The sequence below is a fragment of the Citrobacter sp. Ce104 genome, assembly GCF_030334595.1.
GTDB lineage: Bacteria > Pseudomonadota > Gammaproteobacteria > Enterobacterales > Enterobacteriaceae > Citrobacter > Citrobacter europaeus.
The window spans coordinates 288,357-337,096 of the sequence record NZ_JAOWDP010000058.1 but is presented as its reverse complement, the minus strand read 5'-3'; the positions used below and the strand labels follow the sequence as shown (position 1 = coordinate 337,096).

The 48,740-nt window shown below is 52.6% G+C and carries 46 protein-coding genes, 1 rRNA gene and 1 pseudogene (1 of these 48 only partly in view); 17 read left to right on the top strand and 31 right to left on the bottom strand.

The features are described 5' to 3' along the window. Positions 1 to 79, bottom strand: a 16S ribosomal RNA gene (locus OGW16_RS08120); the annotation flags it as partial. A 367-nt stretch (positions 80 to 446) separates the two neighbouring features. Next, positions 447 to 1,013 (bottom strand): D-glycero-beta-D-manno-heptose 1,7-bisphosphate 7-phosphatase, encoded by a 567-nt coding sequence (gene gmhB / locus OGW16_RS08115; protein WP_087051041.1) that lies wholly within the window; start codon positions 1,011 to 1,013, stop codon positions 447 to 449. Positions 1,014 to 1,202: 189 nt separating this feature from the next. Between gmhB and metN the strand changes: the two genes are divergently transcribed. The 7 genes from metN (at position 1,203) to OGW16_RS08080 (ending at position 7,675) form a co-directional block, all read left to right on the top strand. Beyond that, positions 1,203 to 2,234, top strand: a complete 1,032-nt coding sequence (metN, locus tag OGW16_RS08110; protein ID WP_043018505.1) for a methionine ABC transporter ATP-binding protein MetN — start codon at positions 1,203 to 1,205, stop codon at positions 2,232 to 2,234. After that, complete coding sequence (locus OGW16_RS08105; protein ID WP_003018471.1) at positions 2,227 to 2,880, top strand: methionine ABC transporter permease MetI; 654 nt, start codon at positions 2,227 to 2,229, stop codon at positions 2,878 to 2,880. Before metN ends, OGW16_RS08105 begins: the two co-directional genes overlap by 8 nt. A gap of 44 nt (positions 2,881 to 2,924) precedes the next feature. After that, a complete protein-coding gene (gene metQ, locus OGW16_RS08100; RefSeq protein WP_006686809.1) occupies positions 2,925 to 3,740 on the top strand; it encodes a methionine ABC transporter substrate-binding lipoprotein MetQ in 816 nt (271 codons plus the stop codon). Between the two features lie 116 nt (positions 3,741 to 3,856). Next, the gene (gene rcsF / locus OGW16_RS08095) at positions 3,857 to 4,261 is read left to right on the top strand and encodes an envelope stress sensor lipoprotein RcsF (RefSeq protein ID WP_043018504.1); all 405 of its coding nucleotides are present in this window, start codon (positions 3,857 to 3,859) and stop codon (positions 4,259 to 4,261) included. Next, positions 4,258 to 4,965 carry a tRNA (N6-threonylcarbamoyladenosine(37)-N6)-methyltransferase TrmO gene (gene tsaA, locus OGW16_RS08090; RefSeq protein ID WP_043018503.1) on the top strand — a complete coding sequence of 236 codons (708 nt, stop codon included), beginning with the start codon at positions 4,258 to 4,260 and terminating at the stop codon, positions 4,963 to 4,965. Before rcsF ends, tsaA begins: the two co-directional genes overlap by 4 nt. Before the next feature lie 113 nt (positions 4,966 to 5,078). Further along, positions 5,079 to 6,797 carry a proline--tRNA ligase gene (proS, locus tag OGW16_RS08085; protein ID WP_043018502.1) on the top strand — a complete coding sequence of 573 codons (1,719 nt, stop codon included), beginning with the start codon at positions 5,079 to 5,081 and terminating at the stop codon, positions 6,795 to 6,797. Positions 6,798 to 6,850: 53 nt separating this feature from the next. Further along, entirely contained in the window at positions 6,851 to 7,675 is an 825-nt protein-coding gene (locus tag OGW16_RS08080) for a YaeF family permuted papain-like enzyme (protein WP_043018501.1), read from the top strand. Positions 7,676 to 7,741: 66 nt separating this feature from the next. Here OGW16_RS08080 and nlpE read toward each other — a convergent pair whose 3' ends face one another. The 3 genes from nlpE to OGW16_RS08065 are packed head-to-tail and all read right to left on the bottom strand — an operon-like array spanning position 7,742 to position 9,438. After that, on the bottom strand, positions 7,742 to 8,443 hold the full coding sequence (gene nlpE, locus OGW16_RS08075; protein ID WP_087051038.1) for an envelope stress response activation lipoprotein NlpE: 702 nt from the start codon (positions 8,441 to 8,443) through the stop codon (positions 7,742 to 7,744). 30 nt (positions 8,444 to 8,473) lie between these two features. Then, positions 8,474 to 8,896 (bottom strand): alternative ribosome rescue aminoacyl-tRNA hydrolase ArfB, encoded by a 423-nt coding sequence (gene arfB / locus OGW16_RS08070; protein ID WP_047406060.1) that lies wholly within the window; start codon positions 8,894 to 8,896, stop codon positions 8,474 to 8,476. Next, positions 8,893 to 9,438 (bottom strand): YaeQ family protein, encoded by a 546-nt coding sequence (locus OGW16_RS08065; protein WP_003018497.1) that lies wholly within the window; start codon positions 9,436 to 9,438, stop codon positions 8,893 to 8,895. The genes arfB and OGW16_RS08065 overlap by 4 nt, the downstream gene beginning before the upstream one ends. A 188-nt stretch (positions 9,439 to 9,626) precedes the next feature. Between OGW16_RS08065 and OGW16_RS08060 the strand changes: the two genes are divergently transcribed. Beyond that, complete coding sequence (locus tag OGW16_RS08060) at positions 9,627 to 9,827, top strand: YaeP family protein (protein WP_003018499.1); 201 nt, start codon at positions 9,627 to 9,629, stop codon at positions 9,825 to 9,827. Continuing rightward, the gene (rof, locus tag OGW16_RS08055) at positions 9,814 to 10,074 is read left to right on the top strand and encodes a Rho-binding antiterminator (protein WP_003018503.1); all 261 of its coding nucleotides are present in this window, start codon (positions 9,814 to 9,816) and stop codon (positions 10,072 to 10,074) included. Before OGW16_RS08060 ends, rof begins: the two co-directional genes overlap by 14 nt. A gap of 53 nt (positions 10,075 to 10,127) precedes the next feature. Here the strand turns inward: rof and tilS are convergent, their stop codons facing one another. The 20 genes from tilS to rpsB all read right to left on the bottom strand — a co-directional run bounded on the left by tilS (position 10,128) and on the right by rpsB (position 33,715). Continuing rightward, positions 10,128 to 11,420 carry a tRNA lysidine(34) synthetase TilS gene (gene tilS / locus OGW16_RS08050; RefSeq protein WP_172862701.1) on the bottom strand — a complete coding sequence of 431 codons (1,293 nt, stop codon included), beginning with the start codon at positions 11,418 to 11,420 and terminating at the stop codon, positions 10,128 to 10,130. Between the two features lie 61 nt (positions 11,421 to 11,481). Further along, positions 11,482 to 11,871, bottom strand: coding sequence for a VOC family protein (locus tag OGW16_RS08045; RefSeq protein WP_016151771.1), 390 nt, complete (start codon positions 11,869 to 11,871; stop codon positions 11,482 to 11,484). A gap of 54 nt (positions 11,872 to 11,925) precedes the next feature. After that, positions 11,926 to 14,076 (bottom strand): lysine decarboxylase LdcC, encoded by a 2,151-nt coding sequence (ldcC, locus tag OGW16_RS08040; protein ID WP_087052151.1) that lies wholly within the window; start codon positions 14,074 to 14,076, stop codon positions 11,926 to 11,928. Between the two features lie 99 nt (positions 14,077 to 14,175). Continuing rightward, positions 14,176 to 15,135: an acetyl-CoA carboxylase carboxyl transferase subunit alpha gene (gene accA, locus OGW16_RS08035; protein ID WP_043018495.1), complete on the bottom strand. Its 960-nt coding sequence runs from the start codon at positions 15,133 to 15,135 to the stop codon at positions 14,176 to 14,178. A gap of 12 nt (positions 15,136 to 15,147) precedes the next feature. Next, on the bottom strand, positions 15,148 to 18,630 hold the full coding sequence (dnaE, locus tag OGW16_RS08030; RefSeq protein ID WP_043018494.1) for a DNA polymerase III subunit alpha: 3,483 nt from the start codon (positions 18,628 to 18,630) through the stop codon (positions 15,148 to 15,150). Positions 18,631 to 18,654: 24 nt separating this feature from the next. Next, complete coding sequence (gene rnhB / locus OGW16_RS08025) at positions 18,655 to 19,251, bottom strand: ribonuclease HII (protein ID WP_047406069.1); 597 nt, start codon at positions 19,249 to 19,251, stop codon at positions 18,655 to 18,657. Further along, a complete protein-coding gene (gene lpxB / locus OGW16_RS08020; protein WP_003829168.1) occupies positions 19,248 to 20,396 on the bottom strand; it encodes a lipid-A-disaccharide synthase in 1,149 nt (382 codons plus the stop codon). Before lpxB ends, rnhB begins: the two co-directional genes overlap by 4 nt. Then, positions 20,396 to 21,184, bottom strand: coding sequence for an acyl-ACP--UDP-N-acetylglucosamine O-acyltransferase (gene lpxA, locus OGW16_RS08015; protein ID WP_047406073.1), 789 nt, complete (start codon positions 21,182 to 21,184; stop codon positions 20,396 to 20,398). The genes lpxB and lpxA overlap by 1 nt, the downstream gene beginning before the upstream one ends. Positions 21,185 to 21,187: 3 nt before the next feature. Then, the gene (gene fabZ, locus OGW16_RS08010) at positions 21,188 to 21,643 is read right to left on the bottom strand and encodes a 3-hydroxyacyl-ACP dehydratase FabZ (protein WP_003018528.1); all 456 of its coding nucleotides are present in this window, start codon (positions 21,641 to 21,643) and stop codon (positions 21,188 to 21,190) included. A 103-nt stretch (positions 21,644 to 21,746) separates the two neighbouring features. Beyond that, positions 21,747 to 22,772 carry a UDP-3-O-(3-hydroxymyristoyl)glucosamine N-acyltransferase gene (gene lpxD, locus OGW16_RS08005; protein WP_043018491.1) on the bottom strand — a complete coding sequence of 342 codons (1,026 nt, stop codon included), beginning with the start codon at positions 22,770 to 22,772 and terminating at the stop codon, positions 21,747 to 21,749. 3 nt (positions 22,773 to 22,775) lie between these two features. Beyond that, a complete protein-coding gene (gene skp / locus OGW16_RS08000) occupies positions 22,776 to 23,261 on the bottom strand; it encodes a molecular chaperone Skp (protein WP_016151765.1) in 486 nt (161 codons plus the stop codon). A 122-nt stretch (positions 23,262 to 23,383) separates the two neighbouring features. Further along, positions 23,384 to 25,798, bottom strand: a complete 2,415-nt coding sequence (gene bamA / locus OGW16_RS07995) for an outer membrane protein assembly factor BamA (protein ID WP_043018490.1) — start codon at positions 25,796 to 25,798, stop codon at positions 23,384 to 23,386. A gap of 29 nt (positions 25,799 to 25,827) precedes the next feature. Continuing rightward, on the bottom strand, positions 25,828 to 27,180 hold the full coding sequence (gene rseP, locus OGW16_RS07990) for a sigma E protease regulator RseP (RefSeq protein ID WP_043018489.1): 1,353 nt from the start codon (positions 27,178 to 27,180) through the stop codon (positions 25,828 to 25,830). 11 nt (positions 27,181 to 27,191) lie between these two features. Beyond that, entirely contained in the window at positions 27,192 to 28,049 is an 858-nt protein-coding gene (gene cdsA / locus OGW16_RS07985) for a phosphatidate cytidylyltransferase (RefSeq protein WP_043018488.1), read from the bottom strand. 12 nt (positions 28,050 to 28,061) lie between these two features. Further along, positions 28,062 to 28,820, bottom strand: coding sequence for a (2E,6E)-farnesyl-diphosphate-specific ditrans,polycis-undecaprenyl-diphosphate synthase (gene ispU / locus OGW16_RS07980; RefSeq protein WP_003018543.1), 759 nt, complete (start codon positions 28,818 to 28,820; stop codon positions 28,062 to 28,064). Positions 28,821 to 29,007: 187 nt separating this feature from the next. Next, positions 29,008 to 30,204, bottom strand: coding sequence for a 1-deoxy-D-xylulose-5-phosphate reductoisomerase (ispC, locus tag OGW16_RS07975; protein ID WP_043018487.1), 1,197 nt, complete (start codon positions 30,202 to 30,204; stop codon positions 29,008 to 29,010). A 110-nt stretch (positions 30,205 to 30,314) separates the two neighbouring features. Further along, a complete protein-coding gene (gene frr, locus OGW16_RS07970; RefSeq protein ID WP_043018486.1) occupies positions 30,315 to 30,872 on the bottom strand; it encodes a ribosome recycling factor in 558 nt (185 codons plus the stop codon). 139 nt (positions 30,873 to 31,011) lie between these two features. Beyond that, positions 31,012 to 31,737, bottom strand: a complete 726-nt coding sequence (gene pyrH / locus OGW16_RS07965) for a UMP kinase (RefSeq protein WP_005132114.1) — start codon at positions 31,735 to 31,737, stop codon at positions 31,012 to 31,014. 145 nt (positions 31,738 to 31,882) lie between these two features. Further along, positions 31,883 to 32,734 carry a translation elongation factor Ts gene (gene tsf / locus OGW16_RS07960; protein WP_016151759.1) on the bottom strand — a complete coding sequence of 284 codons (852 nt, stop codon included), beginning with the start codon at positions 32,732 to 32,734 and terminating at the stop codon, positions 31,883 to 31,885. A 255-nt stretch (positions 32,735 to 32,989) separates the two neighbouring features. Then, the gene (gene rpsB / locus OGW16_RS07955) at positions 32,990 to 33,715 is read right to left on the bottom strand and encodes a 30S ribosomal protein S2 (protein ID WP_016151758.1); all 726 of its coding nucleotides are present in this window, start codon (positions 33,713 to 33,715) and stop codon (positions 32,990 to 32,992) included. A gap of 450 nt (positions 33,716 to 34,165) precedes the next feature. Between rpsB and map the strand changes: the two genes are divergently transcribed. The 4 genes from map (at position 34,166) to OGW16_RS07935 (ending at position 39,087) form a co-directional block, all read left to right on the top strand. Continuing rightward, positions 34,166 to 34,960 carry a type I methionyl aminopeptidase gene (gene map, locus OGW16_RS07950; protein ID WP_043018485.1) on the top strand — a complete coding sequence of 265 codons (795 nt, stop codon included), beginning with the start codon at positions 34,166 to 34,168 and terminating at the stop codon, positions 34,958 to 34,960. A gap of 102 nt (positions 34,961 to 35,062) precedes the next feature. Beyond that, on the top strand, positions 35,063 to 37,735 hold the full coding sequence (gene glnD, locus OGW16_RS07945; protein WP_047406089.1) for a bifunctional uridylyltransferase/uridylyl-removing protein GlnD: 2,673 nt from the start codon (positions 35,063 to 35,065) through the stop codon (positions 37,733 to 37,735). 31 nt (positions 37,736 to 37,766) lie between these two features. Further along, on the top strand, positions 37,767 to 38,591 hold the full coding sequence (dapD, locus tag OGW16_RS07940; protein ID WP_043018483.1) for a 2,3,4,5-tetrahydropyridine-2,6-dicarboxylate N-succinyltransferase: 825 nt from the start codon (positions 37,767 to 37,769) through the stop codon (positions 38,589 to 38,591). Positions 38,592 to 38,700: 109 nt separating this feature from the next. Beyond that, on the top strand, positions 38,701 to 39,087 hold the full coding sequence (locus tag OGW16_RS07935) for a DUF3461 family protein (protein ID WP_003018562.1): 387 nt from the start codon (positions 38,701 to 38,703) through the stop codon (positions 39,085 to 39,087). Between the two features lie 87 nt (positions 39,088 to 39,174). Here the strand turns inward: OGW16_RS07935 and cdaR are convergent, their stop codons facing one another. The 3 genes from cdaR to dgt form a co-directional block, all read right to left on the bottom strand. Next, positions 39,175 to 40,332, bottom strand: coding sequence for a DNA-binding transcriptional regulator CdaR (gene cdaR / locus OGW16_RS07930; protein WP_043018482.1), 1,158 nt, complete (start codon positions 40,330 to 40,332; stop codon positions 39,175 to 39,177). A gap of 148 nt (positions 40,333 to 40,480) precedes the next feature. Then, positions 40,481 to 41,914: a serine endoprotease DegP gene (degP, locus tag OGW16_RS07925; RefSeq protein WP_043018481.1), complete on the bottom strand. Its 1,434-nt coding sequence runs from the start codon at positions 41,912 to 41,914 to the stop codon at positions 40,481 to 40,483. 129 nt (positions 41,915 to 42,043) lie between these two features. Beyond that, positions 42,044 to 43,561, bottom strand: coding sequence for a dGTPase (gene dgt / locus OGW16_RS07920; RefSeq protein WP_286518246.1), 1,518 nt, complete (start codon positions 43,559 to 43,561; stop codon positions 42,044 to 42,046). 83 nt (positions 43,562 to 43,644) lie between these two features. Between dgt and mtnN the strand changes: the two genes are divergently transcribed. Genes mtnN through OGW16_RS07905 form a run of 3 tightly spaced genes read left to right on the top strand, consistent with a single transcriptional unit; the run spans position 43,645 to position 45,797 of the window. Beyond that, positions 43,645 to 44,343, top strand: a complete 699-nt coding sequence (gene mtnN / locus OGW16_RS07915; RefSeq protein WP_043018479.1) for a 5'-methylthioadenosine/S-adenosylhomocysteine nucleosidase — start codon at positions 43,645 to 43,647, stop codon at positions 44,341 to 44,343. Further along, positions 44,336 to 45,136, top strand: coding sequence for a vitamin B12 ABC transporter substrate-binding protein BtuF (btuF, locus tag OGW16_RS07910; RefSeq protein ID WP_043018478.1), 801 nt, complete (start codon positions 44,336 to 44,338; stop codon positions 45,134 to 45,136). Before mtnN ends, btuF begins: the two co-directional genes overlap by 8 nt. A gap of 37 nt (positions 45,137 to 45,173) precedes the next feature. Then, entirely contained in the window at positions 45,174 to 45,797 is a 624-nt protein-coding gene (locus OGW16_RS07905) for a TRIC cation channel family protein (protein ID WP_043018477.1), read from the top strand. A 100-nt stretch (positions 45,798 to 45,897) separates the two neighbouring features. On the opposite strand, the gene erpA is transcribed toward OGW16_RS07905, so the two are convergent. The 3 genes and pseudogenes from erpA to clcA form a co-directional block, all read right to left on the bottom strand. After that, complete coding sequence (erpA, locus tag OGW16_RS07900) at positions 45,898 to 46,242, bottom strand: iron-sulfur cluster insertion protein ErpA (RefSeq protein WP_003018581.1); 345 nt, start codon at positions 46,240 to 46,242, stop codon at positions 45,898 to 45,900. Next, positions 46,235 to 46,300 (bottom strand): annotated as a pseudogene (yadW, locus tag OGW16_RS07895) (small protein YadW). The gene erpA and the pseudogene yadW overlap by 8 nt, the downstream one beginning before the upstream one ends. 23 nt (positions 46,301 to 46,323) lie before the next feature. Next, a complete protein-coding gene (gene clcA, locus OGW16_RS07890; protein WP_043018476.1) occupies positions 46,324 to 47,745 on the bottom strand; it encodes a H(+)/Cl(-) exchange transporter ClcA in 1,422 nt (473 codons plus the stop codon). A 168-nt stretch (positions 47,746 to 47,913) separates the two neighbouring features. On the opposite strand from clcA, the gene hemL reads away from it, so the two are divergent. Beyond that, a protein-coding gene (gene hemL / locus OGW16_RS07885; RefSeq protein ID WP_286518244.1) for a glutamate-1-semialdehyde 2,1-aminomutase crosses the window boundary here: on the top strand, positions 47,914 to 48,740 show its 5' portion. It continues 454 nt past the right edge of the window; the window shows 827 of its 1,281 coding nt (coding positions 1-827); its start codon is at positions 47,914 to 47,916; its stop codon lies beyond the right edge, outside the window.

Below are 48,740 nucleotides of genomic sequence, written 5' to 3'. Positions count from 1 at the left end.
CTCTGTGCTACCGTTCGACTTGCATGTGTTAGGCCTGCCGCCAGCGTTCAATCTGAGCCATGATCAAACTCTTCAATTTAAGTTTGATGCTCGTGAATTAAACTTCGTAATGAATTACGTATGTTCACTCAAGAGACTTGGTATTCATTTTTCGTCTTGCGACGTTAAGAATCCGTATCTTCGAGTGCCCACACAGATTGTCTGATAAATTGTTAAAGAGCAGTTGCGACGCGCTTTAGCGCTCTGTCGCGAGGTGGCGTATATTACGCTTTCCTCTTTGAGAGTCAACCCTGAATCTCAGAATTTTTCTCTTCAATCAACCGGCTGTTTGTGTGAAGTGATTCACATCCGCCGTGTCGATGGAGGCGCATTATAGGGAGTCGACTCAGGAAGACAAGCGGAAAAATGCATTTTTGTTTCAACCGCTCACCTTTTATCCATTACGCTTACTTTTGCTGCTTTTTTATTGCCATTGGCAAGTCTGCCAGACTGTTTATGACCAAATCTGCCGCATTTTCTGCTTCCGGGGTAACAGGTTTACCCGTGCGCACCAGTACCCTGGTGCCAACATTCGCAGCCGCCGCCGCCTGCATATCTTCTATTTTGTCGCCTACCATATAAGAAGCGGCCATATCGATGTGCAGGAAGTCTCGGGCGGAGATCAACATTCCAGGATGCGGTTTACGGCAGTCGCAGACCTGACGATATTCTTCTATAGTTCCTTGCGGATGATGTGGGCAATAGTAGATACCATCCAGATCAACGTCGCGATCCGCCAGCGACCAGTCCATCCATTCGGTCAACGTTTCAAACTGTGCCTCAGTAAATTTACCGCGAGCGATACCAGACTGGTTGGTCACGACGATCAGTGCGTAACCCATGCTTTTAAGTTCACGCATGGCATCAATAACGCCGTCGATAAACTCGAACTCGTCAATCTCATGTACGTAACCATGGTCCACATTAATGGTGCCGTCACGGTCGAGAAAAATTGCGGGTACAGATTTTGCCACCTTTTATAGCTCCTGAATAAGGCATGTGGCTCTAGTATCGCATGTTTCGGCGGGCAAGAAAGTGCTCATCGTGCAAAGCTAGATTGATTTAGACGTCTGGATGCCTTAACATCCATCTTGTTGACGGCTTCGACCGTACCAGACAGACGAAAATGCCACGGCTAACTTAATTACGATAATAAATAACCAATGATTAAACTTTCGAATATCACCAAAGTGTTCCTGCAGGGGACTCGCACCATTCAGGCGCTTAATAACGTCAGCCTGCACGTTCCTGCCGGGCAGATTTATGGCGTCATTGGCGCCTCGGGTGCCGGTAAAAGTACGCTCATCCGCTGCGTTAACTTACTTGAACGCCCTACCGAAGGCAGCGTTCAGGTTGGCGGTCAGGAGCTGACGACGCTTTCTGAGTCAGAACTGACTAAAGCTCGCCGTCAAATCGGCATGATTTTCCAGCACTTTAACCTGCTATCTTCCCGTACCGTGTTTGGCAACGTCGCGCTGCCGCTGGAACTGGATAACACGCCAAAGGAAGAGATCAAACGCCGTGTAACAGAGTTGCTTGATTTAGTCGGTCTTGGCGACAAGCACGATAGCTATCCGGCCAACCTTTCCGGTGGACAAAAACAACGTGTGGCGATCGCCCGTGCGTTGGCAAGTAATCCCAAGGTGCTGCTGTGCGATGAAGCCACCAGCGCACTCGATCCGGCAACAACCCGTTCGATTCTGGAATTATTGAAAGACATTAACCGTCGCCTGGGACTCACCATTCTGCTGATTACCCACGAGATGGACGTTGTAAAACGTATTTGTGACTGCGTAGCGGTCATCAGTAATGGTGAACTGATTGAGCAGGACACCGTCAGCGAAGTGTTCTCACACCCGAAAACGCCGCTGGCACAGAAATTTATCCAGTCCACGCTGCACCTGGATATTCCGGAAGATTATCTGGAACGTTTAAAAGCGGAGCCGGAAGCCGACAGCGTGCCGATGCTGCGTATGGAATTCACCGGTCATTCGGTCGATGCACCATTACTCTCTGAGACGGCCCGTCGCTTTAATGTGAATAACAACATTATTAGTGCGCAGATGGATTATGCCGGCGGCGTGAAGTTCGGCATCATGCTGACTGAAATGCACGGCACACAAGAAGATACACAAGCGGCCATTAACTGGTTGCAGGAACACCATGTAAAAGTAGAGGTACTAGGTTATGTCTGAGCCGATGATGTGGCTGCTGGTTCGCGGCGTATGGGAAACGCTGGCAATGACCTTTGTGTCCGGTTTTTTTGGTTTTGTGATTGGACTGCCAGTTGGCGTGTTGCTGTACGTAACCCGCCCTGGGCAAATCATTGAGAACGCGAAGCTCTATCGTACGCTCTCTGCGCTAGTGAACATTTTCCGTTCCATCCCATTTATCATCTTGCTGGTGTGGATGATTCCGTTCACCCGCATGATCGTGGGTACCTCTATCGGGCTGCAGGCCGCTATCGTCCCACTGACCGTTGGCGCCGCGCCTTTTATCGCCCGTATGGTGGAAAACGCGCTGCTCGAAATCCCGACCGGGCTGATTGAAGCCTCGCGTGCAATGGGCGCTACTCCGCTGCAGATTGTGCGTAAGGTATTACTGCCAGAAGCACTGCCAGGACTGGTCAATGCGGCCACCATCACCCTCATCACGCTGGTTGGTTACTCGGCGATGGGCGGTGCCGTCGGTGCAGGTGGTCTTGGACAGATTGGTTATCAGTACGGCTATATTGGTTACAACGCTACCGTAATGAATACAGTACTGGTATTGCTCGTCGTTCTGGTTTATTTAATTCAGTTATCCGGCGATCGCATCGTTCGGGCTGTCACGCACAAATAACGTTGCACACAACACTAAAAACTCATTAAGAAAAGGAAATAAGCATGGCGTTCAAATTCAAAACCTTTGCGGCAGTTGGAGCCCTGATCGGTTCTCTGGCACTTGTGGGTTGCGGTCAGGATGAAAAAGATCCTAACCACATCAAAGTGGGCGTTATTGTTGGCGCAGAGCAGCAGGTTGCAGAAGTCGCGCAGAAAGTGGCTAAAGAAAAATACGGTCTGGACGTTGAGCTGGTCACGTTTAACGATTACGTTCTGCCTAACGAAGCGCTGAGCAAAGGCGATATCGATGCTAACGCCTTCCAGCACAAACCGTACCTGGATCAGCAGATCAAAGATCGCGGTTACAAACTGGTTGCCGCAGGTAATACTTTTGTTTACCCGATTGCGGGTTACTCCAAAAAAATCAAATCATTGGATGAGCTGCAGGAAGGTTCTCAGGTCGCGATTCCAAACGATCCGACTAACCTTGGCCGTTCCTTACTGCTGCTGCAAAAAGTGGGCTTAATCAAACTGAAAGACGGTGTTGGCCTGCTGCCGACCGCGCTGGACGTGATTGAAAACCCGAAAAACCTGAAGCTGGTTGAACTGGAAGCGCCGCAGTTGCCGCGTTCTCTGGACGATGCGCAAATCGCCCTGGCGGTCATCAACACCACCTACGCCAGCCAGATCGGCCTGACCCCGGCAAAAGACGGTATCTTTGTTGAAGATAAAGATTCTCCGTACGTAAACCTGATCGTGACTCGTGAAGACAATAAAGATGCTGAGAACGTGAAGAAATTCGTTCAGGCATACCAGTCTGATGAAGTGTACGAAGCAGCAAACAAAGTCTTCAACGGCGGTGCTGTTAAGGGCTGGTAATTTTAGGCTGTTTACAGAATCTGTAATATCATCAGGACGGGCGCTTGCCCGTCTTGTCATTTATGCAAGCACCTGATTCAATATCTGACGTTTAGATCATTCATTGAGGAAATATTATGCGTGCTTTACCGATCTGTTTAGTAGCACTCATGCTGAGCGGCTGTTCTATGTTAAGCAGATCCCCTGTTGAACCCGTTCAAAGCACCGCTACCCCGCCTAAAGCGGAGCCGGAAAAACCAAAAGCACCGCGCGCGACGCCGGTAAGAATCATTACTAACGCTGAAGATTTAGTGGGTAAACCGTTCCGCGATCTCGGCGAAGTTAGCGGCGAATCCTGCCAGGCATCCAACCAGGATTCCCCTCCGAGCATTCCAACCGCACGCAAACGCATGCAGATTAACGCCTCTAAAATGAAAGCGAATGCGGTATTGCTGCACAGTTGCGAAGTGACCAGCGGAACGCCGGGTTGCTATCGCCAGGCGGTTTGCATCGGTTCTGCACTGAACATTTCGGCGAAATGAGCCATTTTCAGTTCGAGCAAATAGGCGTTATCCGCTCACCCTATAAAGAAAAGTTCGCCGTGCCACGCCAGCCAGGTCTGGTGAAAAGCGCCAGCGGTGAACTGCATTTGCTCGCACCTTATAACCAGGCCGATGCCGTTCGCGGCCTGGAAGCCTTCAGCCATTTGTGGGTGATTTTTGTTTTTCACCAGACGATGGAAGGTGGATGGCGTCCAACCGTGCGCCCTCCCCGTCTTGGCGGCAACGCCAGAATGGGTGTTTTCGCCACGCGTTCAACGTTTCGTCCTAACCCTGTTGGCATGTCATTGGTTGAGCTGCGGGGCATTCGCTGCCATAAAGAGCACGTCATCCTAGAGCTTGGCGGGCTGGATCTTGTTGATGGCACGCCAGTAGTGGATATAAAACCGTATCTGCCGTTTGCCGAATCGCTGCCTGATGCTCGCGCCAGCTATGCTCAGGACGCGCCGCAGGCCAGTGTAGATGTGACGTTCAGTAAAGAGCTCACTGAGCAGCTATTAAAGCTCGAACAACGTTACCCGCATCTTCGTCAGTTTATTGCCGAAGTGCTGGCGCAGGATCCACGCCCTGCATACCGCAAAAACGAGGAAGAAGGCAAAACCTACGCCGTCTGGCTGCTGGACTTTAACGTTCGCTGGCGCGTCACGCCGTCAGGATTTGAGGTCTTTGCGCTGGAAGCCCGCTAATTTGCGTCGCCTACTCTTTTGACATCCCTTTCTCGCTGGTAAACTAAACCACTTTTGTTTTGTGCCAGGCTCATTTTGAGCCTGTTCGATCGTTCAACTGGAACCGTAACAACATGCGTACTAGCCAATATTTGCTCTCCACTTTGAAGGAGACACCTGCCGACGCCGAGGTCATCAGCCACCAGCTGATGCTGCGCGCCGGGATGATCCGCAAGCTGGCCTCCGGGTTATATACCTGGCTGCCGACCGGCGTGCGCGTCCTGAAAAAAGTCGAAAACATCGTGCGTGAAGAGATGAATAACGCCGGTGCGATCGAGGTGTTGATGCCGGTCGTTCAGCCTTCTGAACTGTGGGAAGAGAGCGGCCGTTGGGAACAATATGGTCCGGAACTGCTGCGTATTGCTGACCGTGGCGATCGTCCGTTCGTACTCGGCCCAACGCATGAAGAAGTGATCACCGACCTGATCCGTAACGAGCTGAGCTCCTACAAACAGCTGCCGCTGAACTTCTATCAGATCCAGACCAAATTCCGTGACGAAGTCCGTCCGCGCTTCGGCGTGATGCGTTCCCGCGAATTCCTGATGAAAGATGCCTACTCTTTCCACACCTCTCAGGAATCCCTGCAGGAAACCTACGACGCGATGTACGCCGCGTACAGCAAAATCTTCAGCCGTATGGGTCTTGATTTCCGTGCGGTACAAGCGGATACCGGTTCTATCGGCGGCAGCGCCTCTCACGAATTCCAGGTGCTGGCGCAGAGCGGTGAAGACGATGTGATCTTCTCCGACTCCTCCGACTATGCAGCAAACATCGAATTCGCCGAAGCCGTGGCGCCGAAAGAGCCGCGTGCGGCAGCAACCCAGGAAATGACGCTGGTCGATACGCCGAACGCTAAAACCATCGCCGAGTTGGTTGAGCAGTTCAACCTGCCTATCGAAAAAACCGTGAAAACCCTGCTGGTGAAAGCGGTTGAAGGCAGCAGCTACCCGCTGGTTGCGTTGCTGGTTCGTGGCGATCACGAGCTGAACGAAGTCAAAGCGGAAAAACTGCCGCAGGTTGCCAGCCCGCTGACCTTCGCCACCGAAGAAGAAATTCGTGCGCTGGTAAAAGCAGGTCCAGGATCGCTGGGGCCAGTGAACATGCCGATTCCTGTGGTTATCGACCGTACCGTTGCGGTAATGAGTGATTTTGCCGCCGGTGCCAACATCGACGGTAAACACTATTTCGGTATCAACTGGGATCGCGACGTGGCTACGCCAGAAGTTGCTGATATTCGTAACGTCGTCGCCGGCGACCCAAGCCCGGATGGCAAAGGTACGCTGATGATCAAACGCGGTATCGAAGTGGGCCACATCTTCCAGCTGGGGACCAAGTACTCTGAAGCGATGAAAGCCGCCGTTCAGGGCGAAGATGGTCGTAACCAAACGCTGACCATGGGCTGCTACGGTATCGGGGTTACTCGCGTGGTGGCTGCCGCTATTGAACAAAACTTTGACGATCGCGGCATTGTATGGCCAGACGCTATCGCCCCGTTCCAGGTGGCGATTCTGCCAATGAACATGCACAAGTCCTACCGTGTGCAGGAGCTGGCTGAGAAGCTGTACGCTGAGCTGCGCGCGCAGGGTATTGAAGTACTGATGGACGATCGTAAAGAGCGTCCGGGCGTGATGTTTGCCGATATGGAACTGATCGGTATTCCGCACACTATCGTGCTGGGCGACCGTAACCTCGACAACGACGATATCGAATACAAATACCGTCGTAACGGCGAGAAAGAGCTGATTAAAACCGGCGACATCGTCGACTTCCTGGTCAAAGCCATTAAAGGCTAATACCGACAAAAGGCCCTGATTATCAGGGCCTTTTTTTACATGGATTGTATAAAATGGCTAAACCAGCGGCGTATTATCGCCTGCTCTTCCCCTTCTTTTTTCTGCTTTCAGCCTGCACGCTTGACGTCAGTCAACAGAATTCATCTGCAACCGCCGTCGATGCCCAGGCAAAAAAATGGGCGATAAAATTCCAGCGACAAAGCTCCTTTACTGCTAAGGCATTGCATGAGATTACAGATACCGAACTCAAGCCTGGCGATCTGTTATTTTCTTCTAGCCTTGGGGTTACCTCATTCAGTATCCGCGCGTTCAGTACTTCTTCTGTCAGCCATGTTGCCGTTTACCTGGGTAATAATGAAGTTGCAGAAGCAACCGGGGCGGGCGTGCAAATCGTTTCTCTTGAGCAGGTGGAAAAGCACAGCGATAAGCTTTTTGCCCTGAGGGTCCCCGACCTCACTCCACTGCAGGCCGAAGAAATCAAAATATTTGCCTATAAAATCAAGGACAGCGGCTATAACTATCGCGGCATCGCAGAATTTATTCCGTTTATGATGACCAGGCAAATATGTTCGTTAAATCCTTTCTCAGAGGATTTTCGCCAGCAGTGCGTCAGCGGACTGGCGAAAGCACAACTGAGCAATGCCAGCGAGGGAGAAAAGAAGGCGTGGTTTTGCTCCGAATTCGTGACTGATGCGTTTGCCAAAGCCGGGCACCCGCTAACGATGGCGCAGTCGGGTTGGATTAGCCCTTCCGACCTGATGCATATGCGCGAAGGCGACATTTCCGCGTTTAAGTCTGAAACGAAGCTGCAGTATGTCGGCCACCTGAAGTTAGGTATTTATATCAAAACGAGTCGTTTTGTTGGATTGATCCGATAAAACCTTATCAGCCGAAAACAGGAAAACTGTCCGGGAAATCACCGGACAGTTTTTAAAAGCGACAGATTAATTTTCGCAACTCTGCCCAGGGATAAACTTAATTTCTTTATCCGCTATTAACGTTTTCACGGGCGCGCCCGTATCCGGATTTGCTTCCATCGTGAAGTGCCCTTCCACCGTGAGCAGCACCGCCTTATCCGTTGCGCCACGCGCAACCAGATAATCTCGCTCCAGTTGTGCATTGTTCGCGACAGAAACACGCTTACCCGTTGTGCAGTCGGTAAAGATTGCGGCATCCGCCATATAGAAATACATCCCCCGCATCGGCATTGGCGTCACCGGTAAGCTGGCGGAAACCGGCTGGAGCGTGTAGTTGAACTGTGACTCAATCGGGTTACCTTCACGATCGAGCATCTCCAGCGCTTCACCTTTTGCCCGGTAGTACGACTTTTCACCTTTGCTGTCAGTCAGCACCAGTTTGTCGGCAGTGCGCGCCCATGTACCATAAGAGGCAAAAGAGGACGGTTCATCCCGCACGCCCTGATAGCGTTCGTTCATCACCCATGTGCCGTCTTTTTCCAGGAACAGAGAAGTTTCAATTCCTTCGCAGTCCGCGCAAGGCAAAATGCCACGCCAGCTTTGCTGCATCGGTTTTAATTCTGCCGCCCGCGTCGGCTGTAGTACTTCGACTTCAGTACGGTTGTTACAGCCGATCAAGGAAAAAAGCGTACATGCAGCGACTACGGACAATATTGCTGTTTTCACTATGAATTCCTTATAAATTTTTATTCCTGCTCGTCAGTCTTGTGTTCGACGAACTCTCCCGCGCAGTGCTTTCACTGTGGACTTTTGCGCCTTCGATGACAACCTGCGCTCTTTCGAGGCGCGCGTAGGGCGAGTTGCCTGTCGGCTTTTTTGCACTGCGGTTAATTCTTTTATTACCGCGACCAGTCGGGCGATTGCCGCTTCCCGATTAAGCTCCTGGCTACGGTATTCCTGCGCCTTAATGATAATCACGCCATCACCGCTAATCAGATGATGGCTGGCGGCAAGCAGTCGTTCCTTATAATACTCTGGCAGGCCAGAGGCCCGAATGTCAAAGCGCAAATGGATAGCCGTCGAGGTCTTGTTAACGTGCTGACCGCCCGCGCCCTGCGCCCGAATCGCCGTGATTTCCAGCTCATTGTCAGGGATAGAGACGTTTCGGGAGATAACAATCATGAACGCGGCTGCCACGCGGTCAGATGAATTTCCAGATTGTTCTGAGAGTCAGACAACCAGATAGCGCCGTCCTGGATAGTCGCCTGCAGCGCCATTGTACGACCAGCAAAATCACTCAGTTGCGCCAGTTGTTCATCATCCAGATACCACACGGTCAGATTTTTAAACTGCGCGCACTTGTTCTGGTTTTGCTGCCACCAGATCTGGGCCGCACGGCTGTTGTAAGCAAACAGGGCAACCTCACCAGACTGGGTACAGGCTTTTTTAATACGGCGCTCATCCGGCAAACCCAGCTCAATCCAGAGATCAATGCCCAGATGGTCGTTACGCAGCCATGCTTCAGGCTCGTCTTCCGCGCTCAGGCCACGCGTGAACTGCAGCCGTTCATCGGCATATTTAATCCATGCTAGCAGGCGCAGCATCATGCGCTCCTGGGTTTCAGAGGGGTGACGCGCCAGCGTCAAGGCCGCGTCAAGGAACTGGTTGCGGTCGAGATCCGCTACGTTGACAACGGCTTTATAAATTGTCGCTTTAAGCGCCATGAGAGAACTCCTTTCGAATCAGGCGCACATTGTAGCGAAAACTGCGGCAAAAGGCTGCTAACTGCTCCTCTATCAAGGCGCTGATATTGCTTGAATGAGTATGGTATAGTCACCTTGCTAAACAGAGTTTATCTTCGTAGGCTTAGACTTGCATCCACGGTTAAGTCAGAATGCTGACAGGAGGGCATGTGGAAAAATATTGTGAGTTAATACGCAAGCGGTACGCGGAAATCGCCAGCGGAGACTTAGGGTATATCCCGGATGCGCTGGGTTGCGTATTGAAGGTGCTTAATGAAGTGGCGGCAGACAGCGCCCTTCCAGAGTCGGTCAGGGAAAAAGCGGCGTATGCTGCCGCGAACTTACTGGTGAGCGATTATGTCAATGAATGAAACGTATCAACCCATCAACTGCGATGATTACGACAATCTTGAACTCGCCTGCCAGCACCATTTGTTACTGACGCTGGCGCTAAAAGATGGCGAAGTTTTGCAGGCGAAAGCGAATGACCTGGTTTCGCGTAAAAACGTGGAATATCTGGTCGCCGATGTCGCGGGTGAAACCCGGGAGCTTCGTCTCGACAAAATTGCCAGCTTCAGCCACCCGCAAATCGGTACCGTGGTGGTCAGCGAATCTTAACTTTCTTGTACCTTATCAGGCCTAAATGACCAGGCCTGATAAGCGCAGCGCCATCAGGCATGCCAAACCAGACTCACACCAGCCCCATCTTCCGCTATACCCTCACGCGTCACAAAAACACCCGCAGCCGCTATCAGCGTTTCGCCATAAAACAACAGCGGCGTGGTATCTCGACGCCAGGGTGGGATCCCCTGCTCCTGCCAGATTTTCTTTAATTTACGTCCACCGTTACGCCCGACAATATGCAATACGCCTGGCGCTTTAAAACGAATGCTGACGGCTTCATCCGCTTGTGGCATACGCAATTCACCAGCAGAGATGAGCTGCACAGAGCCTAACCCAACTGGCAGCGTCAACGGCGTTTCCCAGCATGGCCACGGAATGACGGTTTCACTTTGCCCATCGACCGGTTTGACCCACCATAGCTGTGACTGATAGCGACGGACCTCGTATTCTCCAAGTCGAAAACAGGGAGAAGCATCTTCCCGCGCCAGCGCCACTTCCTGCCAGATACGTTCCAGTCCATCACGGGAAGGCATCGGCGCATTTAACCCCGCCAGCCAGCGACGAAGCAGAGCGGCACGCCGTACGCCGCTCATTGTCATTAACGGCGTCAGTAACAGTGTGCCCTGGACAGTCACACATTGCGCTAAATCGTTGGCCAGCAGTTCATCCAGTAAACTTTCCTGCTCGGCGCACAGCGCGGCGCTGCGGGCAACGGCTTGCGCGAAGTGCGGCCAGCGCTGTTGCAGTTGCGGGATAACGCGCAGACGCAGGAAATTGCGATCGTAGGCATCATCCTGATTGCTTTCATCTTCGATCCAGCATAATTCATGCTGCCGCGCCCATGTTTCAAGCGCCTCTCGCGTTTGCGCCAGCAACGGTCGAATCAGTTGGGTTCCGGCGAACGGTGAGTTTTCACCCATGGCGGAAAGTCCGGCAGGACCGCTGCCGCGCTTAAGCGCCAGCAGAAAGGTTTCACACTGGTCATCGAGATGCTGGGCGGTCATCAGCACCTCGCCCGGTAGTAAGGTCTGTGCAAATGCCTGATAGCGCGCGCGTCGCGCCTGAGCTTCGATGCCCAGACCCTCATCCTCAAGATGGACTCGTTCAACCACCAGCGGCACCTGCCACTGCGCACATACCGACTCACAGTGCTGCACCCAACTGTCTGCCTGCGGGCTTAATCCGTGATGAATATGGATTGCGCGTAAAGCGAGCTCAGGATTTTGCGCTCGCCACAGCACCAGTTGATGCAGCAGTACGGTAGAGTCCAGCCCGCCGCTAAAGGCGACCAGAATCGATTGAGAATTCAGCAGTGAAGTGTTCAGCGTGAGTGTCGTCATGATGGTTACTTACAAGGGCATTGCCCGGCACGTTACCGGGCTAACGCCACAATGACAAGCCTTACAGCTCGTACAGTTCGAGCGGTAATCCGTCAGGATCGTTAAAAAACGTAAAGCGTTTGCCGGTAAACGGATCGATACGCACGGATTCGCACTTCACGTGGTGAGCTTCCAGATGCGCAATCGCTTTTTCCACGTCGTCCACGCTGAACGCAAGATGGCGTAAACCGCAGGCTTCCGGTCGACTCGGGCGGCAAGGTGGAAACGGAAAAGAAAAAAGCTCAATCACATACTGACCGTTCAATGCCAGATCGCCTTTCCACGAGTCACGTTCTTCCCGGTAGGCTTCGCTGATTAGCGTAAAACCCAGCACATCGCAGTAAAATGCCTTACTCGCCGCGTAGTCCGTCGCAATGATAGCAATATGGTGAACCTGTTTTAATCCCAGCATAGGGTCATCGCCTCTTTCGTTTTTCTGTCAGCACGTTACTCGTACGTAATAGGTTCACGCAAGCCGTTCGGCCGATTTTAGGACTCTCACGCGATACACGCCGTCCTCACCCAGTTTAGCGCCATGAATATCGGTTTCAAATCCAGGATAATGCTGGCCCACTGAACACAACATCAGCAGAAAATCGAGTACAGCGCGGCTATTGGCAGTGATCATTTCCCCAGGCATCAGGAGCGGCACGCCGGGAGGATAAGGCAGGATCATATTAGCGGAAATGCGCCCCACCAGTTGATCAAGCGCGACGGTTTCAACCTCACCTTTGATCTGCCGCTGCCAGGCCTGGTGCGGCGTCATTTTCATCTCCGGCAAGGTATCAAATGCCCGCAGCATCAGCCCGGAGAGATCGTGTTGACGGATGAGCTTATGGATCCCCTGCGCCAGATCCTGAATACGCATATTGCGATAGAAATCGGGATCCTCGGCATACAGATCTGGCAGCATATTTTTCACGCGTAAATTCAGATCGTACGAGCGCTTAAATTCCGTCAGGCCGCGCAACAGCCCCATCGCCCGGGTTTTATCAATGCCGATACTGAACAGGAATAACAGATTATACGGTCCTGTTTTCTCGACAACGACGCCGCGTTCATCAAGGAATTTCGCCACCAGCGCGGCAGGAATCCCCTCTTCACTCATATTTCCCTGTTCATCCATCCCCGGCGTCAGAATCGTGACTTTCACCGGGTCGAGGAACATGTGGTCGGCATCAGCATCGACAAATCCGTGCCAGTCTTCACCAGGCGCTACTGGCCAGCACTCCGCTTCATCTACTTTTTCCGGCTGCCAGATATCAAAGAACCAGCCATCTGATTCTTCGCGTAGCCGCTGCACTTCTTTGCGAAAATGCAGTGCTCGTTCCACCGAACGATTGATTAACCGCTTGCCTGAATTGCCACGCAGCATTGCCGCCGCCGTTTCTATCGACGCCACTATCGGGTAGCTCGGAGACGTGGAGGTGTGCATCATAAAGGCTTCGTTGAACGTGTCTTCGTCGTAATCGCCCTTAATGTGGATCAGAGAAGCTTGTGACAACGCCGCCAACATCTTGTGGGTGGACTGGGTCTCAAAAATCACCTTTCCCGGTACCCGTTCACCGCTCATCCCGCTTTTCCCCTGATAGATCGGATGAAAATGGGTATACGGCACCCAGGCAGAATCAAAATGGATGGAGGGCACATCCAGGGTTTGCTTGATCCAGTTGGTGTTATACAGCAGGCCGTCATAGGTGGAGTTGGTGATCACCGCATGTACCGGCCATTGCGCCTGAGGGGTCTCTTCTACCTTGCGTTCAATACTTACGCGGGTAAATTCCCGGCGGGGTATACCGCCCAGGATCCCCAGCGCGTTACGCGTAGGCTTCAGCCAGATGGGCACGACATCGTTCATCATCAGCAAATGCGCCAGCGACTTATGGCAGTTGCGGTCGATCAGCAGCGTACTGCCTGCAGGCGCGGCGTACATGCCGACAATCTTGTTCGACGTCGAGGTGCCGTTGGTCACCATATAGCTCTGCTCGGCGCCAAAAGTGCGCGCAATATACTCCTCCGCTTCCAGATGCGGCCCGGTATGATCCAGCAACGAGCCCAGCTCGGTCACAGAAATTGACACGTCGGCTTTCAGCGTATTGCCGCCAAAGAAATCATAGAACAGGCAGCCGACCGGGCTTTTCTGATACGCCGTTCCCGCCATGTGTCCGGGCGTGCAGAAGGTATACTTTCCTTCCTTCACATAGGTAAACAGCGCTTTGGTGAAAGGAGGCGTGATGTTATCGAGGTATTCGCTGGTATACTGGCGAATGCGGGTGGCAATGTCCTCAGACTGGCCCAGCGCATACTCAAAAAACCACAACGCCATGCGCAGGTCGTGCGCGCTGACATCCATCGTCGAATGGGTATTAATAAAGGCGTAGAGCGGGAGATACTCGTTGAGCTGGTTGATATCACTGCACAGCTCCAGGCTATATTCATCCCAGTCAAAAATGACGCCGCAAATTCGCGGGTTGTGTTCGATAAACTTCAGCAGGTCGACGCTGTTCTGCGGCCAGATAATCTGAAACCCCTGCTGTTGCAGCGCACGCTCAAGTTCCTTGATGGGCTCATCTTTATAAAAGACGCCATGCGGTCCCATGATGGCAATGATATTCATGCGTTCCTCCTGGAAAAACCTTAGTTAATCATAGCCTGGCCAAACCACAGGTAAAAAAAAGGGCCACAGCATAGTGGCCCTTTTCAGAATTAATGCAGTTTACGCGTAACCGTAGCTCATCAGACGCTGGTAACGACGGTTTTTCAAATCTTCTTTGCCTAACACGTCGAGGTCGGCGAGATCGGCCAGCAGCTGTGCCTTCAGGGACGCAGCCATGACTTCCGGGTTGCGGTGCGCGCCGCCCAGCGGTTCCGGGATGATAGAGTCGATAAGCTTCAGCTCTTTCAGACGCGGCGCGATAATCCCCATCGCTTCTGCGGCCAGCGGCGCTTTGTCGGCGCTTTTCCACAGAATGGAGGCGCAACCTTCCGGGGAGATAACGGAATAGGTGCTGTATTGCAGCATGTTCACTTTATCGCCTACGCCGATCGCCAGCGCGCCGCCGGAACCACCTTCACCGATGACGGTGCAGATTACCGGTACGCTCAGACGCGACATTTCACGCAGGTTGCGTGCGATCGCTTCAGACTGACCTCGCTCTTCCGCGCCCACGCCCGGGTAAGCCCCTGGGGTATCGATGAAGGTAATGATCGGCATATTGAAACGCTCGGCCATTTCCATCAGACGCAGCGCTTTGCGATAGCCTTCCGGCGCTGGCATGCCGAAATTGCGACGGATTTTTTCTTTGGTCTCACGGCCTTTCTGATGACCAATAATCATCACCGGACGGCCATCCAGACGCGCGATGCCGCCAACAATAGCTTTATCATCCGCATAGGCACGATCGCCCGCCAGCTCATCAAATTCATCAAATGCCAGGCGGACATAATCCAGGGTGTACGGACGCTGTGGATGGCGCGCCAGCTGGGCTACCTGCCATGCGCCGAGATCGGCGAAGATTTTACGCGTCAGTTCTACGCTTTTTTCACGCAGACGATGCACTTCTTCATCGATGTTAATATCCAGTTTCTCATCCTGACGGCTAACCGCAGTCAGAGAATCGATTTTTGCTTCCAGCTCTGCAATCGGCTGTTCAAAATCAAGGAAATTCAGACTCATAGTATTCCTGTATTAGTCAAACTCCAGTTCCACCTGCTCCGAACCAATAAGGCCACGGAGATCGTTTAGCAAACGATCGCTCGGAGAGACACGCCACGTTGCGCCAAAACGCAATCGCGCACGTGCATCCGCCCTCTGATAGTAGAGATGTACTGGAATTGTCCCCGAGCGGTGGGGTTCCAGAGACTGACGGAGTCGGTTTAAAAGCTGGTCATCAATTTGCCTGTCCGTCAGCGAGATAGCAAGCCCGCGAGCATATTTTTCCCGGGCTTCGTCAATATCCATGACTTCACGGGCCATCATTTTAAGCCCGCCGCTGAAGTCATCAAAGCTGACCTGTCCGCTGACGATAAGTATGCGGTCTTTTTCCAGCAATTGCTGGTATTTATCCAGGGCATCGGTAAACAACATAACTTCCAGACGCCCGGAACGGTCATCCAGGGTACAGATGCCGATACGATTGCCGCGCTTGGTGACCATTACCCGCGCAGCAATGACGAGCCCCGCAGCCGTGGTGACTTTACCACGTTCTGTCGGATGCATGTCTTTCAGCCTGTGGCCTCCAACATAGCGCTCAATTTCTTTTAGATACTGATTGATGGGATGTCCCGTCAGGTAAAGCCCTAACGTTTCACGTTCCCCTTCTAATACCACCTGCTCCGGCCATGGAGTACAGTTGGCATAAGACTGTTCAATTTGTTCCGGCTCTTCCGCCAGCACGCCAAACATATCAGCCTGACCAATAGCCTCGGCTTTCGCATGCTGATCGGCGGCTTTGAGCGCATCGTTGAGCGAATTCATCAACGCCGCGCGATGTGGTCCAAGGCGGTCGAACGCCCCGGACATGATTAACTTTTCCAGCACCCGACGGTTGAGTTTTTTGATATCCGTGCGGGCACAGAGATCAAACAGCTCGCGGAAATAACCGCCTTCGTTGCGCGCCTCAATAATAGCTTCAATTGGCCCTTCACCCACGCCTTTTATCGCGCCGATGCCGTAGACAATCTCACCATCATCATTCACGTGAAAATGATAAAGCCCGGAGTTGATATCCGGCGGCAGGATTTTGAGCCCCATACGCCAGCACTCATCCACCAGCCCGACCACTTTCTCGGTGTTATCCATATCGGCCGTCATTACTGCCGCCATAAACTCGGCTGGGTAATGCGCCTTCAGCCACAGCGTCTGGTAAGAGACCAACGCATAGGCAGCGGAGTGCGATTTGTTAAATCCGTAACCGGCGAATTTCTCCACCAGGTCAAAGATTTTCATCGCCAGTTCGCCGTCGACGCCGCGCTTTTTCGCCCCTTCCTCAAAGGTGCCGCGCTGCTTAGCCATCTCTTCCGGCTTTTTCTTACCCATCGCACGACGCAGCATGTCCGCGCCGCCAAGGGTATATCCGGACAGCTCCTGGGCAATCTGCATAACCTGTTCCTGATACAGGATAATGCCGTAGGTCGGCTCCAGTACCGGTTTCAGACACTCATGCTGCCATTGTACATCCGGGTAGGAAATCTCTTCGCGACCATGCTTACGGTCGATAAAGTTATCTACCATCCCCGACTGCAGCGGACCAGGACGGAACAGGGCCACCAGTGCGATCATATCTTCGAAGCAGTCAGGCTGCAGACGTTTGATAAGATCTTTCATGCCGCGGGATTCAAGCTGGAAGACCGCCGTGGTCTCCGAGCGTTGCAGCATGTCGAAGCTTTTCTTGTCATCCAGCGGGATCGCGGCGATATCCAGCGGCGGCTCGCCGTTCTTTTCACGGCGCGCGTTGATCATTTCCAACGCCCAGTTGATGATGGTGAGCGTACGCAGACCAAGGAAGTCGAACTTCACAAGGCCGGCATATTCCACGTCATTCTTATCAAACTGAGTAACCGGGTGCAGCCCCTGTTCATCGCAGTACAGCGGCGCAAAATCGGTAATTTTGGTCGGCGCGATAACCACGCCACCGGCGTGCTTACCGGCGTTACGCGTGACGCCTTCCAGCTTACGCGCCATATCAATCAGCGCTTTAACCTCTTCATCTGCCTCATAAATTTCCGGCAGTTGGGGTTCGGCTTCAAAGGCTTTGGCCAGCGTCATGCCCGGATCGGGCGGCACCAGTTTCGAAATACGGTCAACGAAGCCGTACGGGTGACCGAGCACACGGCCCACGTCACGGATAACCGCCTTAGCCGCCATGGTACCGAAGGTAATAATCTGCGAAACCGCATCACGACCATACATTTCTGCCACGTGCTCGATGACCTGGTCGCGTTTCTCCATACAGAAGTCAACGTCGAAGTCGGGCATTGAGACACGTTCCGGGTTCAGGAAACGTTCGAACAGCAGGTCAAATTCCAGCGGATCCAGGTCGGTAATTTTCAGTGCATAGGCGACAAGCGAGCCGGCGCCGGAACCACGTCCCGGGCCTACCGGTACGCCGTTATCTTTCGACCACTGGATAAACTCCATAACGATCAGGAAGTAGCCTGGGAATCCCATCTGGTTGATAACTTTAAGTTCAATCTCCAGACGTTCGTCATAAGGTGGGCGCTTCTGCGCGCGAACTTCTGGGTCAGGGAACAAAAATTCCAGACGTTCTTCCAGACCTTCGCGTGATTTTGCCACGAGGAAATCCTCAGTGGTCATATCACCAGTCGGGAACTGCGGCAGGAAATACTCGCCCAGACGCACCGTCACATTACAACGTTTGGCTATCTCGACGGTGTTTTGCAGCGCTTCCGGAATATCCGAGAACAGCTCACACATCTCGTCTTCACTGCGCATATACTGCTGCGGTGAATAGTTACGCGGGCGTTTCGGGTCATCAAGGGTGAACCCGTCGTGGATTGCCACGCGGATTTCATGCGCGTCAAAATCACCGGTTTCAAGGAAGCGAACATCGTTGGTCGCCACCACCGGAAGACCACGCGTTTCAGCCAGTTCTACTGCGGCATGCAGATAATTCTCTTCATCTTGCCTGCCGGTGCGGATAAGTTCGAGGAAGTAGCAATTGGGAAAATGTTCTTCGTAAAACCCCACGCACTCATCAACCAGTGCGCTATTACCGCGCAGCAGGCTACGTCCGACGTCGCCCATGCGACCGCCGGAGAGCAAAATCAAACCTTCTTTAAGCTCGACCAGCCAGTCCCTGTCGATGACCGGCCCTTCTGCGCCATAACCACGCTGATAGGCTTTCGATATCAACAACGTCAGGTTCTGATAGCCGGTATTGTTTGCGGCCAGCACGGTGAGCTGTGTGAGTTCATCGCCCAACAGCTCGCTGCGGACATGAAAATCTGCGCCAACTATCGGCTTGATACCCGCACCGTGACCCGCTCCGTAAAACTTCACCAGACCACACAGGTTGGTAAAATCGGTGATCGCCAGCGCAGGCATGCCTAACGCGGCCGCCTTTTTCACCAGCGGCCCGGTTTTCGCCAGCCCATCGATCATGGAGTAGTCGCTGTGCACCCGCAGGTGGACGAAACGAGGTTCAGACATCTTCAGATTCCTTCGACACAAGAATCAGGACGTGAGTCCCAGTGCGCGTTTGACGGGGCCAAAACTACGGCGATGGTGCTCGGTTGCACCATGCATTGCCAACTTTTCCAGATGAAAAGCGGTTGGATAGCCTTTGTGCTGTGCAAAGCCATACTGCGGGAACACCGTATCCAGGGCCGCCATTTCAGCGTCACGGGTGACTTTTGCCAGTATCGACGCCGCGCTAATCTCCGCCACGCGGCTGTCGCCTTTGACCACCGCCATCGATGGCACCGGTAATGCCGGGCAACGATTGCCGTCAATTAATACGTATTCCGGCGCAATATGCAGACCCGCAACCGCACGCTGCATGGCCAGCATGGTGGCATGCAAAATATTCAGTTCGTCGATTTCATGCGGTTCTGCACGCCCCAGACTCCAGCTTAACGCTTTTTCTTTAATTTCATCAAACAGCGCCAGGCGACGTTTTTCTGACAGTTTTTTTGAGTCGTTAAGACCGATAATCGGGCGAGCCGGATCCAGAATGACGGCGGCGGTGACAACGGCGCCGACCAAAGGACCACGTCCAACTTCATCCACACCCGCCACTAAATGCGTATGTGGATACACAAACTCAATCATTGCGCTAACTCCAGGACCGCATCCGCCGCCTGCTCATCAGCATTACAACGGATCTGCTGGTGCAGTTCACGGAATGTGTCGTGCATTGCATGGCTGGTTTTACCATTCGCCAGCAACGGCAACAGCGCTTGCGACAGCGCCTGCGGTTCACACTCTTCCTGCAACAGCTCTTTAACCAGTTCTCTTCCCGCCAGCAGGTTAGGTAGCGAAACGTAGTCTGTCTTCACCAGACGCTTCGCCAGCCAGAAGGTGAAAGGTTTCATTCGGTAGCCAACCACCATCGGGCATTTTGCCAGCATACATTCCAGCGCGGCGGTACCTGAAGCCAGCAGTGCAGCATCGCTGGCCACCATTGCTTCACGTCCCATCCCGTTGAGCAGATGAACAGAAAGCTCCGGTGCTACTTCAGCTTTAATTCGCTCAAACTGCTCGCGACGTTTGGCATTCACCAACGGCACCACCACTTCGAGATCCGGATAATGCTGACGTAACAGCTGCGCCGTTTTCAGAAAATCGGCACTGAGCATCTCCACTTCTGCGCCACGGCTTCCAGGCAATAGCGCCAGACAGTGAGCGTCATGGGGAATGCCCAGAACATCGCGTGCTGCGTTTTTATCCGGATCCAACGGCATGGCATCCGCCATGGTATGGCCGATAAAGCGACACGGGACGTTAAATTTGTCATAAAACGCTTTTTCGAAAGGCAGAAAGGCCAGCACCATATTGGTGGATCTGCCTATTTTGAAAACGCGTTTCTGTCGCCAGGCCCACACAGAGGGGCTGACGTAATGAATGGTTTTAATGCCCTGCTTTTTCAGGTTCCCTTCAAGGGTAATGTTGAAGTCAGGCGCATCAATACCAACAAAAACATCCGGCTTTAAGTCGGTGAACCGGCGAGTAAGATCGGCGCGAATATGCAGTAAACGGCGCAGGCGTCCGAGCACTTCAACAATGCCCATTACCGCCAGCTCTTCCATTTCGTACCAGGCTTCACAGCCTTCGGCCTGCATCAGCGGACCCGCCACGCCAACAAAACGCGCATTCGGAACGCGAGCCTTGAGCGCACGGATTAACCCTGCACCAAGAATATCGCCGGAGGTTTCTCCGGCGACGAGGGCAATCGTTAAAGGACGCTGCTCAGTCATTAACGAATCAGGCCACGCGTTGAGCGCTCAAAGAAGTCGCTGAAAGCCTGAACTTCGGGATACTGTTTCGCCAGTTCCGCGATTTCTGGTTTCACTTCTTCCAGCGTTTTACCACTACGGTACAACGCTTTGTAGGCGTTACGAATCGCGGTAATCGCTTCGCGGGTGAATCCACGACGCTTCAGACCTTCGATATTGACGCCAAACGGCGTCGCGTGGTTGCCCTGGGCGATAACGTATGGAGGCACGTCCTGGGCTACGCCAGAACAGCCGCCAACCATCACATGCGCGCCAATGATGCAGAACTGATGCACCGCAGTCATGCCGCCGATGATAACAAAATCATCAAGCGAAACATGTCCGGCAAGCGTGGCGTTATTCGCCAGAATACAGCGGTTGCCTACCGTACAATCATGCGCGACGTGCGCATTAATCATCAGTAAGTTATCGCTGCCCACCTTCGTCACTCCACCGCCCTGCACTGTGCCACGATGAATGGTGACGCTTTCGCGGATGCGGTTGCGATCGCCAATTTCCACGCGGGTCGGTTCGCCAGCATATTTCAGATCCTGGTTAACTTCGCCGATGGAGGCAAACTGATAGATCTCGTTATCGCGACCAATTTTTGTATGGCCATTCACGACAACGTGAGACTTCAGTACGGTACCCTCACCAATTTCAACATGGGGTCCAACAATACAAAATGGGCCAATGTGAGCGTTAGCACCAATGCTGGCGCCGTCTTCCACAATGGCGGTTGGGTGAATAAAGGCGGATTTATCAATCACGTATCAGGCCTCCCGGCTACGGGCACACATCATCGTTGCTTCGCACACAACTTTACCGTCGACCAGCGCAACCCCTTTAAAACGGGTCAGGCCGCGGCGCGTTTTCTCGAAAGTCACTTCCATGATCATCTGATCGCCTGGCACGACAGGACGCTTAAAGCGCGCTTCGTCAATACCCGCGAAATAGTACAGTTCGCCTGGTTCCAGCTTTCCTACGCTTTTAAACGCGAGGATACCGGTGGCCTGCGCCATCGCTTCCAGAATCAGTACGCCTGGGAAAATAGGTTTACCCGGAAAGTGGCCCTGGAAGAAAGGCTCGTTAACGGATACATTTTTCACTGCGCGCAGAAAACGACCTTCTTCAAAATCCAGCACGCGGTCAACCAGCAGAAACGGAAAACGGTGCGGCAGAAGTTCTAAAATCTCTTCAATATGCAGAGTATGAGTGTTAGTAGTCAAAATACTCTTCCTGTCAAAATATACTAAAAGGCAATAATAACACGGCCTGTCGCAATCGTATGAATGGGACAGGCCGAAAAGTCAGACATGCAAAAAAGGTGTTTTAGTCTTGTTGATTAACCTTGCGCTCAATCGCTTTGAGACGCTTGCTCATATCATCAATATTCATCACCAGTGCAGCTGTTTTACGCCATACCTTGTTGGGCTGTAGCGGAATGCCTGAGGAATAGACGCCAGGTTCAGTGATAGGACGCATCACCATACCCATGCCAGTAACCGTGACTTTATCGCATATTTCCATATGCCCATTGATCACGCTGGCGCCACCAATCATGCAGTAACGGCCAATCTTCAGGCTACCCGCCATAATGACGCCACCGGCTACCGCCGTATTGTCGCCAATCACAACGTTATGCGCAATCTGGCACTGGTTATCAATGATAACACCATTGCCGATCACAGTATCGTCCAGAGCACCACGGTCAATAGTGGTACAAGCGCCGATCTCGACGCGATCGCCGATAATCACCCGACCAAGTTGCGGGATCTTCACCCAGTTACCGCGATCGTTCGCGTAACCGAATCCATCAGATCCGACGACAGTACTGGACTGGATCAGGCAATTCTCACCGATCTGAATATCGTGGTAAATCGTCACATTCGCCCACAAGCGAGAACCTGCGCCGATTTTTGTATTTTTTCCGACGAAGCAGCCTGCGCCGATAACGACGTTATCGCCCAGTTCTACGCCAGACTCAATGACCGCATTTGCGCCCACAGAGACATTATTACCCAGCTTCGCCGTCGCATCGATCGCTGCACTCGGTGCAATGTTTTGTGCGGGCTGCGGCGTGGTATCTAAGATTTGCGCCATGCGTGCATAGGTCAGGTAGGGATTCTTCACTACCAGCGCTGCACACTTAGCAAAAGGAAGATCGTCCTGCGTCATCACAACGGCAGAGGCCTGGCATACGCCTAAGTGTTCACGGTACTTAGGATTCACCATGAACGTGATATTGCCAGTTTGCGCAGATTGCATGGACGCTACGCCGGTGATGACGATATCGCCATCACCGTGTAATTCTGCATCCAACTGCTCTGCTAAATCAGCCAGTCGAATTGAAGGCATTACTTATTTAACCTGTTTCAGTACGTCAGCGGTGATGTCTTTTACATCGCTGCTGTTGTATGCAACGGTGTTTGCGTCAACAACCAGATCGATGCTCTGGCTGTTAGCAACAGATTTCACAGCTGTCTGGATACGAGTAACCAGTTTGCCACGTTCTTCGTTGGAACGACGCGCACGATCCTGCTCAAAAGCCTGAGCTTTCTGAGAGAAAGTCTGACGCTGAGCCATAACGTCTTTTTCCAGCTTGGTACGATCGCTACCCGCTTTCATGGATTGCAGACGCTGCATTTTAGATTGCAGATCGGATTCCATACGCTGCAGTTCGCTGGCACGGCCTTTGAACTCGTTTTCCAGCGTAGCAGAAACGCCCGTCTTCTGTGCAACCTGTTGGAACAGGCTACCCATGTTGACGATTGCAATTTTGTCAGCAGCCTGTGCGGACGTTGCCATCGCTAAACCGAGACCTGCAGCTAATAACCACTTTTTCACAATTAACTCCTTACCATCCCATTTGCACCCGAAGGTACAGTTCTTTGCGTGGCCAGGCGATCTCATGCAAGATCGCCTAAAGTCAGCGCTACACTACCACTACATTCCTTTGCGAAGAACAATTACCAGGTTTTACCAATGTTAAACTGGAACTGTTCCGCTTTGTCTCCATCGTACTTCTTGAACGGCTGGGCGTAGGAGAAAACCAACGGCCCCAATGGGGACATCCATTGTAAAGCGATACCCGCGGACATACGGATATTGCTTGGATCGCTGTAGTCCGGATAACCAGAGTACTTAGCTGAATCCCAGTTCGTATCCCAAACGGTACCCATATCCCAGAAGAACGAGGTACGGACCGAGTTGGCATACTTGTCGCTGATAAACGGCGTCGGGGTGATGAATTCCAGGCTGGCGACAGCCATGGCGTTACCGCCCACCGCATCATCCGATTCACACGGTGAAGTATTGCTGGCGTCACACTCGTTATCATAATTGTCATCGTCGTGATAACGATTAGCCGGTAAATAGACAGCCTTCGGACCGATGGTATTGGACTGGAAGCCACGCACGGTGCTGGAACCACCGGCATAGAAGTTCTCGTAGAACGGCATCTCTTTGCCGCCTATTCCATCACCGTAACCCCACTTGGTACGACCCAGAACAACCCACTTGTGATCGTCATCGATCGGTACATAGGTCGCGGTATCCAGCGTCGCTTTGTAGTATTCGTTGTCAGAACCCGGAATGGTCACTTTACCGTTCAGGTTGACACGCGTACCTTCCGTTGGGAAGTAGCCACGGTCCAGCTTGTTATATGTCCAACCATAGTTGAAGGTGAAGTCGTCTGATTTGAAGCTATCAGCGTCAGGATTTTCACCCATGGATTCCAGATAACGTTGCATCGCAACCTGTGGATCCATGTTAGACAAGGAGTTATGTACATAACCGACACCCGCACGCAACGTGTTGTATTCGTTAATCGGGAAGCCAAGCGTTACGTCAGTACCATAACTTTTGTTGGTATAGTCAGACAGGTCTGCGTCATCCGCTTCAAAATCGTTATAAAAGACGCGGCCACCGAGACTCACACCATCAACGGTGAAGTACGGGTTAGTTACAGACAACTCAGTATAGGTCTGGTAGTCGTTTTTGGTGCCGTTAATTCCGACAGAATAACCGGTACCTAACCAGTTATCTTGCTGGACACCGGCCTGGAAGCTCACACCGCTCTCAGTACCGTAACCGACGCCGAAGTTAAAGCTACCGGTGTTACGCTCTTTGACCTTGTAGACCACATCAACCTGATCCGGGCTGCCCGGTATACGCTGAGTATCGGTATCAACGGTTTCAAAGTAACCCAGACGGTTCAGACGCTCTTTACCCTGATCGACCAGATCGCTACCCAACCAGGCACCTTCCATCTGGCGCATTTCGCGACGCAGAACGGAATCTTTAGAGGTGTCGTTACCTTCAAAACGAATCTTACGCACATAGAAACGGTTACCCGCATCTACGTTTACACGTAATTTAACGGTTTTATCGGCATCGTTGATTTCAGGCTGCGATTGTACGCGCGGATAGGCATAACCATAGCGACCCAGAAGCTTCTTGATATCATCTTCCATTTTGGTCACTTTGGTGCCGTTATAGAGTTCGCCTGGCTCGATTTTAGTCAGGGTCTCAATTTCGGCGGAATGCCCGGCCAGGTTACCGCTCACCTGTACCCCAGAAAGCTTGTACTGCTCGCCTTCAGTGATGTTAACGGTGATATAGATACCTTTTTTATCCGGCGTCAGGCTGACCTGGGTAGAATCGATATTGAAGCGAGCATAACCGCGATCCAGATAGTAACTGCGCAGGGTTTCGAGGTCGCCCGCCAGTTTCTGTTTCTGGTATTTACGATCGCCCACTACGTTCCACCACGGCACTTCATCACGCAGTTGGAAATGAGAGATCAGTTCGTCGGTCGAGAAGGCATGGTTGCCGACGATGTTGATCTGTTGGATCTTCGCCGAAACGCCTTCCTGGAAGACCAGCTTGAGGTCAACGCGGTTACGCGGCAACGGCGTTACCACCGCTTTCACACTGGCGCTGTACTTACCGACGCTATAGTAGAAATCTTCCAGCCCTTTTTCGATATCGGCAAGCGTGGTGCGATCCAGAGACTCGCCAACACGTACGCCAGACGCCTCGAGGTTTTGCTTGAGCATGTCATCTTTCACCGATTTGTTACCGGAGAAAGTGATGCTGGCAATCGTCGGACGTTCTTTTACCTGAACCAGAAGGGTATCACCATCGCGCAGGACGCGGACATCCTCAAAGTTACCGGTGGCGAACAGAGCACGAATGGTATTACTGATGTCTTCATCATTAACCGTGTCGCCTGTGCGCACCGGCATACTGAGGAGAGCCGCACCAACGGCGACTCGCTGTAGGCCTTCGAAATGAATGTCCTTCACTACGAACCCTTCAGCACCGTATACGGTGGCGCTGCTAAACAGCAGCGACGCTATGAGCAACTTTTTCATCGCCATCGTTATTATGCGTTCTTCCTAACACTCTCTTACAACCGAGAGAAATCATTGAAAAGTGCAAGCCCCATTAACAACACCAGCAAGATAGAGCCAATGCGATAACTAAAGTCTTGAACCCGCTCGGATACCGGACCGCCCTTCAGCTTTTCAATCGCCAGGAACAGCAGATGCCCCCCGTCAAGAACGGGCAACGGAAACAGGTTGATTATCCCTAAGTTCACGCTGATAAGCGCAAGGAACATCAGGTAATAAATAACCCCGAACTCCGCTGACATCCCAGCCCCCTGGGCGATAGAAATCGGCCCACTGAGGTTGTTCAGTTTTACATCACCGGTAATCAATTTTCCCAGCATACTGACCGTCAGCTTCATCAACTGCCACGTTTTATCCGAGGCTTCGAGGATGGCGCTGAATGGCCCATACTGGCGTACAGTCTTATACTCATCAGGCAGAGGAATAACTTTAGGCACCACGCCCGCAAAACCTTCTGCCTTTCCGTTAACCTGTTTTGAATCTGGGGTTAACGTTAAAGACAAGGAACTTCCTTGTCTTTCAATATCTAGCGCTAACGGCTTATCCGGATTATCGCGCACCAGCGTCACGAACGTCATCCATTGCGTAAGCGGCTGACCATTGACTTTAACGATCCTGTCGCCAGCTTGCAAACCCGCCTTACTTGCAGCGGAGTTAACCTGCACTTCTGACAGCACCGATTCGATCTGCGGACCGCGCGGACGAATCCCTAAACTGGAGACGGGATCCTCTTTGTCTGGCTCGAATGCCCAATGGCGTAAATCCAGCGTTTTGTTCTGCCGCTGGTCGCTGCCAAACTGCGCCACGCTGAGAGTCGTACGCTCATCGCCGATTTTGGATACCAGTTGCAATCGCACGGCATCCCAATCAGGGGTTTCGATACCATCAACCGCTTTTAGTTCCGTACCCGGCTGAATTTGCGCCTGCGCGGCAATCGAGTTGGGCGTTATTTCACCAACAACCGGACGAACGCCAGGGACACCGATGATAAACACCAGCCAGTAAGCGAAAATAGCAAAAAGGAAGTTTGCAATCGGACCTGCGGCGATGATGGCTGCGCGTTGTCCAACCGTTTTATTGTTGAAAGCGTAATGGCGCAGCTCCGGTGCGACCGGTTCAGCGCGCTCATCCAGCATCTTGACGTAACCGCCGAGGGGAATCAGGGCGATGACGTATTCCGTACCCGATTTATCGGTACGCCGCCAAAGCGCTTTTCCAAAGCCAATGGAAAAGCGTTCGACGCGGACTCCGCAGCGCCGTGCAACCCAGAAATGACCAAATTCATGCACGGTGATAAGCACACCAAGTGCGACAATGAATGCAGCCAGATTCCAGAGAATACTCAGCATAAGACCATCCGTTAGAGCGTCCTGAATACCAGTAACAACAGGCAGGCAAAGACCGGTACCGCAGCCGTCAGGCTATCAATACGATCCAGAATACCGCCGTGTCCTGGGATTAAGTGACCACTGTCCTTAATACCTGCTTCACGCTTAAACATACTCTCGGTCAGGTCACCCAGCACGGAGGCCAGGGCTGCAACGATGGAGCAAATGAGCAAGGTGACAGGCGCAACCTCAAGATTCGCCCACATGCCATAACCCCATGAGATCACGGCCGCAGTGGCGAGTCCGCCAATAAAACCCTGCCAGGTTTTACCGGGAGAAACCTTCGGCGCCAGCTTATGTTTGCCAAACATCTTACCAAACATATAGGCACCAGAGTCCGCTCCCCAAACGAGGATCATGACATACAGAAGCCATAGCGCGCCACTATAATGATTCTCATCATAGTGCCATGCGCGTAGCGCAAGCATTCCCCAAAAGAATGGGACAATGGTTAACACGCCGAAAATTATGCGTAATGTTTTGGAATTACGCCAGACCGACGCAGAGCCGGGATAAAACAGCACCAGTAACAGCGCCACAACCCACCAGCCCAGCGATGCCCACAGCGATATTTCAACCAGCGGTTGATGAATATTGCGATGATATTCTGGCAGCAAAAATAGCATCAGTGCCAGCAATAGCCCGCACAAAACCGCCAGCCAGACTCGCTGCGTACGCGTGGTAAAACCGCTTAACTGTCCCCATTCCCAGGCGGCCAACATACAGACGACCAACGTAACAATGGCGAACCCCACCGGCGGCAGCAAAAACAGCGCCGCGATGACAACGGGTATTAAAACAAAAGCAGAAATCAGGCGATACTTCAGCAAAAGCGACCCCCATCAGGCTTTTTCATCACCGGGCTCGGTGCCGCCGAAACGACGCTCACGATTAGCAAAGGCATGCAGCGCACCTTCAAAGTCTTGTTCATCGAAATCGGGCCAGAGAACATCCGTAAAGTAAAGTTCGGCATAGGCGATTTGCCACAACAGAAAATTACTAATTCGATGCTCCCCCCCAGTCCTTATCACTAAATCCACAGGAGCCAGTTCATGCATACAAATTTGCTGCCCAAGCATCTCTTCATCGATTTGCTCTGGACGCAGCAGACCATCCTGCACCTGTTGTGCCAGTTGCCTGACTCCCTGGACTATATCCCACCGTCCACCGTAATTCGCTGCAATATTCAGCGTCAACCCGGTATTCTGGGCGGTAATCGCTTCTGATTTGCGAATCCGTTCTTGCAAACGTGAGTTAAATCGACTGATATCCCCGATAATACGCAGGCGTACGTTATGGCGGTGCAGGTTTTTCACTTCGCTATCAAGCGCCCACACAAACAGTTCCATTAACGCGCTCACTTCCTGCGCAGGTCGGTTCCAGTTCTCACTGCTAAAGGCATACAGCGTTAACGCATCAATACCGTTATTGGCAGCAAAAGAGACAGCCCGGCGGACGGATTTTGCTCCGGCCTTATGCCCAAAGGCGCGAATCTTCCCTTGCTTTTTCGCCCAGCGGCCATTGCCATCCATGATAATTGCTACATGGCGACAACCATGTGCTGGCAAATTTTCGCTTAATGGTTTAGTTGCAGACAACATAACGCGTTTTTAGTCCCTGAAAGGATTTACGGTACTCAGGAATACTGAAGCCCATCCACAAAAAAGCCGTGTCAAACCACGGCTTACCCGACCGGAAAAAAGCAAATACCCGCGATCGAGTGGCGCAGACTATATCACTGAAGCCCAACGCTAACAAATAGCGCGATTCTCCGTAGAGGGATTATCATCAGCTTGAGAGTCGCATCACTTCTTTTCTGGCGACGTCCCGTGCGATGGCATCAACCTTCAGCACGTCATCAACGCTCTGCGGCTCCTGCAAATCCATCTTATCCAGCACGGATAAATTCAGGTCAGCAATATCGGTAAATCGGATCTGCTGCGCCAGGAACGCGGCAACGGTAATTTCATTCGCAGCATTCAACGCGGTCGTCGCCGCCTGCCCTTGCTCAAACGCGTCCATCGCCAGTTTCAGGCACGGATAACGCTGGTAATCAGGTGCGGAAAACGTCAACGCACTGAGTTGGCAAAAATCGACAGGCTTAACGCCGGACGTCACTCGTTCTGGCCATGCCATGGTATGAGCAATTGGTGTACGCATATCAGGTTCCCCCAACTGCGCCAGAACGCTACCATCCTGATAACGAACCATCGAATGAATAACCGACTGCGGGTGAATCAGCACTTCCATCTGGCTTGCGCTGGCATTAAATAGCCAACGCGCTTCAATGTATTCCAGACCTTTATTCATCATAGTGGCGGAATCGACAGAGATTTTTCGTCCCATCGACCAATTCGGATGACGACATGCCTGATCGGGGGTCATAGAAACCAGATCGGACAATGGCGTTTCACGGAAAGGGCCACCAGACCCGGTAAGCAGAACTGACATAACGCCGTTTTGCTCAAGGTCAGCGTATCCCAGATTGTGTTGGATAGGTTGCGGTAAACTCTGAAAAATCGCGTTATGTTCGCTATCTACCGGCAAAAGCTGCGCTTTGTGGCGTTTCACGTCGTCCATAAACAAACGCCCACAGGTCACCAGAGACTCTTTATTCGCCAGTAAAATGCTTTTGCTCGCACGAATTGCCGCCAGCGTCGGCAGCAGGCCCGCCGCGCCAACAATCGCCGCCATCACCTGATCAACTTCATCCAGCGCAGCCATATCACAGGCAGCCTGTTGACCGCTCATGACCTCAGTGCGACTGCCCTGCTCCAGCAGAGCTGCTTTTACCAACGCAGCGCTTTTTTCATCGTCCATTACCGCATAGCGAGGAGAAAACTCCAGGCACTGCTCTACCATGCGGGCGACATTTTTACCCGCCACCAACGCAGCAACACGAAATTTTTCCGGGTTATGGCGTACTACATCCAGCGTACTGCAACCAATGGAACCGGTTGATCCCAGGATGGTTAATTGCTTCATGAGACATCCAGAAGAATTTTACCCTTTAAGGTATATAGACAGAAAAAAGCAAAACGCCGCCATCCAGCCTTCTCAGGCCTTCTAAGCGGCGTTTTTAGCGTACAGGCGAATCAGAACTGCATCAGTTCCGTTTCTTTCTCTGCCAGCGCCGCATCAACTTTCTTGATAGCTGCGTCAGTCAGTTTCTGCACGTCGTCCTGAGAACGGCGATCGTCATCTTCGCTGATCTCTTTTTCTTTCAACAGCGCTTTCACTTTGTCGTTGGCATCGCGACGAACGTTACGTACGGCAACGCGCGCGCCTTCTGCTTCGCCACGCACGATCTTGGTCAGATCTTTACGACGTTCTTCAGTCAGCGGCGGCAGCGGAACGCGGATGTCGGAACCGGCAGAGCTTGGATTCAGACCGAGGTCGGAAGCCATAATTGCTTTCTCAACGGCTGGACCCATAGAACGGTCGAACACGTTGATTTTCAGGGTACGGGAATCTTCAACCGTTACGCTTGCCAGCTGGCGCAGCGGGGTCGGCGTGCCGTAATATTCCACGACAATACCATCCAGCAGGCTAGGAGAAGCACGGCCCGTGCGAATTTTGCTGATTTGGTTTTTGAACGCTTCGACGCATTTTTCCATGCGTACTTCAGCATCTTTTCTGATATCGTTGATCACGTTACGAATCCTTGAAAGCTTGTTTCAGTCAGACCATACCCACCACGTAAGATGTGACAAGTATAGTCTTGATTAATTTTGAGGGACGTATCCCGCGACATTAAAGCGGAATATTACCTGCATTTAGCCGCAACGGGAATTATTCCGTGATTAACGTGCCTTCTTTTTCACCCATAACAACGCGGCGCAGTGCACCCGGTTTGTTCATGTTAAAGACACGAATCGGTAATTTGTGGTCACGAGCCAGCGTGAACGCCGCCAGATCCATCACTTTCAGCTCTTTATCCAGTACTTCAGCATAGGTCAACTGTTCGTACATGGTCGCGGTTGGATCTTTAGCCGGGTCAGCAGTAAATACGCCATCGACTTTGGTGGCTTTCAGTACAACATCCGCTTCAATTTCAATACCGCGCAGGCAGGCCGCAGAGTCGGTAGTAAAGAACGGATTGCCAGTACCCGCAGACAAAATAACAACGCGGTTGTTACGCAGCAGGCTGATCGCTTCCGCCCAGCTGTAGTTATCACACACGCCGTTCAGAGGAATTGCGGACATCAAGCGAGCGTTCACATAGGCGCGGTGAAGCGCATCGCGCATCGCCAGACCGTTCATGACGGTGGCTAACATGCCCATGTGGTCGCCCACAACACGGTTCATCCCTGCTTTCGCCAGACCAGCGCCACGGAACAGGTTACCACCACCAATCACTACGCCAACCTGGATACCCAGCTCAACCAGCTCTTTGATTTCCTGAGCCATACGGTCAAGGATGCTTGCATCAATACCGAAGCCTTCTGAACCTTGCAGGGCTTCGCCACTTAACTTAAGCAGAATACGTTTGTAGACGGGTTTTGCATTGGTAGCCATGTTTCTTTCCTGAGACTGTCAACGAATGAGATGAGTTAATTCCGGCGACATTGTATGTCGCTTTTCAGCATGACCACTATAGCGGTTCGCTGAATTTACAAGCCAGACACAAAAAGAAGCCGCCCTCAGGCGGCTCCTTTAAAAATTAAGACTGCTTGGACATCGCAGCAACTTCTGCTGCAAAGTCAGTCTCAACTTTCTCGATACCTTCACCCACTTCAAAGCGGATGAAGCCTGTTACGTCAGCGTTGTGCTCTTTCAGCAGCTGACCAACAGATTTGCTCGGATCCATAACGAAAGGCTGGCCAGTCAGAGAAACTTCGCCGGTGAATTTCTTCATGCGGCCTTCAACCATTTTCTCTGCGATTTCTTTCGGCTTACCAGACTGCATCGCGATGTCCAGCTGAACCTGGTATTCTTTCTCTACTACTTCAGCAGAAACGTCTTCCGGCTTAACGAATTCTGGTTTGCTTGCAGCAACGTGCATTGCCAGCTGTTTAACCAGCTCTTCGTCAGCGCCAGTTGCAGCAACCAGAACACCGATACGAGCACCGTGCTGGTAGTTACCCAGAACTTCGCCTTCCAGGGAAGCAACGCGACGGATGTTGATGTTCTCACCGATTTTAGCAACCAGAGCAACACGTTCTTCTTCGAACTGTGCTTTCAGAACTTCAACGTCAGTGATTTTGCCAGCAACGGCAGCGTCCAGTACTTTGTCAGCAAATGCCTGGAAACCAGCATCTTTAGCAACGAAGTCAGTCTGGCAGTTAACTTCCAGAATGAAAGCGATGTTGCCGTCGATTTTGGTTTTGATTACGCCGTCAGCAGCAACGTTGCCTGCTTTTTTCGCCGCTTTGATTGCGCCAGACTTACGCATGTTTTCGATTGCCAGCTCGATGTCGCCATTAGCTTCAGTCAGTGCTTTTTTGCAATCCATCATGCCTGCGCCAGTACGCTCACGCAGCTCTTTTACCAGGGATGCGGTAATTTCAGCCATTCTAAAATCCTCGGAAGATTTGATCTGCCCGGCATGAAACCGCACAGATTTAAAAGTGAAAAAGGGGCCTAAAGGGCCCCTAACCAAACATGATACTACCTGGTTTATAAGGGCTCTTCCCCTTCATATTCCGAGCCGCAGGTGCGTTGCCTTCGCTCGCTCATCCCAGTCACTTACTTATGTAAGCTCCCGGGAATTCTCGAGCTTGCCGCCTTCCTGCAACTCGAACTATCTCAGGGAAGTTATCAAGCCTTATTATTCAGCTTCTACGAAGCTTTCTTCCGCCTGGGAAGCCAGATCCTGAGAACGGCCTTCACGAACGGTAGTAGCTACAGCGCCCAGGTACAGGGTCACAGCACGGATTGCGTCGTCGTTACCCGGGATAACGAAATCAACACCGTCCGGATCAGAGTTGGTATCAACGATAGCAAATACTGGGATACCCAGGTTGTTTGCTTCTTTAATAGCAATGTGCTCGTGGTCAGCATCGATTACGAACAGAGCGTCCGGCAGACCGCCCATGTCTTTGATACCGCCCAGGCTGTTTTCCAGTTTCTCAAGCTCACGAGTACGCATCAGCGCTTCTTTCTTGGTCAGCTTTTCGAAAGTACCGTCCTGAGACTGAGTTTCCAGATCTTTCAGACGTTTGATGGACTGACGAACGGTTTTCCAGTTAGTCAGCATGCCGCCCAACCAGCGATGGTTCACGAAGAACTGGTCGCAGTTGTTAGCAGCTTCTTTCACCGCTTCGCTTGCAGCGCGTTTAGTACCAACGAAAAGGATTTTACCTTTACGAGCAGAGATCTTGTTCAGTTCAGCCAGAGCTTCGTTGAACATCGGTACAGTTTTCTCAAGGTTGATGATGTGAACTTTGTTACGCGCACCGAAGATGAACGGCTTCATTTTCGGGTTCCAGTAACGGGTCTGGTGACCAAAGTGAACACCAGCCTTGAGCATGTCGCGCATGGAAACAGTTGCCATGATTAAAACCTCTATATATAAAAGTTGGGGTTAAGCCTCCACGCATCCCATATTACCGACCCCAAAGGGCACCCCGGAATATGTGCCGATACGTGTGTGTTGTTACACAAAGTGAGATTTGTCGCTCCCGTCCATCGTGTGTAGTCTTCGAATGGATCGGAAGTCCGGCGCGCTTTATACCACAAATACGCCACCGACACCAATAATTGTTGGCGGTCCGTGCTGGATTGAACAATGAATTTCGTGTTACAGGCAGGCGGCAAATTTTTGAATCCCCGGGAGCTTACGACCAGTAAGTGACCGGGGTGAAAAAATGTAGCCAACGCATCTGTGGCACGAAAGGCGAAGTTCAGAATGATTCTCAATTTGGCAGGGTACACCCCAGACTGATACCATTGACCGCACTTACACAATTATTGTCGAAATAATCGACACTGATGGACAGAATTCATGGCTATCTCAATCAAGACCCCTGAAGAAATCGAAAAAATGCGCGTCGCTGGCCGCCTGGCCGCCGATGTTCTGGAAATGATCGAACCGTTTGTTAAACCGGGCGTCAGCACCGGCGAGCTGGATCGCATCTGTAATGACTACATCGTGAACGAGCAGCAGGCCATTTCCGCCTGCCTTGGCTATCACGGTTATCCGAAATCCGTGTGCATCTCTATTAATGAGGTGGTGTGCCACGGGATCCCGGACGACGCCAAGCTCCTGAAAGACGGCGATATCGTCAACATCGACGTTACCGTGATTAAAGATGAGTACCACGGTGACACCTCGAAAATGTTCATCGTCGGCAAACCAACTATTCTGGGCGAGCGTCTGTGCCGCGTCACGCAGGAAAGCCTGTATCTGGCGCTGCGGATGGTAAAACCGGGTATTCGCCTGCGTACGCTGGGCGCTGCGATTCAGAAATATGCGGAAGGCGAAGGTTTCTCTGTAGTCCGCGAATACTGCGGTCACGGCATTGGTCGCGGCTTCCATGAGGAGCCGCAGGTTCTGCACTACGATGCAGACGACGGCGGTGTGGTTCTGCAACCGGGTATGACCTTCACCGTAGAACCCATGCTGAATGCTGGTGATTACCGTATTCGCACCATGAAAGACGGCTGGACGGTGAAAACCAAAGACCGGAGCTTGTCTGCTCAGTACGAGCATACTATTGTGGTGACGGAAAATGGCTGTGAAATTCTGACGCTGCGCAAGGATGACACCATCCCGGCGATTATTACGCACGACGAATAACTTATTGCCTGATGGCGCTGTCGCTTATCAGGCCTACAAATGGCACTCTCCCGTAGGCCGGATAAGCGTAAGCGTCATCCGGCTTTTTAATGGGTGGTAACAATGAATACTCTTCCTGAACAGCACGCAAATACGGCCCTCCCCACCCTGCCAGGCCAACCGCAAAACCCCGGCACCTGGCCACAGCACGATCTCAACTGCCCCGGAATTAAAGCGCATATCGACACGTTCCAGCTCTGGTTAGGTGACGCGTTTGACAGTGGAATTTCCGCAGAGCAGCTGATAGAAGCCCGCACCGAATTTATTGATCAGTTGCTTCAGCGCCTGTGGATTGAAGCCGGTTTCGGCCAAATTGCCGACCTGGCGCTGGTTGCCGTTGGTGGTTACGGGCGCGGCGAACTGCATCCGCTTTCCGACATCGACCTGCTAATCCTCAGTCGTAAAAAGCTACCTGACGCGCAGGCCGAAAAAGTCGGCGAACTGTTAACGCTGCTCTGGGACGTAAGGCTGGAAGTGGGGCACAGCGTGCGTACGCTGGAAGAGTGTCTGCTGGAAGGATTGTCAGATTTAACCGTCGCCACCAACCTGATTGAAACACGCCTGCTGATTGGCGACGTAGCGCTGTTTCTTGAGCTACAAAAACATATTTTTAGCGAAGGTTTCTGGCCTTCCGATAAGTTTTACGCCGCCAAAGTGGAAGAACAAAATCAGCGCCACCAGCGCTATCACGGCACCAGCTACAACCTGGAGCCAGATATCAAAAGCAGTCCCGGCGGCCTGCGCGATATCCATACCCTGCAGTGGGTGGCCCGCCGCCATTTTGGCGCCACCTCGCTGGATGAAATGGTCGGTTTCGGCTTTTTGACGCTGGCAGAACGTGCCGAGCTCAATGAATGTTTGCATATCCTGTGGCGCATACGTTTTGCCCTGCATCTGGTCGTTAGTCGTTACGACAATCGTCTGCTGTTTGACCGTCAGCTCAGCGTGGCGCAACGCCTGAACTACGGCGGCGAAGGCAACGAGCCTATCGAGCGGATGATGAAAGACTATTTCCGCGTCACCCGACGGGTCAGCGAGCTGAACCACATGCTGTTGCAGCTATTCGACGAGGCGATCCTCGCCATGCCCGCCGACGAAAAGCCGCGTCCGATTGATGACGACTTTCAACTGCGCGGCACATTGATCGATCTGCGCAACGACGACCTGTTTATCCGCAAACCCGAAGCGATACTGCGGATGTTTTACATCATGGTACGTAACAGCGCGATCAGCGGGATTTACTCCACCACGCTGCGCCATCTGCGCCATGCCCGCCGTCATTTAACCCAGCCGCTATGCTACATCCCGGAAGCGCGTTCGCTGTTTCTCAGTATGTTGCGCCATCCAGGCGCGGTGAGTCGCGGCCTGCTGCCAATGCATCGCCACAGCGTGTTGTGGGCCTATATGCCGCAATGGTCGCATATTGTCGGCCAAATGCAGTTTGACCTGTTTCATGCCTATACGGTGGATGAGCACACCATCCGCGTAATGCTCAAGCTGGAAAGTTTTGCCAATGAAGAAACCCGCCAGCGCCATCCGCTGTGTGTGGATCTGTGGCCGCGTCTGCGACAGCCAGAGCTGATTCTGATTGCCGCGCTGTTCCACGATATCGCCAAAGGTCGCGGCGGCGATCATTCGGTTCTCGGCGCTCAGGACGTGCTCAAATTCGCCGAACTGCACGGTCTGAACTCCCGCGAAACGCAGCTGATCGCATGGCTGGTGCGCCAGCATTTACTGATGTCGGTTACCGCTCAGCGTCGCGATATTCAGGATCCCGAAGTGATCAAGCAATTCGCCGAAGAAGTGCAAACGGAACATCGTCTGCGCTTTCTGGTGTGCCTGACCGTCGCGGATATTTGCGCCACCAACGAAACGCTGTGGAATAGCTGGAAGCAAAGCCTGCTGCGTGAGCTGTATTTCGCCACGGAAAAACAGTTACGTCGTGGGATGCAAAACACGCCAGATATGCGTGAGCGCGTGCGCCATCATCAGCTTCAGGCGCTGGCGCTACTGCGCATGGACAACATCGATGAAGAAGCGCTGCACCACATCTGGTCACGCTGTCGCGCCAACTACTTCGTGCGTCACAGCCCAAATCAGCTGGCCTGGCATGCGCGTCATCTGCTGCAACACGATCTCAGCAAGCCGCTGATCCTGCTCAGCCCGCAGGCCACCCGCGGCGGGACGGAGATTTTCATCTGGAGCCCTGACCGCCCTTACCTGTTTGCCGCCGTTTGCGCCGAACTGGACCGGCGTAATCTTAGCGTCCACGACGCGCAGATCTTCACCACACGCGATGGGATGGCGATGGATACGTTCATCGTACTGGAACCGGACGGCAGTCCGCTGTCGTCAGACCGACACGAAGCGATCCGTTTTGGACTGGAACAGGCGATCACCCAGCGTAGCTGGCAGCCGCCGCAACCGCGTCGTCAGCCGGCAAAATTACGTCACTTTACCGTCGATACCGAGGTCACCTTTCTGCCGACCCATACCGACCGAAAATCATTCCTTGAGCTTATCGCTCTCGACCAGCCTGGGCTGCTGGCGCGGGTCGGGCAGATTTTTGCCGATCTGGGAATTTCGCTGCATGGCGCCCGAATTACAACTATTGGCGAGCGAGTAGAAGATTTATTCATAATCGCCACCGCCGACCGGCGCGCTCTTAATAATGAGCTACAGCAGGAAGTGCATCAACGGTTGACAGAGGCCCTCAATCCAAACGATAAAGGGTAATGTTTTTATTTATTATGGAAAGAGTTTAACAATGCAGCAGTTACAGAACGTTATTGAGTCCGCTTTCGAGCGCCGTGCCGACATTACTCCGGCAAATGTAGATACCGTAACCCGCGAAGCGGTGAATCAGGTTATTTCCTTACTGGATTCCGGTGCACTGCGCGTCGCAGAAAAGATTGAGGGTCAGTGGGTCACGCATCAGTGGCTGAAAAAGGCGGTCCTGCTCTCTTTCCGTATTAACGATAATCAGGTTATCGAGGGTGCGGAAAGCCGTTACTTCGATAAAGTGCCGATGAAATTCGCCAACTACGACGAAGCGCGCTTCCAGAAAGAAGGTTTCCGCGTGGTTCCGCCAGCTGCCGTGCGTCAGGGCGCGTTTATCGCCCGTAACACCGTGCTGATGCCGTCTTACGTGAACATCGGCGCTTATGTGGATGAAGGCACGATGGTTGATACCTGGGCGACCGTGGGTTCCTGCGCGCAAATCGGTAAAAACGTTCACCTGTCCGGCGGCGTTGGCATCGGCGGCGTACTGGAGCCGTTACAGGCTAACCCGACCATCATCGAAGACAACTGCTTCATCGGCGCACGTTCTGAAGTGGTTGAAGGCGTAATCGTCGAAGAAGGCTCTGTTATTTCTATGGGCGTATACCTGGGCCAGAGCACCAAAATCTATGACCGCGAAACCGGCGAAGTTTTCTACGGCCGCGTTCCGGCGGGCTCCGTGGTTGTCTCCGGCAACCTGCCGTCGAAAGATGGCAAGTACAGCCTGTACTGCGCGGTCATCGTGAAGAAAGTCGATGCCAAAACGCGCGGCAAAGTGGGAATCAACGAACTGTTACGCACCATCGACTAACAGCGATTTGAAAAAGCGGGCTTAGCCCGCTTTTTTTACATCTGCGAGTGGCATAAACAAGGCTTTTCGTTAATTATTCAATGGTTATAGTGAGCTTAAGGGTACCGCTATGTATGACAATCTGAAAAGTCTGGGCATTACTAATCCTGAAGAAATCGATCGTTACAGCCTGCGGCAAGAAGCCAACAACGATATCCTGAAAATCTATTTCCAGAAGGATAAAGGCGAGTTTTTTGCCAAGAGCGTGAAGTTCAAATATCCCCGTCAGCGTAAAACGGTTGTCGCCGATGGCGTCGGCCAGGGTTACAAAGAGGTGCAGGAGATCAGCCCCAACCTGCGCTACGTGATCGACGAACTGGATCAGATCTGCCAGCGCGATCGCAGCGAAGTCGATCTTAAACGCAAGATCCTCGATGATTTACGTCATCTGGAAAGCGTTGTGACCAATAAGATCAGCGAAATTGAAGCCGATCTGGAAAAACTAACGCGTAAATAACCGTGAGTGGATGTTTTTGTAGGCCGGGTGAGGCGATGCCGCCACCCGGCATTTTGCCTGATAAGCGTGGCGCCATCAGGCAATTAATCAATGCTGCTCATCTAACTGCAACGCCACATACAGCAGCAGTCGATCGTCAAAATTCCCCAGATCCAGCCCGGTCAGTTCTGAAATACGGTTCAGGCGATACTCCAGCGTATTGCGGTGAATAAACAATGCTTTTGAGGTTGCCAGCGGCTGAACGTTATGCCGAAACCATGCCGCTAATGTCCGACGCAGCAAGCCGTTGTTATCCATCGCTTTCAGCCTTGCCAGCGGGCGCGCCAGCTCATTGGCCTGCCAGCCGCCACGCAGACTGTCCAGCAGTACAGGCAGCATCAAATCCTGATAGAAATAGCTACGGCTTTCCGGCATCCGCTGCTTGCCGACCATCATGGTGGTGCGCGCCGTACGATACGAACGGGCAATGCTGCCAGGCCCGGTAAAATAGTTGCCCAGCGACACGCGAAAACGCAGCTGTCCATTCTCTTTCATACGGGTAATAAGCTGCTCAACGCGCTTGCGATGATCTTCAGCGTCCCAGCGACCAAACTGATTGAGCGCCGGTTTCAACACTACCATCTCGGTCAGGGAAACAATCGCAATCAGATTATTACGTTCAGGCGTGGTCAACGCGTTCTGCAATTGCTGTAGCTCTGCCATCGCGCTGTCAACGCCAAGCTGGCCGCTGTCGACCTCCACCACCGCTACCACGCGCGGCTGGTTCAAATCAATGCCCAGTCGCTGGGCCCATTCCATCAGCGCCGGAGTATTCTCCTCCGCCTGAATCAGGTTCATCACCAGCTCTTCACGCAGACGGCTATCCTGCGCTAACAGATGCATCAGACGCGACTGTTCCAGCATCATTTCGGCGGTCATGCACACCAGTTCGCCATACTTGCGCAGATGTTCCGGTTCGCCGGTAAGGCCGATAACGCCAACAATTTCGCCTTCCAGACGCAGCGGCAGGTTTATCCCCTGACGCACACCGTGCAGATGCCGGGCTACCGCATCGTCAATATCGACCACTCGACCTTGCGAAAGCACCAGCAGCGCCCCTTCGTGCAATTCACCAATACGCTCGCGATCGCCGCTGCCGATTATCCGCCCACGGGCATCCATTACGTTGATATTGGTATCGATGATGCGCATGGTGCGCGCAACGATATCCTGCGCCATTTTGGTATCAAGATGCCAGCCAGCCATAAATCCCTCCTGTGAGCAGAGCTCAAGCATAGGGAAGATAATAAGCGCCGACATTGTGCAAATGCACAAAGCAGAAGGGAGAAGTATGGAGTTGTGGCAAATATCACAAAAAGAAACCCCTTCCTGTGCAGGAAGGGGTTGAGGGAGATTACTGCATCAACAGATAGATGGAGCTGTCACCACGCTGAATGTTCAGCGCCAGCACCGCCGGTTTGCTGTCGAGGATTTTGCGCAGTTCGGCGATGTTTTTCACCGGCTGCTGGTTAGCACCGATAATCACGTCACCTTTCTTCAGGCCAATCTGTGCAGCCGGAGTATTCGGTTTCACGTCGCTGACCACGACCCCTTTATCCTGGCCTTTGTTGCTCATATCGGCACCTTCAATGCCTTTGAAGATAGAGCTGGAATCAACCTGAGTCTGGCTGCTCTGCTGCAGTTCCAGATTCACGGTGACCGGCTTACCGTCGCGCAGCAGGCCAAGGTTAATTTTGCTGCCTACCGGCATCGTACCCACCTGCGCACGCAGGGCGGCGAAGCTGCTGATAGGTTTGCCATTCAGGGAGGTAATCACATCCCCGGCTTTAATACCGGCTTTCGCTGCGGAAGAGTTCGGCATTACCTGGCTGACGAATGCGCCGCGCTGAGCGTCAACTTTCATCGCTTTCGCTAGCTCAGAGCTCAGTTCGGTCCCCATAATACCCAGCTCACCGCGTTTAACCTGACCAAACTCAACCATCTGCGAAGTCAGGTTTTTCACCATGTTGCTTGGGATTGCAAAACCGATACCGATGTTACCGCCGTCCGGCGCGAGGATCGCAGTGTTAATGCCGATCAGCTCACCGTTCAGGTTGACCAGCGCGCCACCGGAGTTACCACGGTTGATCGCAGCATCCGTCTGAATAAAGTTTTCATAGTTCTCCGCGTTCAGGCCGCTACGACCCAGCGCAGAAACGATGCCGGAGGTCACGGTCTCACCGAGGCCAAATGGGTTACCGATTGCTACGGTGTAATCACCCACGCGCAGCGCGTCGGAATCTGCCAGCTTAATCGCCGTCAGATTTTTCGGATCCTGAATTTGGATCAGCGCGATATCGGAGCGCGGATCTTTACCCACGATCTTCGCGTCAAATTTACGGCCATCGCTCAGTTGAACCTTAATCACCGTAGCGTTATCCACCACGTGATTGTTGGTTACGACATATCCTTTCGCGGCATCAATAATTACACCAGAACCCAGCGCCATAAATTTCTGCTGCTGGCCGCCGCCGTTTCCAGCGCCCGGCGCGCCGCCCTGACAGAACGGTGAACTCTGGAACGGAGAACCGTCCTGGCAGAACGGTGAGTTATCACCAAAGAACTGCTGGAAATTACGCGGCATACGCGGCGTATTTACCGTCGTGCTCCCCTCGACGTTAATACTTACCACCGATGGCATCACTTTTTCGAGCATCGGGGCCAGGCTTGGCATCTGTTGGGCGGTCATTGCTGAAGACGACGTCTCAGCCGCTGTGGCAGACAGGGGGGACAACGCCAAACCTAAACTCAGAGCCAGTGCACTCATTGCTAATGTGGTTTTTTTCATGTGTTTCGTTCTCGATTAACAGATAACGCAAAATTGCTGTATACGTCAGAGTCGTTTTATAGCGCTAAGTTCCAGAATTGAGTTTAAGGAAAAAGTAAAATTTTATTGGCCGTCTTTACAAATGAGTATTTATTGTTCTACGGCCATCAAGCGACGATATTCATCCCATGCATACAAATCTGTCATCCCGCTGATATAATCCTGAATCAGCCGACAGCGATAATAATATTCCAGAACAGGAAACTCGGCGCAACCCGTTGATATTTTACTAACCGCCTCAACATAAGCAAGACGATGGCGAGTTGACAACTTCTGAAATAATCGGGATTCGATAGGAAAACGTTTTACTCTTTCATTGTCGACCAGTTCAGTAAAATCTGACTGGGACATTTTTAATAAAGGATGATAGATTTCCAACAACCCGGTGATCACCCGATAGCCCTGCAATTCCAGCTGCTCTACGTCAGGATGACTAAAGACATGTTTTACCGCCACATTTTTATAGACACCCAGCAACTGGCTAAAGCTACTGGCATCTTCCAACAGCGCGTGATTAAAGCTGCCGGCAAAAATCTGCGGTAAGTTATCAATAAAACGCTGGGCCGCATACGGCACCAGTTTATTCAGCGTATTAACGCGTAAATACATAAAGAACTGATCTTCGGTGCTCCGGCTTAATGTATTTGAACGTGACTTCTCCCAGGCGTTCTCAACAACCTGACTAAACAGAGAGCCTTTTTCGTGATGCCCCCACGCCTCATGCAGATGGTGATAAAGTTGCTCGACGCTAAAGATTCTTTTCTCAACGGCATCTTCCAGGTCGGCCACGCAATATGAGATATCATCGGCAGCTTCCATAATCCAGGTTAATGGAAAACGACTGTAAGGTGCTAATGATAATTCTTTACGTAACCGCTCAATATACGGTTCCTCGGAAAGGTAATAGCCCGGCTTCTTCATTAAATAGTTATGCGTCGCGGGCGTATCGCCTCGCCACCACGCCGGACGGGTATATTTTAAAATACCGCCGACCTGCGCCCAGGTAAGATTCATACGCATCAAAGTATGCACCAGACGAATACCCTGCGCATTGCCTTCAAAATGGCACAGGTCCTGGCGCACCTTACGGCGAATATCATTCAGCGACTCTTCACCTTCGCGCAAACGCAACGCCGCTACCAGGCAGCGGTCATCGCTAAGCGGCTGACTTTCCGCGTCGGCCGGATACAGTCGCTGGCGGAACCAGTCATTAATCGCCGCTTCGCCAAAATGACCAAACGGCGGATTACCGATGTCATGCATCAGACACGACATTTCGACAATACTCTCAAACGGTCCCGTCAGTTCATCCAGACCATACAGCTCCAGCAGCTTTAGCTCTTTCAGCCGGCTGAGGATCTCTTTCGCGATATAGCGCCCAACCTGCTGCACTTCCATCGAGTGCGTCAGGCGCGTACGCACCGCCGCGTTACGCTCCAGCGGAAAGACCTGGGTTTTTTGTTGCAGTCGGCGAATTGCCGGAGAATTGATAATACGTCCACGATCGCTTTCAAAAATTCGCAGGATCTCATGCTCCGTCTTCACGCCCTGCGGCGAACGGTAACGGCGATGCCAGTTTATTTTTTTTCGGAAATCGATCTGTACCATATCCTCTCCCGCCTGAGAAATGCGCTACCCCTTAAGCGCATGATAGACTATGCCCTCAAATCTGGCTTATCGCGAGTAAATCTATGAAAATCGGCATCATTGGTGCAATGGAAGAAGAAGTTACGCTGCTGCGTGACAAAATCGAAAACCGTCAGACCATCACTCTCGGCGGTTGTGAAATTTACACCGGCCAACTGAACGGTACAGAGGTTGCGCTACTGAAATCAGGTATCGGTAAAGTGGCTGCAGCGCTGGGCGCTACGCTGCTGCTTGAACGCTGCAAGCCGGACGCCATTATTAACACCGGTTCAGCGGGCGGCCTGGCCTCAACGCTGAAAGTCGGCGATATCGTGGTTTCTGACGAAGCGCGCTATCACGATGCTGACGTTACCGCCTTTGGCTATGAATTTGGCCAACTCCCGGGCTGCCCGGCTGGTTTTAAAGCCGACCCGGCGCTGATTGCTGCAGCAGAATCCTGCATTGCAGAACTTAATCTGAACGCCGTTCGCGGTCTTATCGTCAGCGGCGATGCCTTTATTAATGGCTCTGTGGGCCTGGCTAAAATCAAGCATAACTTCCCGCAGGCGATCGCCGTTGAGATGGAAGCGACCGCAATTGCGCACGTTTGCCACAACTTTAATGTGCCGTTCGTCGTGGTTCGCGCCATCTCTGACGTCGCCGATCAGCAGTCCCATCTCAGCTTTGACGAGTTCCTGGTCGTTGCCGCGAAACAGTCAAGCCTGATGGTTGAAACGCTGGTACAGAAACTGGCGCATGGCTAAATTACTCTCCAGGGCGCTGGTCGCCCTGCTTTTCACTCTCCCGGCGTTCCTTTACGCCGCACCGCGCGTTGTGACGCTTTCTCCTGCCAATACTGAACTCGCTTTTGCCGCTGGCATTACCCCCGTAGGCGTCAGTAGCTATTCAAATTACCCGCCAGAGGCCAAAAATATCGAGGAGGTCTCCACCTGGCAAGGCATGAATCTGGAACGCATTGTGGCGCTCAAACCGGATTTAGTCATCGCCTGGCGCGGGGGAAATGCAGAGCGGCAAGTGAATCAACTGACCGCCCTGGGAATTAAGGTCATCTGGGTAGACGCCGTTACCATCGAGCAGGTTGCCGATGCGCTCCGCCAGTTGGCGGCATGGAGCCCTAAGCCTGAGCAAGCCAAACAGGCGGCGCAAACCCTGCTTGATGACTATGCTTTACTTAAATCTCGATATGCCAACAAACCGAAAAAACGCGTGTTTCTCCAGTTTGGCGCTAATCCTCTGTTTACCAGTGGAAAAGGCTCCATTCAGCACGAGGTTCTTGAGGTATGCGGCGGAGAAAACATCTTTGCCGGCAGTCGAGTTCCCTGGCCGCAGGTTAGCCGTGAGCAGGTCCTGGCACGAGCACCCCAGGCGATTGTTGCAACCGGAGGCCCGGGCGAAACTCTGAAAATTGAGCAATACTGGGGAAACCAGCTAAAAATACCCATTATTACACTTAATAGTGACTGGTTCGAACGCGCGAGCCCGCGTATTATCCTCGCCGCAAAACAACTCTGTAATGCGCTTTCACAGATAAATTAGCGCCTGCCCCCACCAGGTCTGTTGTGAGGATTTAAAAATGCTCGTCTATTGGCTGGATATTGTCGGCACCGCGGTATTTGCTATCTCTGGCGTCTTACTGGCCGGAAAATTGCGTATGGATCCGTTTGGCGTCCTGGTCCTCGGCGTGGTTACCGCCGTTGGCGGCGGTACGATCCGCGATATGGCATTGGATCACGGACCGGTTTTTTGGGTTAAGGATCCGACCGATCTGGTGGTGGCGATGATCACCAGCATGCTGACAATCCTGTTGGTACGTCAGCCACGACGAATACCGAAGTGGATCCTGCCGGTGCTGGATGCCGTGGGCCTGGCGGTGTTCGTAGGGATTGGCGTCAATAAAGCATTTCTTGCAGGGACGGGACCGCTAGTGGCAATTTGTATGGGGGTGATTACCGGCGTTGGCGGCGGGATCATTCGCGACGTGTTAGCGCGTGAAGTCCCAATGATTCTGCGCACCGAAATCTACGCCACGGCGTGTATTATCGGCGGCATCGTGCATGCGACAGCGTTTTATACCTTTAATGTATCGCTGGAAAACGCCAGTATGATGGGGATGATCGTTACCCTGCTGATTCGGCTGGCCGCCATTCGCTGGCATTTGAAATTGCCGACGTTTGCGCTGGATGATAACGGACGTTGATATTGTTTCGCCCGATGGCACTGTGCTTATCGGGCCTGGAACATCTTTCCTGTAGGCCGGATAAGACGCTAGCGTCGCCATCCGGCATAACGAACAGCAATCAGATGCTGAAAGAAGAGCCACACCCGCAGGTGCTTTTCGCATTCGGGTTAGTCACAACGAAGCGGGAACCTTCCAGACCTTCGGTATAGTCAACCGCGCCGCCCACCAGATATTGCAGGCTCATCGGATCAACTACCAGACCAACACCTTGTTTCTCAATGGTCATATCACCATCGTTCACCTGATCATCGAAGGTGAAACCATACTGGAAACCGCTGCAACCACCGCCGGTGATATACACGCGTAATTTCAGATTCGGGTTATCTTCGTCAGCGATCAGGCTTTTTACTTTATTGGCTGCTGCTTCTGTAAATTGCAGTGGCAGCGCTACGTCATCACTCATATTTTGCTCCAAACGACATTGGCAATTGGGCAAATTATAACCCAATGGTTAAGGCCATTATCTAATACCCTGGTATTTCGTTCAAGTATTCTCGCCAGCGGCAGTACCCTGACTTTTTGCCGCCTGCTCCGCTTCCTGTTTTGCCAGCGTGCGGGCAAGGATAGTCGAGTATAGCGGCTTTCCGCCCATAAATTGGGCTAATAGTGTTGCGCCAAGACAGGTAATAATCATTGGCAAAATGAGCTGATAGTTATCGGTCATCTCCAGCACCAGCACAATACCGGTTAACGGCGCACGCACCGAAGCCGCTAACAAAGCCCCCATTCCGGCAATGGCAAAGGTTCCGGCCTCCAGATGATACTGCGGAAAAGAGGCTGCCGCAGCCATACCGAACGCGGTGCCAAGCAACGTGCCCAACGCCAGCATCGGGGCAAAAATCCCACCGGGCGCGCCGGACGAGAAGCACAGCAGCGTGGTGACGACCCTGGTAATAAATATAAACAGCAGCAGACCAACGCTAAAATTGCCTGCCGCGGCGATAGGAATCAGGTTAAACCCGCCGCCTGCCGCTTCCGGTTGAATTAACCCGAGGATCCCGCACAGGCCGCCGATCGCGCCGCCCATCAGCACCCATTTTTTAATTTCACCACCGTGGAAGCGCTGGAACATATCCTGGGTACGCAACACCATGGTGTTAAACAATGGCCCGACACAGCCAAAAATAAGCCCGAGCACCAGATACAGCCACAGCGTATTTACCGGCGCATTGGAGAGCTTCCCAACTTCAATAATCGGCGCTTCGCCGTTGAACACGCGAAACACAATGCTCGACATAATAACGCCGGTAAACACGGCTTTGATCGAGACAAGGTTATAGCGAAACTGCGGGCGCATCTCTTCAATAATGAACAGGATCCCGGCCAGAGGCGCATTAAACGCCGCCGACAGCCCCGCAGCCGCACCGGTGGCCAGCAGGGTATGCCGCGCTTCGGCGCTGCGCATGCGGAAAATATCCAGCACCATGCGCCCAATATTGCCGCCAATCTGCACGGTCGGCCCTTCTCGCCCAAGCACCATCCCGGCCCCCAGCGTCCCCATACCGCCGATAAATTTCACCGGCAGAACGCGCCACCAGCGCACAGGCCGTAGCTCTTCCAGCGCGCCTTCAATCTCAGGGATCCCGGAACCTCCCGCTTCCGGCGCAAATTTACGCACCAGAAAATAGCCGACCATCGCCAGCAGTGCGGAGAGAATAAACGCCAGCGGCCACAGCAGAATGGCATGGTCCGCAACCTGAGCCAGCGCGCCAATACGGTGGTTCTGTACCCAGGTCACCGCTTTTTCAAATGCCACGCCAACCAGTCCCGTCACGGTACCGACAACTGCGGCCATCAACAGGATCGCCAACGGCGTTTTGTCTCGTTCCAGGAGTCGACGGATTTGATCCCTGCGGCGTAAACGCACAATTTGTTGTGCTTCAAAAGAGGGAGAGTCAGTCTTCATCAGATGATCATTAATTGGTAATACAAATACGGAATCGGCATTCTACTCGCACATTTCACGAAAATCCCCTGCAAATCGCATTGTTTCAATTGCGTAAAACTTTCATAACCTTCTCTGAATAACTAGAATAGCGGGCATTTACTTTTTCTACGAACCAGGACCCCATCCATGAGTAAGTCTGAAAATCTCTACAGCGCAGCACGCGAACTTATCCCTGGCGGCGTTAACTCCCCCGTTCGCGCCTTTACTGGCGTGGGTGGTACTCCGCTGTTTATCGAAAAAGCGGACGGCGCATATCTGTACGATGTTGATGGTAAAGCCTATGTCGATTACGTCGGTTCCTGGGGACCGATGGTACTGGGCCATAACCACCCGGCAATCCGTAATGCGGTGATTGAAGCTGCGGAGCGCGGTTTAAGCTTCGGCGCGCCGACCGAGATGGAAGTAAAAATGGCGGCGCTGGTCACTGAACTCGTGCCAACCATGGACATGGTACGTATGGTGAACTCCGGTACGGAAGCGACGATGAGCGCAATCCGTCTGGCGCGCGGTTTCACCGGACGCGATAAGATCATCAAATTTGAAGGCTGCTATCACGGTCATGCCGACTGCCTGCTGGTCAAAGCCGGTTCCGGCGCATTAACGCTGGGCCAGCCTAACTCCCCGGGCGTTCCGGCCGACTTTGCGAAACACACCCTCACCTGCACCTACAACGATCTCTCTTCAGTACGTGAGGCATTTGAACAGTATCCACAAGAGATCGCCTGCATCATCGTTGAGCCGGTCGCGGGCAACATGAACTGCATCCCGCCGCTGCCGGAATTCCTGCCGGGCCTGCGTGCGCTGTGCGATGAATTTGGCGCGCTATTGATCATCGATGAAGTCATGACCGGTTTCCGCGTAGCGCTGGCCGGTGCACAGGATTATTACGGCGTCGTTCCGGATCTGACCTGCCTGGGTAAAATCATCGGCGGCGGAATGCCCGTTGGCGCATT

Coding starts and splice junctions, on each gene's coding strand:
- metN (WP_043018505.1), top strand. CDS start 1,203: ATGATTAAACTTTCGAATATCACCAAAGTGTTCCTGCAGGGGACTCGC.
- OGW16_RS08105 (WP_003018471.1), top strand. CDS start 2,227: ATGTCTGAGCCGATGATGTGGCTGCTGGTTCGCGGCGTATGGGAAACG.
- metQ (WP_006686809.1), top strand. CDS start 2,925: ATGGCGTTCAAATTCAAAACCTTTGCGGCAGTTGGAGCCCTGATCGGT.
- rcsF (WP_043018504.1), top strand. CDS start 3,857: ATGCGTGCTTTACCGATCTGTTTAGTAGCACTCATGCTGAGCGGCTGT.
- tsaA (WP_043018503.1), top strand. CDS start 4,258: ATGAGCCATTTTCAGTTCGAGCAAATAGGCGTTATCCGCTCACCCTAT.
- proS (WP_043018502.1), top strand. CDS start 5,079: ATGCGTACTAGCCAATATTTGCTCTCCACTTTGAAGGAGACACCTGCC.
- OGW16_RS08080 (WP_043018501.1), top strand. CDS start 6,851: ATGGCTAAACCAGCGGCGTATTATCGCCTGCTCTTCCCCTTCTTTTTT.
- arfB (WP_047406060.1), bottom strand. CDS start 8,896: ATGATTGTTATCTCCCGAAACGTCTCTATCCCTGACAATGAGCTGGAA.
- OGW16_RS08065 (WP_003018497.1), bottom strand. CDS start 9,438: ATGGCGCTTAAAGCGACAATTTATAAAGCCGTTGTCAACGTAGCGGAT.
- rof (WP_003018503.1), top strand. CDS start 9,814: ATGTCAATGAATGAAACGTATCAACCCATCAACTGCGATGATTACGAC.
- tilS (WP_172862701.1), bottom strand. CDS start 11,420: ATGACGACACTCACGCTGAACACTTCACTGCTGAATTCTCAATCGATT.
- OGW16_RS08045 (WP_016151771.1), bottom strand. CDS start 11,871: ATGCTGGGATTAAAACAGGTTCACCATATTGCTATCATTGCGACGGAC.
- ldcC (WP_087052151.1), bottom strand. CDS start 14,076: ATGAATATCATTGCCATCATGGGACCGCATGGCGTCTTTTATAAAGAT.
- accA (WP_043018495.1), bottom strand. CDS start 15,135: ATGAGTCTGAATTTCCTTGATTTTGAACAGCCGATTGCAGAGCTGGAA.
- dnaE (WP_043018494.1), bottom strand. CDS start 18,630: ATGTCTGAACCTCGTTTCGTCCACCTGCGGGTGCACAGCGACTACTCC.
- rnhB (WP_047406069.1), bottom strand. CDS start 19,251: ATGATTGAGTTTGTGTATCCACATACGCATTTAGTGGCGGGTGTGGAT.
- lpxB (WP_003829168.1), bottom strand. CDS start 20,396: ATGACTGAGCAGCGTCCTTTAACGATTGCCCTCGTCGCCGGAGAAACC.
- lpxD (WP_043018491.1), bottom strand. CDS start 22,772: ATGCCTTCAATTCGACTGGCTGATTTAGCAGAGCAGTTGGATGCAGAA.
- bamA (WP_043018490.1), bottom strand. CDS start 25,798: ATGGCGATGAAAAAGTTGCTCATAGCGTCGCTGCTGTTTAGCAGCGCC.
- rseP (WP_043018489.1), bottom strand. CDS start 27,180: ATGCTGAGTATTCTCTGGAATCTGGCTGCATTCATTGTCGCACTTGGT.
- ispU (WP_003018543.1), bottom strand. CDS start 28,820: ATGTTGTCTGCAACTAAACCATTAAGCGAAAATTTGCCAGCACATGGT.
- ispC (WP_043018487.1), bottom strand. CDS start 30,204: ATGAAGCAATTAACCATCCTGGGATCAACCGGTTCCATTGGTTGCAGT.
- pyrH (WP_005132114.1), bottom strand. CDS start 31,737: ATGGCTACCAATGCAAAACCCGTCTACAAACGTATTCTGCTTAAGTTA.
- tsf (WP_016151759.1), bottom strand. CDS start 32,734: ATGGCTGAAATTACCGCATCCCTGGTAAAAGAGCTGCGTGAGCGTACT.
- rpsB (WP_016151758.1), bottom strand. CDS start 33,715: ATGGCAACTGTTTCCATGCGCGACATGCTCAAGGCTGGTGTTCACTTT.
- map (WP_043018485.1), top strand. CDS start 34,166: ATGGCTATCTCAATCAAGACCCCTGAAGAAATCGAAAAAATGCGCGTC.
- glnD (WP_047406089.1), top strand. CDS start 35,063: ATGAATACTCTTCCTGAACAGCACGCAAATACGGCCCTCCCCACCCTG.
- dapD (WP_043018483.1), top strand. CDS start 37,767: ATGCAGCAGTTACAGAACGTTATTGAGTCCGCTTTCGAGCGCCGTGCC.
- OGW16_RS07935 (WP_003018562.1), top strand. CDS start 38,701: ATGTATGACAATCTGAAAAGTCTGGGCATTACTAATCCTGAAGAAATC.
- cdaR (WP_043018482.1), bottom strand. CDS start 40,332: ATGGCTGGCTGGCATCTTGATACCAAAATGGCGCAGGATATCGTTGCG.
- degP (WP_043018481.1), bottom strand. CDS start 41,914: ATGAAAAAAACCACATTAGCAATGAGTGCACTGGCTCTGAGTTTAGGT.
- dgt (WP_286518246.1), bottom strand. CDS start 43,561: ATGGTACAGATCGATTTCCGAAAAAAAATAAACTGGCATCGCCGTTAC.
- mtnN (WP_043018479.1), top strand. CDS start 43,645: ATGAAAATCGGCATCATTGGTGCAATGGAAGAAGAAGTTACGCTGCTG.
- btuF (WP_043018478.1), top strand. CDS start 44,336: ATGGCTAAATTACTCTCCAGGGCGCTGGTCGCCCTGCTTTTCACTCTC.
- OGW16_RS07905 (WP_043018477.1), top strand. CDS start 45,174: ATGCTCGTCTATTGGCTGGATATTGTCGGCACCGCGGTATTTGCTATC.
- erpA (WP_003018581.1), bottom strand. CDS start 46,242: ATGAGTGATGACGTAGCGCTGCCACTGCAATTTACAGAAGCAGCAGCC.
- clcA (WP_043018476.1), bottom strand. CDS start 47,745: ATGAAGACTGACTCTCCCTCTTTTGAAGCACAACAAATTGTGCGTTTA.